Origin of the sequence: Aeromonas sp. EERV15, assembly GCF_900079845.1 — a bacterium.
Classification (GTDB): Bacteria; Pseudomonadota; Gammaproteobacteria; order Enterobacterales; family Aeromonadaceae; genus Aeromonas; species Aeromonas sobria.
Window position 1 is genome coordinate 57,127 of the sequence record NZ_FKKY02000006.1, and the last position, 56,323, is coordinate 113,449.

Annotated in this window: 52 protein-coding genes, 10 tRNA genes and 1 pseudogene (2 of these 63 running past the window's edge); 37 read left to right on the forward strand and 26 right to left on the reverse strand. The window is 57.3% G+C overall.

Annotated features, from left to right (window positions below; translation table 11 throughout):
* The 22 genes from ruvB to BN4575_RS06835 all read left to right on the forward strand — a co-directional run.
* Nucleotides 1-269 carry the 3' portion of a Holliday junction branch migration DNA helicase RuvB gene (ruvB, locus tag BN4575_RS06730; protein WP_042019494.1) on the forward strand. The gene continues 742 nt to the left of window position 1, outside the view, so 269 of the gene's 1,011 nt are visible here — the last part of the coding sequence; its start codon lies beyond the left edge, outside the window; it ends in the stop codon at nt 267-269.
* Nucleotides 270-1,212: 943 nt separating this feature from the next.
* Nucleotides 1,213-2,769 (forward strand): cytochrome ubiquinol oxidase subunit I, encoded by a 1,557-nt coding sequence (locus BN4575_RS06735; protein WP_042019496.1) that lies wholly within the window; start codon nt 1,213-1,215, stop codon nt 2,767-2,769.
* 11 nt (nt 2,770-2,780) lie between these two features.
* Nucleotides 2,781-3,917, forward strand: coding sequence for a cytochrome d ubiquinol oxidase subunit II (gene cydB / locus BN4575_RS06740; RefSeq protein ID WP_068977639.1), 1,137 nt, complete (start codon nt 2,781-2,783; stop codon nt 3,915-3,917).
* Between the two features lie 14 nt (nt 3,918-3,931).
* Nucleotides 3,932-4,048 carry a cytochrome bd-I oxidase subunit CydX gene (gene cydX / locus BN4575_RS06745; protein WP_042019500.1) on the forward strand — a complete coding sequence of 39 codons (117 nt, stop codon included), beginning with the start codon at nt 3,932-3,934 and terminating at the stop codon, nt 4,046-4,048.
* Entirely contained in the window at nt 4,035-4,346 is a 312-nt protein-coding gene (locus tag BN4575_RS06750) for a cyd operon YbgE family protein (RefSeq protein WP_042019501.1), read from the forward strand. Before cydX ends, BN4575_RS06750 begins: the two co-directional genes overlap by 14 nt.
* 105 nt (nt 4,347-4,451) lie before the next feature.
* Nucleotides 4,452-4,859, forward strand: a complete 408-nt coding sequence (ybgC, locus tag BN4575_RS06755) for a tol-pal system-associated acyl-CoA thioesterase (RefSeq protein ID WP_042019502.1) — start codon at nt 4,452-4,454, stop codon at nt 4,857-4,859.
* Between the two features lies 1 nt (nt 4,860).
* Nucleotides 4,861-5,541 (forward strand): protein TolQ, encoded by a 681-nt coding sequence (gene tolQ / locus BN4575_RS06760; protein ID WP_213391088.1) that lies wholly within the window; start codon nt 4,861-4,863, stop codon nt 5,539-5,541.
* Complete coding sequence (gene tolR, locus BN4575_RS06765; protein WP_042019505.1) at nt 5,541-5,987, forward strand: protein TolR; 447 nt, start codon at nt 5,541-5,543, stop codon at nt 5,985-5,987. The genes tolQ and tolR overlap by 1 nt, the downstream gene beginning before the upstream one ends.
* A 5-nt stretch (nt 5,988-5,992) precedes the next feature.
* On the forward strand, nt 5,993-7,126 hold the full coding sequence (gene tolA / locus BN4575_RS06770) for a cell envelope integrity protein TolA (RefSeq protein WP_068977640.1): 1,134 nt from the start codon (nt 5,993-5,995) through the stop codon (nt 7,124-7,126).
* Nucleotides 7,127-7,220: 94 nt separating this feature from the next.
* The gene (tolB, locus tag BN4575_RS06775; protein ID WP_042019508.1) at nt 7,221-8,546 is read left to right on the forward strand and encodes a Tol-Pal system beta propeller repeat protein TolB; all 1,326 of its coding nucleotides are present in this window, start codon (nt 7,221-7,223) and stop codon (nt 8,544-8,546) included.
* Nucleotides 8,547-8,595: 49 nt separating this feature from the next.
* A complete protein-coding gene (gene pal, locus BN4575_RS06780; protein WP_042019509.1) occupies nt 8,596-9,120 on the forward strand; it encodes a peptidoglycan-associated lipoprotein Pal in 525 nt (174 codons plus the stop codon).
* 12 nt (nt 9,121-9,132) lie between these two features.
* A complete protein-coding gene (ybgF, locus tag BN4575_RS06785) occupies nt 9,133-9,933 on the forward strand; it encodes a tol-pal system protein YbgF (protein ID WP_068977641.1) in 801 nt (266 codons plus the stop codon).
* 174 nt (nt 9,934-10,107) lie between these two features.
* Nucleotides 10,108-10,183 (forward strand) — tRNA-Lys (locus tag BN4575_RS06790).
* A 31-nt stretch (nt 10,184-10,214) separates the two neighbouring features.
* Nucleotides 10,215-10,290: transfer RNA gene (locus BN4575_RS06795), tRNA-Val, on the forward strand.
* Between the two features lie 37 nt (nt 10,291-10,327).
* Nucleotides 10,328-10,403: transfer RNA gene (locus BN4575_RS06800), tRNA-Lys, on the forward strand.
* 16 nt (nt 10,404-10,419) lie between these two features.
* Nucleotides 10,420-10,495 (forward strand) — tRNA-Val (locus BN4575_RS06805).
* Nucleotides 10,496-10,518: 23 nt separating this feature from the next.
* A tRNA-Lys gene (locus BN4575_RS06810) sits at nt 10,519-10,594 on the forward strand.
* A 17-nt stretch (nt 10,595-10,611) separates the two neighbouring features.
* Nucleotides 10,612-10,687 (forward strand) — tRNA-Val (locus tag BN4575_RS06815).
* Between the two features lie 35 nt (nt 10,688-10,722).
* Nucleotides 10,723-10,798, forward strand: a tRNA-Lys gene (locus BN4575_RS06820).
* A 17-nt stretch (nt 10,799-10,815) separates the two neighbouring features.
* A tRNA-Val gene (locus BN4575_RS06825) sits at nt 10,816-10,891 on the forward strand.
* 35 nt (nt 10,892-10,926) lie between these two features.
* Nucleotides 10,927-11,002: transfer RNA gene (locus tag BN4575_RS06830), tRNA-Lys, on the forward strand.
* A gap of 17 nt (nt 11,003-11,019) precedes the next feature.
* A tRNA-Val gene (locus BN4575_RS06835) sits at nt 11,020-11,095 on the forward strand.
* 345 nt (nt 11,096-11,440) lie between these two features.
* Here BN4575_RS06835 and BN4575_RS06840 read toward each other — a convergent pair.
* Nucleotides 11,441-12,754: a sodium-dependent transporter gene (locus BN4575_RS06840; protein ID WP_068977642.1), complete on the reverse strand. Its 1,314-nt coding sequence runs from the start codon at nt 12,752-12,754 to the stop codon at nt 11,441-11,443.
* Between the two features lie 430 nt (nt 12,755-13,184).
* Between BN4575_RS06840 and BN4575_RS06845 the strand changes: the two are divergent.
* Nucleotides 13,185-13,851, forward strand: a pseudogene (locus BN4575_RS06845) (substrate-binding periplasmic protein).
* Between the two features lie 3 nt (nt 13,852-13,854).
* On the opposite strand, the gene BN4575_RS06850 reads toward BN4575_RS06845, so the two are convergent.
* Both BN4575_RS06850 and BN4575_RS06855 read right to left on the reverse strand, forming a co-directional pair.
* Entirely contained in the window at nt 13,855-15,168 is a 1,314-nt protein-coding gene (locus BN4575_RS06850) for a sodium-dependent transporter (protein ID WP_068977643.1), read from the reverse strand.
* Between the two features lie 218 nt (nt 15,169-15,386).
* Nucleotides 15,387-16,226, reverse strand: a complete 840-nt coding sequence (locus BN4575_RS06855) for an isopenicillin N synthase family dioxygenase (protein ID WP_068977644.1) — start codon at nt 16,224-16,226, stop codon at nt 15,387-15,389.
* Between the two features lie 207 nt (nt 16,227-16,433).
* Between BN4575_RS06855 and BN4575_RS06860 the strand changes: the two genes are divergently transcribed.
* Entirely contained in the window at nt 16,434-16,997 is a 564-nt protein-coding gene (locus BN4575_RS06860) for a DUF2799 domain-containing protein (protein ID WP_042023479.1), read from the forward strand.
* Between the two features lie 51 nt (nt 16,998-17,048).
* Here BN4575_RS06860 and BN4575_RS06865 read toward each other — a convergent pair whose 3' ends face one another.
* Nucleotides 17,049-17,867, reverse strand: a complete 819-nt coding sequence (locus tag BN4575_RS06865; RefSeq protein WP_068977645.1) for a Cof-type HAD-IIB family hydrolase — start codon at nt 17,865-17,867, stop codon at nt 17,049-17,051.
* 499 nt (nt 17,868-18,366) lie between these two features.
* Here BN4575_RS06865 and BN4575_RS06870 point away from each other — a divergent pair, with 499 nt between their 5' ends.
* Nucleotides 18,367-18,843 carry an Lrp/AsnC family transcriptional regulator gene (locus tag BN4575_RS06870; RefSeq protein ID WP_068977646.1) on the forward strand — a complete coding sequence of 159 codons (477 nt, stop codon included), beginning with the start codon at nt 18,367-18,369 and terminating at the stop codon, nt 18,841-18,843.
* 169 nt (nt 18,844-19,012) lie between these two features.
* Here the strand turns inward: BN4575_RS06870 and BN4575_RS06875 are convergent, their stop codons facing one another.
* Nucleotides 19,013-19,330 carry a hypothetical protein gene (locus BN4575_RS06875; protein ID WP_068977647.1) on the reverse strand — a complete coding sequence of 106 codons (318 nt, stop codon included), beginning with the start codon at nt 19,328-19,330 and terminating at the stop codon, nt 19,013-19,015.
* Nucleotides 19,331-19,654: 324 nt separating this feature from the next.
* Here BN4575_RS06875 and BN4575_RS06880 point away from each other — a divergent pair, with 324 nt between their 5' ends.
* Both BN4575_RS06880 and chrA read left to right on the forward strand, forming a co-directional pair.
* The gene (locus BN4575_RS06880) at nt 19,655-20,119 is read left to right on the forward strand and encodes a nucleotide triphosphate diphosphatase NUDT15 (RefSeq protein ID WP_068977648.1); all 465 of its coding nucleotides are present in this window, start codon (nt 19,655-19,657) and stop codon (nt 20,117-20,119) included.
* Between the two features lie 63 nt (nt 20,120-20,182).
* Nucleotides 20,183-21,337 carry a chromate efflux transporter gene (gene chrA / locus BN4575_RS06885; RefSeq protein WP_068977649.1) on the forward strand — a complete coding sequence of 385 codons (1,155 nt, stop codon included), beginning with the start codon at nt 20,183-20,185 and terminating at the stop codon, nt 21,335-21,337.
* Nucleotides 21,338-21,410: 73 nt separating this feature from the next.
* Here the strand turns inward: chrA and msrB are convergent, their stop codons facing one another.
* The 4 genes from msrB to malQ all read right to left on the reverse strand — a co-directional run bounded on the left by msrB (nt 21,411) and on the right by malQ (nt 28,471).
* A complete protein-coding gene (msrB, locus tag BN4575_RS06890; protein ID WP_042023490.1) occupies nt 21,411-21,797 on the reverse strand; it encodes a peptide-methionine (R)-S-oxide reductase MsrB in 387 nt (128 codons plus the stop codon).
* Nucleotides 21,798-21,865: 68 nt separating this feature from the next.
* On the reverse strand, nt 21,866-24,022 hold the full coding sequence (gene glgX, locus BN4575_RS06895) for a glycogen debranching protein GlgX (RefSeq protein WP_068977650.1): 2,157 nt from the start codon (nt 24,020-24,022) through the stop codon (nt 21,866-21,868).
* On the reverse strand, nt 24,022-26,199 hold the full coding sequence (gene glgB, locus BN4575_RS06900) for a 1,4-alpha-glucan branching protein GlgB (protein ID WP_068977651.1): 2,178 nt from the start codon (nt 26,197-26,199) through the stop codon (nt 24,022-24,024). Before glgB ends, glgX begins: the two co-directional genes overlap by 1 nt.
* A gap of 82 nt (nt 26,200-26,281) precedes the next feature.
* Nucleotides 26,282-28,471, reverse strand: coding sequence for a 4-alpha-glucanotransferase (gene malQ, locus BN4575_RS06905; protein WP_068977652.1), 2,190 nt, complete (start codon nt 28,469-28,471; stop codon nt 26,282-26,284).
* Nucleotides 28,472-28,819: 348 nt separating this feature from the next.
* On the opposite strand from malQ, the gene gap reads away from it, so the two are divergent.
* Together gap and BN4575_RS06915 are read left to right on the forward strand one after the other, a co-directional pair.
* Entirely contained in the window at nt 28,820-29,815 is a 996-nt protein-coding gene (gap, locus tag BN4575_RS06910; protein ID WP_042023497.1) for a type I glyceraldehyde-3-phosphate dehydrogenase, read from the forward strand.
* 85 nt (nt 29,816-29,900) lie between these two features.
* On the forward strand, nt 29,901-30,767 hold the full coding sequence (locus tag BN4575_RS06915; protein WP_068977653.1) for a D-hexose-6-phosphate mutarotase: 867 nt from the start codon (nt 29,901-29,903) through the stop codon (nt 30,765-30,767).
* 70 nt (nt 30,768-30,837) lie between these two features.
* Here BN4575_RS06915 and nadA read toward each other — a convergent pair whose 3' ends face one another.
* A complete protein-coding gene (gene nadA / locus BN4575_RS06920) occupies nt 30,838-31,911 on the reverse strand; it encodes a quinolinate synthase NadA (protein ID WP_068977654.1) in 1,074 nt (357 codons plus the stop codon).
* A 139-nt stretch (nt 31,912-32,050) separates the two neighbouring features.
* On the opposite strand from nadA, the gene BN4575_RS06925 reads away from it, so the two are divergent.
* A complete protein-coding gene (locus BN4575_RS06925) occupies nt 32,051-34,156 on the forward strand; it encodes a methyl-accepting chemotaxis protein (RefSeq protein WP_068977655.1) in 2,106 nt (701 codons plus the stop codon).
* Nucleotides 34,157-34,225: 69 nt separating this feature from the next.
* Here the strand turns inward: BN4575_RS06925 and BN4575_RS06930 are convergent, their stop codons facing one another.
* Together BN4575_RS06930 and BN4575_RS06935 are read right to left on the reverse strand one after the other, a co-directional pair.
* Nucleotides 34,226-34,681 carry an NfeD family protein gene (locus BN4575_RS06930; protein ID WP_068977656.1) on the reverse strand — a complete coding sequence of 152 codons (456 nt, stop codon included), beginning with the start codon at nt 34,679-34,681 and terminating at the stop codon, nt 34,226-34,228.
* Nucleotides 34,678-35,601, reverse strand: a complete 924-nt coding sequence (locus BN4575_RS06935; RefSeq protein WP_068977657.1) for an SPFH domain-containing protein — start codon at nt 35,599-35,601, stop codon at nt 34,678-34,680. Before BN4575_RS06935 ends, BN4575_RS06930 begins: the two co-directional genes overlap by 4 nt.
* A gap of 197 nt (nt 35,602-35,798) precedes the next feature.
* Here BN4575_RS06935 and cysG point away from each other — a divergent pair, with 197 nt between their 5' ends.
* The 4 genes from cysG (at nt 35,799) to cysC (ending at nt 40,534) form a co-directional block, all read left to right on the forward strand.
* Nucleotides 35,799-37,235, forward strand: coding sequence for a siroheme synthase CysG (cysG, locus tag BN4575_RS06940; protein WP_068977658.1), 1,437 nt, complete (start codon nt 35,799-35,801; stop codon nt 37,233-37,235).
* Between the two features lie 72 nt (nt 37,236-37,307).
* Nucleotides 37,308-38,240, forward strand: a complete 933-nt coding sequence (gene cysD / locus BN4575_RS06945; RefSeq protein ID WP_368664535.1) for a sulfate adenylyltransferase subunit CysD — start codon at nt 37,308-37,310, stop codon at nt 38,238-38,240.
* 12 nt (nt 38,241-38,252) lie between these two features.
* Complete coding sequence (gene cysN / locus BN4575_RS06950) at nt 38,253-39,680, forward strand: sulfate adenylyltransferase subunit CysN (protein WP_068977659.1); 1,428 nt, start codon at nt 38,253-38,255, stop codon at nt 39,678-39,680.
* Between the two features lie 263 nt (nt 39,681-39,943).
* Entirely contained in the window at nt 39,944-40,534 is a 591-nt protein-coding gene (gene cysC / locus BN4575_RS06955; RefSeq protein WP_068977660.1) for an adenylyl-sulfate kinase, read from the forward strand.
* A gap of 491 nt (nt 40,535-41,025) precedes the next feature.
* On the opposite strand, the gene BN4575_RS06960 is transcribed toward cysC, so the two are convergent.
* From BN4575_RS06960 to BN4575_RS07010, 11 genes are all read right to left on the reverse strand, one after another.
* Entirely contained in the window at nt 41,026-42,042 is a 1,017-nt protein-coding gene (locus BN4575_RS06960) for a hypothetical protein (RefSeq protein WP_068977661.1), read from the reverse strand.
* 87 nt (nt 42,043-42,129) lie between these two features.
* Nucleotides 42,130-43,113 carry a hypothetical protein gene (locus BN4575_RS21675; RefSeq protein ID WP_141689739.1) on the reverse strand — a complete coding sequence of 328 codons (984 nt, stop codon included), beginning with the start codon at nt 43,111-43,113 and terminating at the stop codon, nt 42,130-42,132.
* A 623-nt stretch (nt 43,114-43,736) separates the two neighbouring features.
* Nucleotides 43,737-45,374 carry a methyl-accepting chemotaxis protein gene (locus BN4575_RS06970; RefSeq protein WP_068977663.1) on the reverse strand — a complete coding sequence of 546 codons (1,638 nt, stop codon included), beginning with the start codon at nt 45,372-45,374 and terminating at the stop codon, nt 43,737-43,739.
* A gap of 268 nt (nt 45,375-45,642) precedes the next feature.
* On the reverse strand, nt 45,643-46,503 hold the full coding sequence (locus BN4575_RS06975; protein WP_068977664.1) for a TIGR03899 family protein: 861 nt from the start codon (nt 46,501-46,503) through the stop codon (nt 45,643-45,645).
* 104 nt (nt 46,504-46,607) lie between these two features.
* A complete protein-coding gene (locus BN4575_RS06980; RefSeq protein ID WP_068977665.1) occupies nt 46,608-47,084 on the reverse strand; it encodes a DUF3299 domain-containing protein in 477 nt (158 codons plus the stop codon).
* A 31-nt stretch (nt 47,085-47,115) separates the two neighbouring features.
* Complete coding sequence (locus tag BN4575_RS06985; protein WP_068977666.1) at nt 47,116-48,363, reverse strand: ABC transporter permease; 1,248 nt, start codon at nt 48,361-48,363, stop codon at nt 47,116-47,118.
* Nucleotides 48,357-49,046 (reverse strand): ABC transporter ATP-binding protein, encoded by a 690-nt coding sequence (locus BN4575_RS06990; RefSeq protein WP_005335686.1) that lies wholly within the window; start codon nt 49,044-49,046, stop codon nt 48,357-48,359. The genes BN4575_RS06985 and BN4575_RS06990 overlap by 7 nt, the downstream gene beginning before the upstream one ends.
* 4 nt (nt 49,047-49,050) lie before the next feature.
* Entirely contained in the window at nt 49,051-49,641 is a 591-nt protein-coding gene (locus BN4575_RS06995) for a DUF2796 domain-containing protein (RefSeq protein WP_068977667.1), read from the reverse strand.
* A gap of 31 nt (nt 49,642-49,672) precedes the next feature.
* Nucleotides 49,673-49,972: a hypothetical protein gene (locus BN4575_RS07000; protein WP_068977668.1), complete on the reverse strand. Its 300-nt coding sequence runs from the start codon at nt 49,970-49,972 to the stop codon at nt 49,673-49,675.
* 44 nt (nt 49,973-50,016) lie between these two features.
* Nucleotides 50,017-50,559 carry a YtfJ family protein gene (locus BN4575_RS07005; RefSeq protein ID WP_005335681.1) on the reverse strand — a complete coding sequence of 181 codons (543 nt, stop codon included), beginning with the start codon at nt 50,557-50,559 and terminating at the stop codon, nt 50,017-50,019.
* 220 nt (nt 50,560-50,779) lie between these two features.
* Entirely contained in the window at nt 50,780-51,670 is an 891-nt protein-coding gene (locus BN4575_RS07010) for a hypothetical protein (RefSeq protein ID WP_068977669.1), read from the reverse strand.
* A gap of 139 nt (nt 51,671-51,809) precedes the next feature.
* Between BN4575_RS07010 and BN4575_RS07015 the strand changes: the two genes are divergently transcribed.
* Nucleotides 51,810-52,157 (forward strand): hypothetical protein, encoded by a 348-nt coding sequence (locus BN4575_RS07015; RefSeq protein WP_068977670.1) that lies wholly within the window; start codon nt 51,810-51,812, stop codon nt 52,155-52,157.
* Nucleotides 52,158-52,185: 28 nt separating this feature from the next.
* Here BN4575_RS07015 and ppa read toward each other — a convergent pair whose 3' ends face one another.
* The 3 genes from ppa to BN4575_RS07030 form a co-directional block, all read right to left on the reverse strand.
* Entirely contained in the window at nt 52,186-52,716 is a 531-nt protein-coding gene (ppa, locus tag BN4575_RS07020) for an inorganic diphosphatase (RefSeq protein WP_042023537.1), read from the reverse strand.
* Between the two features lie 216 nt (nt 52,717-52,932).
* Nucleotides 52,933-54,513 carry a DUF3369 domain-containing protein gene (locus BN4575_RS07025; RefSeq protein WP_068977671.1) on the reverse strand — a complete coding sequence of 527 codons (1,581 nt, stop codon included), beginning with the start codon at nt 54,511-54,513 and terminating at the stop codon, nt 52,933-52,935.
* Nucleotides 54,514-54,623: 110 nt separating this feature from the next.
* Nucleotides 54,624-55,505 (reverse strand): LysR family transcriptional regulator, encoded by an 882-nt coding sequence (locus tag BN4575_RS07030; RefSeq protein WP_068977672.1) that lies wholly within the window; start codon nt 55,503-55,505, stop codon nt 54,624-54,626.
* A gap of 157 nt (nt 55,506-55,662) precedes the next feature.
* On the opposite strand from BN4575_RS07030, the gene BN4575_RS07035 reads away from it, so the two are divergent.
* Together BN4575_RS07035 and BN4575_RS07040 are read left to right on the forward strand one after the other, a co-directional pair.
* On the forward strand, nt 55,663-56,064 hold the full coding sequence (locus BN4575_RS07035) for an SMR family transporter (protein ID WP_083221012.1): 402 nt from the start codon (nt 55,663-55,665) through the stop codon (nt 56,062-56,064).
* Nucleotides 56,052-56,323 carry the 5' portion of an SMR family transporter gene (locus BN4575_RS07040; protein ID WP_042023541.1) on the forward strand. The gene runs 49 nt beyond the window's last position, so only the first 272 of its 321 coding nucleotides appear in the window; it begins with the start codon at nt 56,052-56,054; its stop codon lies beyond the right edge, outside the window. Before BN4575_RS07035 ends, BN4575_RS07040 begins: the two co-directional genes overlap by 13 nt.

Below are 56,323 nucleotides of genomic sequence, written 5' to 3' on the forward strand. Positions count from 1 at the left end.
CCCGCGCCATGGACATGCTGGACGTCGATAACGAAGGATTTGACTTCATGGACCGCAAGCTATTGTTGGCTGTGATAGACAAGTTTATGGGCGGCCCGGTAGGCCTTGATAATCTGGCTGCGGCGATCGGAGAGGTGAAAGACACTATCGAAGATGTGCTGGAGCCTTATCTGATCCAGCAGGGGTATCTGCAACGTACACCCAGAGGACGGATAGCGACCACACGAGCTTATGCGCATTTCGGTCTTCAGCGACCAGATGATAAGTAAAAACAGTCGTTTGAATGTGAAACCGCCGTCAGAGGCGGTTTTTTATTCTCATTTTTCATCAACAATAAAAAAGCCCACGGCAGATGCGGTGGGCAAAGACAATTCAGGGTGGATGTTCACAGACAGTGAGTGCGTCTGGACACAGACCGGAAAATAAACAGGTGAGCCGTCGCGAGCTCTTAGAGTCGGTTCATTTGATAGAGCTGAACAAAGGAAAGCTTGTAGTAACGGATGGTTTTAGCAACAAACTTTTTCATCTTCGATTCCAATAAACGGGTTCAGATAGATAGTCGAATACGTACCGTGAACCCCGATTAACCGGCCTGTATCCAAGGGTATGCCCTCACTGCGAGGCGCATTGTAGGAGTTAGATTCGACCCGGGCAAACAAGAAAAATTGCAATCTTCAAATTAGTTTATCTAATGTCTAGGTTGGTGAAATTGGTTCGCATGAGTATGCATTCTTTGCAGTTTTAAATTGAGTTTTCGAATCAGATTGCCTGACCCGGATAACATGGAAAAAGGAGCCTTATCCACGCTTTTCAAATTAAACGGGGTGGTGGGATGTTAAATTCTTAAATTGATTTAAATCAATGTTTTACGCTTTGTCATGTTTTGTGATCTGGCTCGCGTCAATAATCGTGAAATAGATTAAAAATGCCTTTCAAAGCCATGTATGGCGGGCCCTTTTACATTGATTTCAATCAAATAAAGGTGATATAAAACCACCGTCATCATGGGCGAGAATCAATTCAAGCTTATTGTTTTGAAAATGTTAAACATTAGTTTCTTTTGTTCTCATGTATTGCCTTGTTGTTAATATTGGTCGTTATTGAAGGGGCTTTGTTGTGGTGTCTCACAACGGGATTTGTTCGATAACCACCAGCGGAAGCTTTGTTCTTAAAACTTAAAATAGCCGTGCCAATAATCGGTGAGGAAACATCATGATTGCTGAGCATGTGGTAGACCTATCGCGGTTTCAATTCGCTGCGACGGCTCTTTATCACTTTTTGTTTGTACCCCTGACGCTGGGAATGGCCTTCCTTCTGGCGATCATGGAATCTGTCTATGTGATGACCAACAACACTATCTACCGGGACATGACCAAGTTCTGGGGTAAGTTGTTTGGTATCAACTTCGCCTTGGGGGTAACCACAGGCCTGGCCATGGAGTTCCAGTTCGGGACGAACTGGGCGTATTACTCCCATTATGTCGGCGATATCTTCGGGGCCCCGTTGGCTATCGAAGGGCTGATGGCCTTCTTCCTGGAGTCCACCTTCGTCGGTATGTTCTTCTTTGGTTGGGATCGTCTGAGCAAGCATCAGCATCTGGCGGCCACCTGGTTGATGGCGCTGGGTACCAACCTCTCCGCCCTCTGGATCCTGGTTGCTAACGGCTGGATGCAAAACCCGGTCGGTGCCGAGTTCAACTTCGAATCCATGCGGATGGAGATGATGAGCTTCGCGGACGTGGTGTTTAACCCGGTGGCGCAGGTCAAGTTTGTCCACACTGTCGCGGCGGGTTACACCTGCGGTGCCATGTTTGTACTGGGCATCTCCTCCTACTACCTGCTGAAAGGCCGTGATGTGGCGTTTGCCCGTCGCTCCTTCGCCATTGCTGCTGCGTTTGGTATGGCTTCTATCGTGTCAGTGCTGATCCTCGGTGACGAATCCGGTTACGAGACCGGTGAAGTACAGAAGGTGAAACTGGCTGCTATCGAAGCTGAGTGGGAAACTGAACCCGCTCCGGCCGCGTTTACCCTGTTCGGTATTCCGAATCAGGAAGAGATGCGCACCGACTACGCCATCAAGATCCCCTATGCGCTGGGCATTATCGCGACCCGTTCACTGGACGGTCAGGTAACCGGTCTGAAGGATCTGAAGAGCGAGCACGAACTGCGCGTGCGCAACGGTATGACCGCTTACGATCTGCTGACTCAGCTGCAAGCCGGTGACAAGTCTGACGACACCCGCGCCCGCTTTGATGAAGTGAAGCAGGATCTGGGCTACGGTCTGCTGCTCAAGCGCTACACCAGCAATGTGACCGATGCCACTGACGAGCAGATCAAGGCCGCCGTGGATGACTCCATCCCGCAGGTACTGCCGCTGTTCTTTGCCTTCCGCATCATGGTGGCTACCGGCATGTTGATGCTGGTGCTGATTGGCCTGGCCTTCTGGGACAGTGCGCGCCATCGTATCGGTGAGCGCAAGTGGTTGCTCAAAGGGCTGTTGTGGGGTATCCCGCTGCCGTGGATCGCCATCGAAGCGGGTTGGTTCGTGGCCGAGTATGGCCGTCAACCCTGGACTATCGCGGAAGTGTTGCCGACCTCGCTGTCAGTGTCCAACTTGCCTGCTGCTGAAATCTGGTTCTCTCTGATCGGTATCTGCCTGTTCTATACCGTGCTGTTGGTTATCGAGATGTATCTGATGTTCAAGTATGCCCGTCTCGGCCCAAGCAGCCTGAAGACTGGCAAATATCACTTTGAACAGATCAAGGCATAAGGGGAGTGACCATGTTTGATTATGAAACGCTACGTGTCATTTGGTGGGTTCTGGTCGGCGTATTGCTGATCGGCTTTGCCATCACTGACGGCTTCGACATGGGGGTAGGCACACTGCTCCCGTTTGTCGGCAAAAAAGATGTCGAGCGCCGGGTGATGCTTAACACCATGGGCCCCCATTGGGAGGGCAACCAGGTATGGCTGGTCACCGCCGGTGGTGCCCTGTTTGCTGCCTGGCCAATGGTGTACGCCGCGACATTTTCCGGTTTCTATATCGCGATGATCCTGACTCTGATGGCGCTGTTTTTGCGTCCGGTTGGATTCAAGTATCGTTCTCTGCGTGCAGATGCCAAATGGCGTAGTAACTGGGACTGGGCACTGTTTGCTGGCAGCACGGTTCCCCCCATCGTGTTTGGTGTGGCGTTTGGTAACCTGCTGCAAGGCGTACCGTTCGAGTTCAATCAGTTCATGATGTTGACCTATCACGGCAACTTCTTTGGCCTGCTTAACCCGTTCGGCATTCTGGCTGGTCTGGTTAGTCTGTTCATGCTGGTGACCCAGGGCGCGACCTGGCTGATGATGAAGACTGACGGTGAGGTGCTGGCGCGTTCCCGTACCGCAGCGACGATCTGCGCTCTGGTCACTCTGGTGCTGTTTGCTGCCGCCGGTTGGTGGGTAAGTGGCATGGATGGTTATGTCATCGTCAAGGCTGCCGCCCACGATGCTGTCTCCAACCCGATGAACAAGGAAGTGGTGGTGCAGGCCGGTGCCTGGATGAACAACTACAGCCTCTATCCCTGGATGATTGCTGCGCCTGTGCTGGGTCTGGCCATGAGCCTGCTGACCGCGCTGTTTGCCAGAATGAACATCGGCTGGCTGGCCTTTACCAGCTCCTCGCTGGCGATTACTGGTGTGATCCTCACTGCCGGTTTCTCCATGTTCCCATTCTTGATGCCCTCAAGCCTTGAGCCGTCACTGAGTCTGACCATGTGGGATGCTACCGCCTCTTTCAACACCTTGAAGGTGATGACGGTGGCCGCAGCGATCTTCGTACCGATTGTGCTGGCTTATACCATCTGGACTTACATCAAGATGTTTGGCCGGGTGACCAGCAAGCATATTGAAGACAACCAACAATCGCTCTACTAAGAAGGAGACCTGATATGTGGTATTTCACCTGGATCCTGGGTCTGCTGCTGGCCTGCGCATTTGGCATCATCAATGCGCTGTGGCTGGAACACACCGAGAACATGGATCGCCAGATCGATGACAATAAATGATCGACTCGCCAGGCTGGCAGCTCCACTGGAGCGCCAGCCATGGCAGGGGTTGATGTTACTCGCGGCGGCCTTGTTGGCCGTCGCTATTTTACAGGCCCCCAACCTGATCGCTGCCAATACCAGTGAACATGGCTATTGGCTGGCTCCCTTGCTGATGTGGGCTGTCTGTTGTGGCCTGCTCAACGGGCTTGGCTTTCATCTGAAAAGTCTGCCCGGGCGGGTGCTATTCAACCCCTGGCTTGCCTGGCCCAGTTTGTTGTATGGCCTCTGGCTGACACATTCATATTTCCTTTCATAAAAAACGGGGGGAGGCAGGATTTCCCTGCTTCCCCCTGCTTCTTTCCTATTCAGCCCTGCGCTATGATAGCCCCCCATCTGACTGTCGAATGGATCACAGATTGTTATGGGGGAAGTCTTTGAGTTTCCGGTACGTGTCTACTACGAGGACACCGATGCCGGGGGCATCGTCTACAACGCCAATTATCTCAAGTTTATGGAACGTGCTCGCACCGAGTTTCTTCGTGCCAAAGGGGTCGAACAGGACCTCTTGCTGCAGGAGGGACACGCGTTTGTGGTGAGTCGAACCGAGATCGATTTCCGCTCGGCGGCCCGTTTTAATGAACTACTGAATGTAATAACGCAAGTGATTGAAGTGAAACGCGCATCCCTGCGTTTTTCACAGCAGATCCTGGCGGCTGATGGGCGACTGGTCACTCAGGCCATGGTACAGATAGCCTGTGTCAGTCATCCGCAAATGAAACCCGTTGCAATACCTGAAAAAATCAAGGGAGTGCTGTTAAGTGCACGCTGAAATTTCGTTTATTGGCCTGTTTTGGCAAGCCAGTCTGTTGGTAAAGCTGGTCATGATGACCCTGATGAGTATGTCAATTGTCTCATGGGCATTGATCATCCAGCGTTCCAAAGTGATCAAGGCCGCCCATCTTGCCTCGGAGCAGTTTGAAGACAGATTCTGGTCTGGTGTCGATCTCAATCGCCTCTATCAGGAGTCCTCTTCCCGCCGTGATGATATTGAAGGCATGGAAGATATTTTCTACTCCGGCTTCAAGGAGTATGCCCGCTTGCTCAAGGCTGGTGCCCGGGGTCAGGATGCGGTGATGGACGGTACTTATCGTGCCATGCGCGTCTCTCTCTCCCGTGCGGTGGATGAGCTGGAATCCAACCTGCCGGTATTGGCGACCATTGGTTCAATCAGCCCCTACATCGGCCTGTTTGGTACCGTCTGGGGGATCATGAACGCCTTTATCGCCCTGGGTCAGGTCCAGCAAGCCACCCTGCAAATGGTGGCCCCCGGTATCGCAGAAGCATTGATCGCCACCGCCATGGGTCTGTTCGCCGCTATTCCTGCAGTTATTTTCTATAACCGCTTTACCAACAAGGTAGAAAAGCTGGAGAACGCCTACGCCAACTTTATGGACGAGTTCACCACCATTTTGAACCGCCAAATTGCACAGCAGCAGCAGGGTGATCAGTAATGCAAACCTATCAGCGGATCCGGCGCAAGAAGGTGTGCGAGATCAACGTGGTTCCTTATATCGACGTCATGCTGGTGCTGCTCATCATCTTTATGGCGGTCACGCCAGTGATCACCCAGGGGGTCAAGGTTGACTTGCCACAGGCAGAGTCCGAGCAGTTGCCGGAAGATGCCAAACCGCCCTTCATTGTTAGCGTGAACACCGAAGGTGAATACGTCATCAAGGCTGGTGAAGCAGACGACGAGCCGGTACCGGCAGGAACGCCCGAGGCAATGCAGCAATACATCACTGAAAAAGCCATGGGCTATCTGGCGATCAATCAGAATGCCCCTGTAGTGGTCGCCGGTGACAAGGCGGTGCGCTACGAAGAGGTGATCCTGTTGATGGTGGCGCTCAAGAATGCCGGCGTGCCTCAGGTTGGCCTGATGACAGATCCGGTGAACTAACGGAGATGGATGTGAAGCGTGGTATTTCCGGTTATCTCATCGCATCGCTGCTGCTGCATCTGATCATTGGCATCATTTTGCTGGTTGGGGTCGATTTCAGTAAACCGAAGCGGCCCGAATCGAAGGGCCAGATAGTCAATGCCGTCATGCTCGATGAAAACTTTCTTAACGAGCAGGCCAAGCAGATCCAGCAGCAAAAGTCTCAGCCCAAGCCCCAGAAGGTAGAGAAAGAGAAGGATAAGGAAGACACGGATCTCGCCAAACGTGAGCTGGCCCAGAAACAGGAGCAGCTGCGCATCGCCGAGACCAAACGCAAGCAAGCCGAAGAGGCGACTCGCAAGGCCGAAGCCGAGAAGCAGAAGAAAGTCGCTGAGCAGAAGCAAGCGGAAGAGAAGACCCAGAAAGCCGAGGAAGCGCGCAAGCTGGAAGAGCAGAAAACCAAGAAGGCGGAAGCCGAGCGCAAAGCAGCCGAAGCCGAGAGCAAGGCGCTGGCGCTGAAGAAGAAAAAGGAACAAGAGAAGAAAGAGGCTGAAGAGAAAGCCAAGGCGGCAGAGGCCAAGGCCAAAAAAGCCGAGGCTGACAAGCAGGCCAAGGCCGACGCCGAGAAGAAAGCCAAGGCGGAAGCTGAGAAAAAAGCCAAAGCTGATGCCGAGAAAAAGGCCAAGGCTGAGGCTGACAAGAAGGCAAAAGCTGACGCAGAGAAGAAAGCCAAGGCGGAGGCCGACAAGCAGGCCAAAATCGCGGCAGAGCGCAAGCGTAAAGCGGCCGAACAAGCCAAGCTGCAAAAAGAGATGGAAGATATGATGCAGCAGCAACTGTCCGCTGAGGCCAATGCCCGCAGCCAGGCAGCATCTGCTGCCTCGCAGGGTGAGGTTGACAAGTATGCGGCTCTCATCAAGGCCACCGTTGAGCGGTATATGATTTTGGATCCCACCATGCGGGGCAAAACCTGTACTATCGGCGTACGTCTTGCGAGCACTGGCTTTGTCATATCGGTAGATAACGGCCAGGGTGACCCGGCGGTCTGTCGTTCCGGTAAGGCGGCTGTCCTGAAAGCCAATCAACTGCCTGTGCCCAAGGATCCTGCGGCATTTGAGATATTGAAGGAATTTAATCTCAAGTTAGAACCGAATATCTAAGCGTGATAAAACGGGGTTGTTTACAGTGGTTGGCAGCATCTCGCTGAGAAAGGAATTTAACCTCTCATTTTTATTGGAACCGAGTATTTAAGCCATGATCAGAAAAGTATTTTTTGCTTTGGTTGGCTGTTTGTTGCTGGGCCAGAGCGCCCAGGCGGCCCTGGACATCGTCATCACCGGCGGTATTGATAGCGCACGTCCCATCGCGGTTGCGCCCTTCAAATGGGAAGGTAATGGACAACTGCCGCAGGATATTGCGGAAGTGGTCTCCAACGACCTGATGCGCAGTGGCAAATTCAAGCCGCTGGCCCGTGGCCAGATGCCACAGACCCCGAGCAGCAGTGGCGAGATCAACTTCGCGCCATGGGCTTCCCAAGGGGTTGAAGCCGTGGTGGTCGGTTCCATCTCTGCAGTAGGTGACGGCACGTACAAGATCAACTTTGAGCTGGTCGATGTGCTGAAAGGCCAACTGGCCAAGGCACAAGGTGGCGAAAGTAACGGCTACATCCTGGATAGCCGCATGGCGACTATTCCGGGCGCCCAGATGCGCCAGTTTGCCCACCGCATCTCCGATATCGTCTATGAGCGTTTGACCGGTGAGCGTGGTGCCTTCCTGACCCGTTTGGCTTACGTTTCTGTGCAGCAGGGAACCCAGTTCCCCTATCAGCTGCGGATCTCCGACTACGACGGCTACAACGAGAAGACCCTGCTGCGCTCCCGCGAGCCGCTGATGTCGCCTTCCTGGTCGCCGGATGGTAGCAAGCTGGCTTATGTCAGCTTTGAGAACCAGAAGTCCGAAATCTATGTGCAGGATATCTACAACCAGCAGCGCAGTCTGATCACCAGTTTCCGTGGTATCAACGGGGCGCCGGAGTGGTCGCCAGATGGTCGTCGTCTGGCTATCGTTCTCTCCAAAGATGGTTCGCCGAACCTCTATGTGGTTGATGTCGCTAGCAAGCAACTGACCCGGGTTACAACCAGCCGTGTGATCGACACCGAACCCTCCTGGTTGCCGGACGGGCAAAATTTGTTGTTCACCTCTGAACGTGGTGGCAAACCCCAGATTTATAGCGTAAATTTGGCGACTGGTATGACTCGCCGGATGACTTGGGAAGGTGAATCCAACCAGGGTGCATCCATTACTCCTGATGGCAAAATCATGGTGATGGTGACCCGTGTTCAGGGGCAATACCGTATTGCCCGTCAGGACATGGAAAATAATGCCCAGTTGGTCCTGACTCAGAGCGCGCTTGACGAGTCCCCAAGTGTGGCTCCCAATGGCAGCATGATCATTTATGCCACCATCTATCAGGGTCGTAAGAGTTTGGCATTGGTATCGACTGATGGTCGCTTCAAGGCTGTGCTTCCGACCAGTAGCGGTGAAATACGTGCACCAGCTTGGTCGCCCTTCTTGAATTGATAAAAATCCAATTGTTTTTTGTTTTGTTATAAAGGTTTAAGGAAAAAGCATGCAACTCAATAAACTGCTCAAGGGTTTGGCCATCGCACTGCCACTGTTCACCCTGGCCGCTTGTAGCTCCTCTTCTGATTCTGACGCTGCTGGCGCCGAGTCAGGTATGACCGACGGCATGGGCGGTGTACAAACCGGCGGCGCAAACGGTATGTTGTCCCCGGAAGAGCAGATGCGTCAGAAGTTCGAAGCGCTGCAACGCGATAACGTCATCTACTTCCCGTTTGACGGCTACGACATTCAGGGTCAGTACGCTGATCTGCTGGATGCCCACGCCAGCTACCTGCGCGAGCGTCCAAGCGTCAAGGTGCTGATCGAAGGTCACGCCGACGAGCGCGGTACCCCTGAGTACAACATCGCCCTGGGCGAGCGTCGTGCCAAGGCTGTTGCCAAGTATCTGCAAACCCTGGGTGTGCAGGCTGAGCAGCTCTCTATCGTCAGCTATGGCGAAGAGAAGCCGCTGGATATGACCCACACCGAGGATGCCTTTGCCAAAAACCGCCGTGCGGTTCTGGTTTACTAAGGTTTGATCCGAATGAATTTTGTGTATAAGCAAGCGGCCATTTCGATGGCCGTTTTATTTGTTGTCGCGGCCCATGCTGCGGCGCCGGTCAGCGATTTGAGTGGTGGCAACAGTGCTGCTGTCTATGGCAGTAATGCTGGCGCCATTGTGCCCACCGGGAGCCTGGACGATCGGGTTGCCCTGCTGGAGCGCACCCTCAACGCTCGTCTGCGGCTGCAGGCTGAATTGCAGCAACAGGTCGACTCCCTGCAAGGGGAGGTCTCCGAGCTGCGTGGTCAGCTGGAGCAGCAGACCTACCAGATGGAACAGTCGCAAGAGCGTCAGCGTCAGCTCTATCAGGAGCTCGACAAGGTTGCGACCAGTCAGCAGGCTGCCCCCGCAGCAACTGCCCCGGCAACCCCCGCCACACCGGCAGCTACAGCCAATTACTCAACCAATCAGGATGAGAATCAGGCCTATGATGCGGCGGTCAATATGGTGCTCAAAGAGAAAAACTACGACAAGGCCATTCCGGCTTTTCAGGGTTTTATCAAGCAGTACCCCGATTCGGGTTATGTGCCCAATGCGCACTACTGGCTCGGCCAGTTGTTGTTCAACAAAGGTGACCGAACTGCAGCTGCGGCCCAGTTCTCGACCGTGGCTAACAAATACAGCAAGTCTCCCAAGCGTGCCGATGCGTTGTTGAAGCTGGGTATGCTGGCGCAGCTTGATGGCAAGAAGGCAGAAGCAAAATCCTTCTATGAGCAGGTGATCAAGGGCTATCCCAACACCTCGCCGGCCCAGCTGGCCAAACAGAGTCTGGCCAAGCTGTAACATTGCCGTATGTCACTGTTTTCGTAACGGTACTGTAAAAACGGCCTGCAGGTGTACGCGCAGTGAGCAAACGGATTTAAATTACGAATTTTCTGTTGCACCGTGAGTTTAAATCCGTATTATAGGCCGCCGTCAGGGCCGAAGCAGTAATGCAGTCGGAACTGGTCGTGGTGAGGGTCGTTAGCTCAGTCGGTAGAGCAGTTGACTTTTAATCAATTGGTCGCTGGTTCGAATCCAGCACGACCCACCATTTTCTCCATTCGGTGGAGACAGAATTCCCAGGTCGTTTAGCTCAGCTGGGAGAGCACCTCCCTTACAAGGAGGGGGTCACTGGTTCGATCCCAGTAACGACCACCATATTTGTAGTAAAAAGCGTAAGTAAAATGATTTAGATGGGTCGTTAGCTCAGTCGGTAGAGCAGTTGACTTTTAATCAATTGGTCGCTGGTTCGAATCCAGCACGACCCACCATCATTTCAGAATCCCAGGTCGTTTAGCTCAGCTGGGAGAGCACCTCCCTTACAAGGAGGGGGTCACTGGTTCGATCCCAGTAACGACCACCAGTTTGTAAAAAAATGATTTAGATGGGTCGTTAGCTCAGTCGGTAGAGCAGTTGACTTTTAATCAATTGGTCGCAGGTTCGAATCCCGCACGACCCACCATCATTTCAAGAATCCCAGGTCGTTTAGCTCAGCTGGGAGAGCACCTCCCTTACAAGGAGGGGGTCACTGGTTCGATCCCAGTAACGACCACCATATTTGTAGTAAAAAGTTTAAAAAATGATTTAGATGGGTCGTTAGCTCAGTCGGTAGAGCAGTTGACTTTTAATCAATTGGTCGCAGGTTCGAATCCCGCACGACCCACCATCATTTCAAGAATCCCAGGTCGTTTAGCTCAGCTGGGAGAGCACCTCCCTTACAAGGAGGGGGTCACTGGTTCGATCCCAGTAACGACCACCATATTTGTAGTAAAAAGTTTAAAAAATGATTTAGATGGGTCGTTAGCTCAGTCGGTAGAGCAGTTGACTTTTAATCAATTGGTCGCAGGTTCGAATCCCGCACGACCCACCATCATTTCAAGAATCCCAGGTCGTTTAGCTCAGCTGGGAGAGCACCTCCCTTACAAGGAGGGGGTCACTGGTTCGATCCCAGTAACGACCACCATATTTGTAGTAAAAAGCGTAAGAAAAAGCTGAAATCTGTAGCAATGTTTCAGAGAAAAATCCCCACTCAGATGGGGATTTTTTTTGCCTGAAATTCAGTCCCCAAGCATATCCCGCTGTTGCCATGACGAGCTGATCTCCACCTATCATCGTGCCACACTACCACACTGCCACACTGCCACACTGCCACACTGCCACACAGCACCTCTTCTATTCTGCTCTTCCCTAGTTTCCCTACCTTACCCGACGACCGCCCATTGCAGTCCTATCCATCGTTATGTTTCCCATTCGGACGCCAGCAATAAAAAGGGCAGGCCAAGGCCTGCCCGCAAGGGTGCGCAAGGCGTTACATGATCCCGCGGATCAGGATCCCGCTGATCAGCAGCGGCGCCACCACCCGCCAGCACCAGAGCAGCGCGAGGCGCAGGATAGGGGGCAGGCCCGCAGGCAATATGGCGTCACCCAGCCGCCAGCCCAGCAGCAGGGTCAGCACCAGGCCGAACAGCGGCATCATGAGGTTGGAGGTGAGGTAGTCGAGCAGCTCGAAGATGGTCTTGCCAAACAGGGTCAGCTCGCTCCATGGGCCGAACGACAGGCTCACCGGAATGCCGGACGCCATGATGAGCAGGGTCAGTACCCGACAGGCGCCACGGCGCGACCAGCCCCACTCCTCGGTGGTGAAGCGCACCAGATGCTCCAGCATGGAGATGGAGGAGGAGAGGGCGGCGACCAGCAGTAGCAGGAAGAAGACCACCCCCAGCCCCTGGCCGAACGGCAGATGGCTGAACACGGCGGGCATGGTCATAAAGGTGAGACCGGGACCCGCTGTGGGATCGATGCCGGTGGAGGCCAGCGCCGGGAAGATCATCAAGCCCGCCAGCACCGAGATGATGCTCGCCAGGGTGACCACCCAGACCCCGGAGCGCAGCACACCTTCGCTATTGGGCAGGTAGGCGCCATAGGTGGTGTGTACACCCAGCCCGATGGAGAGGGAGAAGAAGGCCAGCCCCAGCGCATCCAGCACGCTCTGGCCGGTCAGCATGGAGAAGTCCGGCAGCAGCAGTTGGCGCACGCCTGCCATGGCACCGGGCATGGAGAGGCCGACCCCCACCAATAACAGCATCATGATGAACAGTGCCGGCATCATCCAGCGCAGCGCTCGCTCCACCCCTTTTTGTATTCCCCCTTGCACAAACCACCAGGTCAGCCCGGCAAAGACCAGATGCGTGAGGATCGGCCACAAGGGATCGCTGACGTAACCGTTGAACAGGGTGGTCAGGGCGCTGCCCTCGCTCAGGTTGAGCTTGCCTGCCATCGCCAGTGCGGCATAGCCCACGGTCCAGCCACCGACCACGCTGTAGAAGCTGTAGATAAAGAAGCCACAGAGGATCCCCATATATCCCATCCAGCGCCAGTTTGGCCCCACCAGCTGGTGAAAGGCGCCCAGTACCCCGCGCTGACTGCGGCTACCGAGCAATGTCTCCCCCACCAACACGGCGACGCCGAGGGTGAAGCTGAACAGCAGAAACACCAGCAGGAAGGCGCCACCGCCATTGGTGGCGGTCACATAGGGAAACTTCCAGATGGCACCAAGGCCGATCGCGGTGCCTGCTGCGGCCAATACATGACCAAGACGGGAAGACCACTGAACCTGGCTCATACAACCTCCGGGTAACACAACATCGAAGCAATACTCCTGAGTAGCAATAAACGACAGACCATAAAAAAGGCCGCCCGAGGCGACCTTTGCAATGAACATTCAGAAAACTGTGCGTGCAAGGTCACCTCTCTTGCGAGCTAAAAAATCGACCAAACAGCACGAGGATGGCAGACATGAGGTGACAACCTGACTAATGAATGAGGAAACAGCCTAAACCATGGAAAGAATAATTGACACATAAAATAAAAAATTTTTTATGTGGGCAGCTATCACCACACTGTCTGTACGTACCACTCAATGGGGGAGCACCTCGCCGGGCGCATCTTTTCTACCTTGTGACTATTTACTGGGCGATACTCGACGTAGCTTCTTCTGGAACTTGTGGCCGCCACATGGCGTTGACGGGAACAACTATGAGACAGGATGTCATATGAGATGGGTGGTTCTGCTCTGGTGGCTGATCAGCCTGAGTGTGTCGGCGCAACCCGGATTAACCCTGCTGAGTCACGATTTACCCCCCTTTACCGAATACCGCGACGGCAAGCTCGACGGATTTGCTATTCGCTTGATTGATGAGGTGCAGGAGGAGCTTGGCACCCGCTATCCGGTGCGGATTTACCCGCTCAAGCGGGCATTGGCGATGGCGCGGGTTGAGCCCGGCTATGGGCTGTTCGTGGTACAGCGACTCCCGGAGCGGGAGTCCCATTTCAAATGGGTTGGCCCGCTCTTTATCAATCGGGTCTTTATCTATCAGGCGCCCGGGAGCAGTGCTGGGCAATGCGGATGATGTGCGGCTGACCCATGAGGGCTATACCAATCTGGTGCGCTACAAGACGGTTGGGGAGGCGATAGAGCGGCTGATGCTGGGCAAAATAGATGCTTTTCCGATGGCGGAAATGGTGATGGAGGCCACCCTCGACAAGATGGGGTTACCCCGAAGCAGCGTCGCCAGCATTGGCGTACTGCTCCATCAGGCCGGTCTCTATATCGTCTTCTCCAAGGGGACGGACGATGCCGAGATCATCCGCTGGCAGCATGCCCTGGATGCCGTCAGAGCCGCCCAGGGGCGGGCCGATGGGCCCACCCGTGAAGAGTAACCGTCACACCAGACCGCGCACCAGGATCCCGCCAATCAACAATGGGGCCAACCAGCGCCAGCAATTCATGATCAGATGATGCCAGTGGGCCGAGAGTCCTTCTGGCAACGCTTTGCGCCCCAGTTTCCAGCCCAGCAACAACGTCACCATCAGGCCGAACAGCGGCATCATCAGGTTGGAAGTGACAAAATCCAGCAGCTCGAAAATGGTTTTGCCAAACAGGGTGGCGTGTTGCAGCGGGCCAAACGACAGACTGACCGGAATACCGTTGAGCATCACCACCGCCGTGATGGCGCTGCAGGCCGTGCGGCGTGACCAGCCCCAGGTCTCGCACAGGAAGCACTGCAGGTGCTCCAGCAGGGAGATGGCCGAAGAGAGCGCAGCAAAGACCAGCAGGGCGAAGAACACCACCTCCAGGCCCTGACCAAAGGGCAGCAGCTGGAATACCGCCGGCATGGTCATAAAGGTGAGGCCGGGCCCGGCAGCCGGATCAATGCCGGTGGAGGCCAGTACCGGGAAAATCATCAGACCCGCCAGCACCGCCACCATGCTGGCCAGTAGCACCACCCAGAGGCTGGAGCGACCAACCCCTTCACTGGTCGGCAGATAGGCGCCGTAGGTGGTGTGAATGCCAAGACCGATGGAGAGGGAGAAGAAGGCCAGCCCCATGGCATCGAGCACGCCGGACATCCCCAGCTTGCTGAAATCGGGCATCAGGAAGTGGCGGACCCCCTCCATCGCATTGGGCAGGGTGAGGCCAAAGGCGACCAGCATCAGCATCATCAGGAACAGGGCAGGCATCATCCAGCGCAAGGTGCGCTCCACCCCTTTCTGGATCCCGCCTTGGACCACCATCCAGGTCAGTGCGGCAAACAGCAAGTGGGTGAGAATGGGCCAGAAATCACCGCTGACATAATCATTGAAACGTGCAGTAAGGACGGTGGCATCACCCTGATTGAGCTGGCCCGAGATAGCCATGCCGGTGTAGCCCAGGGTCCAGCCTCCCACCACGCTGTAGAAGCTGAAGATCATCAGGGTGCAGACCAGACCCATGACGCCGACCCAGCGCCACTGTTTGCCAAGCAACTCGGAGAAGGCGCCGACGACCCCGCGACGGCTGATGCTGCCGAGCAGAGTCTCCCCCATCAGCACCGCAACCCCCAGCGTGAAGCTGAACAACAGGAAGACCAGCAGGAAGGCGCCGCCGCCGTTAACGGCAGTGACGTAGGGGAATTTCCAGATTGCGCCGATACCGACTGCGGAACCGGCTGCGGCGAGGATGTAGCCGAGTCGGGATGACCATTGGGACTGCTTCATAAGAACTCCAATCGAGTGCCCCCTTTGGCATGGCAGGGGCAGAATGGCGCTCATGTTACGGGGGGCGCGGCGCAATCACTACGACGGTTATCAGACATAAATGCAATTTATTGGCACGATTCTCTAATTTAATTCTGTTTTTCGCCTAATCCTGCCACCAAATAAAAACCGGAGCGATATTGCTCCGGTTTGGTCTCTGACGAGTGCTCGTCTGCTGACTAGATCACTCCCAGCTCCCGCAGCCGTTCCATCAGGTAGCTGTGGGCGGTATGGCGCTCGGAGAGCACCACATCCGGCCGCGGATGGAGGAACAGCGGCAGCGAGATGCGCGACTTAGCGGCACTGCCCCCGGTCGGGTTGATGACGCGGTGGGTGGTGGAGGGGTAGTAGCCGCGAGAGGCCTCCTGCAGCATGTCACCGATGTTGATGATCAGGGTGCCAAAGTCGCACGGCACGTCCATCCACTCGCCATCAGAGCCCTTCACCTGCAAGCCTGGCTCGTTGGCGGCGGGCAGAATGGTGAGCAGGTTGATATCTTCGTGGGCGGCAGCGCGGATGGCGCCCGGCTCCTCGCTGCCATCGAACGGCGGGTAGTGCAGCACCCGCAGCAGGGTCTTCTGGCTCTCTTCGATCATCGAGGAGAGGGGGCAGCTGTAGTGAGCGGCGATGTCGCTCGGGGTGTACTGCTCGACCCAGCCCAGCAGCTCGGCGGCCAGGCCGTTGGCGAGGCGGTAGTACTCCATCGCCTGCTCTTTCAGCTCTTCCGGCATCTGGCCCCAGGGGTATAGGTGGAAGTACTCCTTGATGTCTTTCTGGCTATGGCCTTTGGCCACCTCGGACACCGACGGTGGGAAGTAGCCATCCTGAGTCTCGCGATTGAACAGGAAATCCTGCTTCTGCTCGCTCATGAAGAAGCGATACCAGTTGTCGTAGATGGACTGCACCAGCTCTTTCGGAATGGGGTGGTTGGTCAGCACGCCAAAGCCGGTGGTTCGCAGGGATTCGGTGAAGCGTTGGGCCGCATCGGGTGAGCGGTAATCGACGGTCAGAACTTTCATTGTTTTTGTTGCGCGCCAGTTAAAAGATGGCGCAGTTTACCTTTCACCTGATAACAAGGAAAGCGGGTTGGCCGCCCGGTCCGGCACGGCGGCCAATAGTGACAAATACATCAAAAAAATGGCCCCAAGCCGCGCGGGCGCGCATCCCTTGTTCTGGCCTTTTATCCTCTCTAGAATGCTGGTCACTATCTTGTCCGGAGTCTGTTCATGTCCCCCAAAATCCTGTTGCTGACCCTGCCGGTATTGCTGGCGGGATGCAGTGCCCTGTCAGAAGATGAGTGCCGCACCATGAGCTGGTACAACCTGGGTTATCAGGATGGATCCCAGGGTAAAACCCGTCTGGCGACCCGCGACTACGTTTCGTCTTGCAGCGAGTTTGGCCTCCGAGTGGACGAAGCCGAGTGGAAACGGGGCTATGACAAGGGGCTGGAGCTTTACTGCATTCCCGAGCTGGCCTACAGCAAGGGCAAGGAGGGGCAGGCCTATCTGGGGGTATGTCCCAACGATGCCAGCTTCCTCAAGCAGTATCAGCGCGGCTACGAAGAGTACAAGCTGGCAGCCCGCCTGCGGGAGATCAGTGATGAGCTGGAGCGTACCGAGCGGGATATCGATACGCTTGAACGCAGCATCCGCAACGAAACCAACACGGAACAGCGCGACTACTACCGCGCCAAGCGCGATCGTTCCATTCGCCACTACGAATCCCTGCGGCGGGAATACAACCGCCTGCGCTATCCGGATCGGGTGATCCAGTTTTCCTTCGGCGGTTAATCCCTCTCTTCATGGCCAGCCAGCGTGCTGGCCATGTTGCATCTTGTCTGATCAGGGCAGTACCCAGCGCTGCAACGCCAGTGCGATGCCATCCTCGTTGTGGTCGGCCGTGACCTGATGGGCATGGCGCTGGATCTGCGGGGCCGCATTGCCCATGGCGATCGCCAGCCCCACCTGTTCGAACATGCTGATGTCGTTGTTGTTGTCACCAAACGCCACCACCTGCTCCATCGCAATTCCTTCGCTGGCCGCCCACTGGGCCAGCCGGTTGCCCTTGCTGCAACCGGGCTGCACCAGCTCCACCGCATAGGGGGCCGCCCAGTCGCGGGTAAAGGGCATCTGCTCGACCACCTCGCCCATAAAGGTGTGCAGGCGTGCCGGATCCTGATTGAACAGCTCCAGCTTCCAGACCGGGTTATCGAGCCAGCCTGCCAGATCCTCGACCGGATGGAGGGCGATCTTGAGGTGGTCCGGCTGATGGGCTGCCCAGTGGCGGATGCGGGTGACATGCTCCTCGCAACCGATGTAGCCGATCCCGTCGCTCAGGTGAAACAGTGCCCCCATCTGCTGCGCTTCGACCGCGGTCAGCAGCTCGGTGAGCGGAGCGACCGCCAGCGGGTCGCCGCTGAGGATCCGGTTTTGCGCCGGATCATAGAGATAGGCACCGTTGCTACAGATGAGGGGGGTATCGAGGGCCAGCTCGTGGTGGAAGGGACGCGCCGTCATGTAGTGGCGTCCTGTGACCAGCAGCACCTTGATGCCGTGGGCGCGGGCCTGCGCCAGTGCCGCCCTGGTTGCCGACGAGATCTGGTGATCCCGGGTCAGCAGGGTGCCATCCATATCCAGCGCGATGGCCTTGTACTCACTCATAGCTCCTCCTGAGGGGCGAACGGTGCGAGGTGGAATCGGGGTTGAAGCCTGTGCAATGAGCAGCAGTCATCCATGTCGCCCTGATAGTCATCGACAGAGGGGATTAAAGTCCCAAAACTATCAATAGCATGCAAGCATTCTGCATCATGGTGCTGTGAGGTTGTGATCTGGCGCGGAGTTATGGCGAGTGCCTGGCAACCGCCAAAAACAACAAAGCAGGCGCCGGGATGCCTGCTTTGTTGCCTTCGGGGAGGGGGTTCTCTCGTTCCAGCCCGTCGTTGCCCGATAAGGTGAGACGGCTGATGGGGCTCTTGACCCGGTAAGGTCCTTCACCGCAGAGACCCGGTCAGGTATCTGCTTTGCCACCGGAAGATGTAACCATAGTATCCCTACCTCTGCGGTGAGTGGTTGCAAAGTAACCACTAATTTCGGTTGTTTTTGCAATAGTTCACCCTTAATCTAGGAAAAGTGGATTAGTCATTGCAACGAGGAAGGGTAAATGCTGAAACTTGATCGCATAGACAGACATATTCTCGAGCTGATGCAGGAGAATGGCCGCATCAGCAATCTGGAACTGGCCGAGCTGGTAGGGCTCTCGCCGTCCCCCTGCTCCCGCCGGGTCAAGGCGCTGGAGGATGCCGGTCTCATCGACACCCACGTTACCCTGCTCAACGCCCGCCAGCTTGGCCTCACCCTCACTGCTTACATTCACATCTCCATGGACAGACACACGCCGGAGCGGTTCGAAAGTTTCGATCGCGCCATCAAGGAGCTGCCCGAAGTGCTGGAGTGTGATCTCATCACCGGCAATGATGCCGACTACCAGCTCAAGGTGGTGGTACGCGACATGGAGCACTACCAGCACTTTCTGCTCGACAAGCTGACCCATATTTCGGGGGTGACCGGGGTGCGCTCCAGTTTTGTGCTGCGCCGTATCAAGCACAAGACCGCGCTGCCGCTCAACCATCTGGGTTGAGTCACTACGCGGGATGGCGGCTGGTCTGGTGCGTGATTGCGTAAGACCGCCGCCACCGAACCCGTCGGGTTGAGTCGTGCGCAAATAGCGCAAATAGAAAGAGGAGGCCAGTGGCCTCCTCTTTCTATTTGCTATATGTCGCGGTAACAGCGAGCCGTGGCAGATATGTTCAGACACTTACCTGGCTGATGTCTGCCACTTGCAGCAGCCAGCCAGCCTGCTCTTGCTGCGGTTCACCACTGACCCGCAGCCGCTCGCCGGTCGGCACCCACTGCCCTTCGGGCAGAGAGACCAGCAGGCTCTCGCTGCCGTTATCGAACAACCAGCGATCTTTACCTCGCGCTTCAATCAGATAACCTTCCATCTCCACTCTGGACTCGGCTTGCCAGGATGGCGCAACGGAATCACGGCTCTCGATGAAATCCCCCTGAACACCAAAACTGGCTAGCCCCCACAGAATGGAGAGCCCGACCAATGATGTCTGCATCTTGTCTCTCCTCTTTTTGGAACTGTAGGACCAGTATGGGAACAGAAAACTGAGCGCACCATGAATAAGGTGGCAAAGTGTTGGCGAGATCGCGAAAAAAACCAGCCAGCTCGAAGCTGATGTCATTTTATGGCGCATGGATCACACTTTTTGGCACGATTCTCCGCCGTTGGTTGAGTCCATAGCGTATTCACCTGTTGCACTAGGGATAGCCCACCCAGATTCGGGCAGCAGGGGTTGCATGCCAGTCACGGGCCGCTTGTTGTCGTTGTGTAGCCGGCCTAAGGTAGGTCGCTTTGATACCACTGTTGAGGAGCTTGTCTGATGTCCACTCTCTATCCCCGTGTCGGGGTCGGCGTTATTTTAACCAACGGGCAGGGGCTGGTGCTGCTTGGCAAACGCAAGGGGAGCCACGCCCCCTACTGGTCAATTCCTGGTGGCCATCTTGAACTGGGAGAAAGCTTCGAGTCGGCGGCGATCCGCGAGGTGGCCGAGGAGACGGGGCTTGAGATCCACGGGCCCGAGGTGGTGGCGGTGACCAACAATCTGGAGACCTGGCGCGAGAGCGGGCTGCACTATATCTCGGTCACTCTGCTGGCGCAGACCGATGGCGAGCCGCAACTGCTGGAGCCGGAAAAGTGCGAAGGCTGGATCTGGTGCGATCCGCAGGATCTTCCTCAGCCCCATTTCGATGCCAGTCGCCAATCGATCGCCTGCTGGCTGGCGGGACGCTGCTACTTGTCGAGTGATTTGCCAACGGTGTCGGCCGAATCAGCCGAATTGTCATAAAACGATCATTGGGCTGTCATATTATCCCCACTGGATATGTGATGAAGGGATGGGAGTGAGGTAATGGGACCGGTTTTTCTCCAGTTTTTGTGGCTCGGCTGTATCAGTTTTGGTGGCCCAGCCGCCCATATCGGCTACTTTCAGCGCACATTTGTCCAGCGGCTCGGCTGGCTGAGCCAGGCTGAGTTTGCCCGTCTGCTGGCGCTGTGCCAACTGCTGCCAGGGCCTGCCTCCAGCCAGCTCGGCTTTGCCATCGGGCGTCATCGCGCCGGTCTGAGCGGGGCGCTGGCGGCCTTTATCGGCTTCACGCTTCCCTCTTTCCTGCTGTTACTGGCTGCCGCGATCGGTATCGGCCAGTTGGGAGCCAATCTGTGGCTTGATGCGGCCCTGCACGGCCTCAAGCTGTTGGCGCTGATCGTGGTGGCCGATGCGGTGCTCACCATGAGCCGCCAATTCTGCGCCACACCACTGACGCAAGGGATCATGGTGGCGACCGCCGCGGCACTCTGGTGGCTGCCCGGCCTGTTGACCCAGTTGCTGGTGCTGGCGGGGGCCGCGCTGATCTGCGCTCGCTTGCTGGGTGGGGAGGGCGCGACGCACGCTGCCGTCGGGCAGCCAGGTCAGGCCATGGCTCGTCAGCCCCACTGGCCAACCCTGCTGCTGTTTGCTGCACTTTTGGTCGGGCTGCCGTTGTTCGGTGGCCCGATTGGCCAGCTGGTTGCCGACTTTTATCGGGCGGGAAGTCTGGTGTTTGGCGGTGGCCATGTGGTGTTGCCCCTGCTGCAGGAGAGTGTGGGCCATGGCATCAGCCAGCAGCAGTTTCTGACCGGCTACAGTCTGGCGCAGCTGGTGCCGGGCCCGATGTTTACCCTTGCTACTTATCTTGGTGCCCAGCTGTTACCGGCCACGCCGCTGATGGGCGCTTTGCTGGCGACCCTGGCGCTCTTTCTACCCGGCTTTCTGCTGCTGTGGGCCATGGGCCCCTGTTGGCAGCAGTGGCTGACCCAGCCCCGTCTGGCGGGAGCCGTCACTGGCATCAACGCCGCCGTTGTTGGCTTGCTGCTGGCGGCCCTTTATCAGCCGGTGTGGCAGAGCGCTGTGCTGGCGCCGACCGATCTGGCGTTGGCCTCCATCGGTTTCTATCTGTTGCGAGTGGTGAAATTGCCGGTGTTGGCACTGGCTGGTTTATTGGTGGGGGCAGCCATCTTGCTGGCGTGAGCGCCGGGGAAACCGGATAAAAAATGGCGCCTCCGTAATGGAGGCGCCGTTTTTATTGCGATGGGTCAGCCGTTCAGGCTTCGGGATCGAAATCCAGACTCAGGCTGTTGACGCAGTAGCGCTGGCCTGTCTCGGTTGGCCCGTCGGGGAAGACGTGACCGAGGTGGGAGCCGCACTGGCGGCAGGTGATCTCCACCCGCTTCATGCCGTGGCTGCTGTCTTCGATGTAGTTCACCGTCCCCTCGATGGCCTTGTCGAACGAGGGCCAGCCGCAGCCGGAATCAAACTTGGCATCCGAGTGAAACAGCACGCTCTTGCAACAGACGCAGAGGTAGTCACCGCTCTTGCGATTGTGGAGCAGAGCGCCGCTGTAGGGACGTTCGGTGCCCTTTTCCCAGCAAACGTGAAACTGCTCGGTACTCAGTTTGCTGCGCCACTGCTCCGGATTGTTACTGCTCATACCGACTCCTTGCCTTTCATAACGGCGTCCAGCATAGCGGCTCCGTAAAGCTGACTCCAGCATGCCTGTTATGCTTTGTCCGCATCTGTGATCGCTGTGGCAGGCTGGTCCGCACTGGATACAGGGATGAGTGCTGGCAGTGGTGGCTGGGCATCCACCGCCGTGCTGGCCAGCGCAACCCGCTCCAGCAGCTTGAGAGAGTGGGCGCGACCGACCGCCACCTGACGCTTGATGTCATCAGGCAGGAATGGCAGGCCATCGTTGGTCGCCGTGTCGATGGTCTGGATCCACTCCAGCCCTTCCCCCGGTGGCGGCAGGCGGAACTGGATATCGTAATCGCTGGCGTTGAACAGCACGTACCAGCGCTCGCCGATACAGTTGATCATGCCGATATCCATGGCAAATGCCTGCCCCATAGGGGCGTGCCAATCCTGATCGGTGAGCTGGTGGCCATCGGGGTGATACCAGTTGACCTGATGGCAGCTGGAGGACGCGCCGTTCCAGCTGTCATCGCTCAGTTGCAGGTTGGAGAAAACCCCCGATTCCGCCCGCAGCGCCATCATCTGCTGGGTGAAGGCGAACAGCCGCTCGTCTTCTGGCCGCCATTGCCAGTTGACCCAGCTGATCTGGTTGTCCTGACAGTAGGCGTTGTTGTTGCCGAGCTGGCTGCGGCCCATCTCGTCACCGGCCAGAAAATGGGGGGTTCCCTGAGAGAGCAGCAGGGTGGCGATCAAGTTGCGTTTTTGCTGCTGGCGCAGGCTGTTGACCCGCGGATCCAGGGTCGGCCCCTCCACCCCGTGGTTATGAGAGAGGTTGTTGCCGTGGCCATCCCGATTGTCTTCACCATTGGCCTGATTGTGGCGCTGGTTGTAGGAGACCAGATCTTCCAGAGTGAAGCCGTCGTGATAGCAGAGGTAGTTGACGCTGGTGTGGGGGGATCGCCAATTCTTCGGGAAGATATCCCGCGAGCCCACCAGACGGGTGGCAAAGTCCCCCATCTTGCCGGCATCACCCCGCCAGAAAGCGCGCACCGTATCGCGATAGCGGTCGTTGATCTCCTGCCACTGGCTTGGAAATTGCCCCAGCCGGTAGCCGAAGGGCCCGATGTCCCATGGCTCGGCAATGAGCTTGACCTGCGACAGTAGCGGATCGGCCATGATCGCCTTGAAGAAGGCCCCCATGGGATCGAACTCACCCGCTTCCCGCGCCAGCGTCACCGCCAGATCGAAACGGAAACCATCCACCTGCATCTCGGTCACCCAGTAACGCAAGGCATCTAGCACCAGCCTAAGGGTATTGGGGTGATCCAGATTGACGCTGTTGCCACAGCCGGTGACGTTGGCGTGACGGGTGTAGTCGGGGCCGTGAGGGCCCGCTTCGAAGGCGAAATAACCGGCGTTGTCGAATCCCTTGAACGACAAGGTGGGGCCATCGAAGCCCGAGGCGGCGGTGTGGTTGTAGACCACATCCAGAATCACCTCCAGCCCGGCCCGGTGCAGCTCGCGCACCATGGTTTTGAACTCGGTCACCGCCTCGTCCTGCTTGGTGCTGTAGCGCGGCTCGGGGGCGAAGAAGGCGATGGGGTTGTAGCCCCAGTAGTTGGTCAGCCCCAGGCGCTCCAACCGTGGTTCCGACATGAAGGCGGCCACCGGCATCAACTGTACCGAGGTGATACCGAGACTCTTCATGTGTTCGATCATCAGCGGATGACTGACGCCCAGATAGGTGCCCTGCAGCGCCTTGGGGACCCCTGGGTGCTGTTTGGTAAAGCCCTTGACGTGAGTCTCATAGAGGATGGTGCGAGCATGGCTGATGCGGGGTTTGCCGACACCCTGCCAGTCAAAGCTGTCATCCACCACCACTGACTTGGCAATCATAGCGGCACTGTCACCCTGATAGAGCTCGTCATCCCAGTAGGTCGGGCGGCTGAGCGCTTTGGCGTAAGGGTCGATCAGCAGCTTTTGCGGGTCGAACAGCATCCCCTCCTGGGGGATGCCATAAACCCGATAGCCGTAGCGCTGGCCAGCCTGCACACCGCGCACGTAGCCAAAGCGATACTGGCCACGGCGGCTGGGCAACTCCAGCCGCATCAGCTCCTGCTCCTGCTCGTCAAACAGGCAGAGTTCTACCTTGTCCGATTGGGGGGCCCAGACACAGAAGTGACAACCATCCTTATCAAGTTGAGTGCCCAGTGGGTGGCTCAACCCGGTTTCCATAACAAGCATCAAGACTCCTGTTTAATGAACAAGGTTGCCAGCGGCGGCAGATCCAGCACTATGCTGTGTGCCATCCCCTGCCAGGGGGTCGGCTCGGCAGCGAACACCAGACCCACATCATAGTTGCTGCCCCAGTAAAACTCGCTGTCGGTGTTGAGTACCACCCGATAGTAGCCAGCAGCCGGGACGCCGACCCGATATTCGAGACGGGGCACCGGGGTGAAGTTGGCCGCCACTACGATGGCCTGCTCGCCCTCTTTATCGGCCCGCAGCCAGGCAAAGATGCTGTTGTCGGCATCGTTGTGATCCAGCCAGCGGAAGCCGGTCTGCTCATAATCGGCCTGATACAAGGCAGGCTCATGACGGTAGAGGTGGTTAAGATCGCGGATCAACCGCTGCTGGCCACCGTGCTTGGGGAACTGCAGCAGGTGCCATGGCAGCTGGGCATCGTGGTTCCACTCGTTGCTTTGGGCGATTTCGGTGCCCATAAAGTTGAGTTTCTTGCCCGGGTGGGCATACATGAAGCCCATGTAAGCGCGCAAGTTGGCCGCTTGTTGCCATTCGTCGCCGGGCATCTTGTAAATCATTGAATGTTTGCCGTGCACCACCTCATCGTGAGAGAGCGACAGAATGAAGTTCTCGTCATAGTGGTACACCATGGAGAAGGTCATGTCGTTGTGGTGATAACGGCGGTGGATCGGCTCTTTCTGCATATAGGTAAGGGTGTCGTGCATCCAGCCCATATTCCACTTGAAGCCAAAACCGAGGCCGCCGAGGAAGGTGGGGCGGGAGACTCCGGCATAGGCGGTGGACTCTTCGGCGATGGTCATGGCGTGAGGATACTTGCTGTACACCTCTTCGTTGGTCCACTTGAGCAGGCTGACCGCTTCGTAGTTGTGGTTGCCACCATCGACGTTCGGCACCCACTCGCCCTCATTGCGCGAATAATCGAGATAGAGCATGGAGGCGACAGCGTCTACCCGCAGGCCATCGATGTGGAACTTGTCGAGCCAGAACAGGGCGCTCGCCACCAGAAACTGGCGGACATTGTTGCGGCCATAGTCATAGATGTAGGAGTTCCAGTCCGGGTGCCAGCCACGGCGCGGGTCTTCATATTCATAAAGTGGCGTGCCATCGAAGCGAGCCAGTCCGTGGGCATCGGAGGGGAAGTGGGCGGGCACCCAGTCGAGGATGACGCCGATACCAGCCTGGTGGCACTGGTCAACGAAGTACTTGAAGTCATCGGCGCTGCCATAGCGACTGGTGGGGGAGAACATGCCCACCGGCTGGTAGCCCCAGGAGCCGCTGAACGGGTGCTCGGAGATGGGCAGCAGCTCGATGTGGGTGTACTCCATCTCCTTGACGTAGGCCACCAGCTCTACCGCCAGCTCGCGCCAGCTCAGGCTGTCGCCATTGGGGTGGCGCTTCCAGGATCCGATGTGCAGCTCATAGATGGAGAGCGGCTGTTCCCGCTTGTCGTTGTGCTGGCTGGCAAGCCAGTCTGCATCCTGCCACTGATACTGCTGCTGGTCATAGACCACGGAAGCGAACGACGGGTACTGCTCGCAATAGAAACCGACCGGATCGCTCTTGTGCGGCAAGCGATGACCAGCAGGATCCTTGAGCTCGAACTTGTAGCGATCCCCTGCTTTCAGCCCCGGTACAAACAGCACCCAGTGACCGCAGAGGCTGCGTTGCATCGGGTGGCGACGGCCATCCCAGAAGTTGAAGTCGCCGATCAGGCTCACCGCAGTGGCGCTCGGCGCATAGACCGCAAAACGCACCCCTTCGACCTGTTGACCGAGATGCTCGACAGTGCGCAACTGGGCGCCAAGGGTGTGGTAGAGGTTTTCCGGTTGTGCGGTCAGTTCAGCAAGACCCGCCCAGGCAGCATCCTGAAATTGATAGGGGTCGATGACCTCGGTGGTGGCATCTTGGTAGCTGGCGAGCAGCTGATAAGGAAAGGGATTCTTGCGGCGGGTGAAAACAGTTTCAAAAAGGCCCGATTCATCGGAGGGTGCCAGAGTGGCAACAATTTTGCCTGATTTGAGATCCTTGATGCGGACTTCGAGGGCATCAGGCAACCAGGCGGTCAGTTTGAGGCCGGGCCCAGCCGGATTGGCCTGCAGGCCTAGATGAGAGAAGGGATCGGAACAGCGGGCAGCAACCAAACTTTCAACGAGCATCGAGATTTCCTTTCATGACAGAGCATCCACTCCGGCCTGGGCCGGAGTGGATTTAGGTGAGTCAGCTGTGTTGCACAGTGGCTCAACGACTGGCCTCATCACGGGCTTGGCTCATTTTGCCAGCCAGTGCCTTGAGTGCCTCATTGGCAAAAATATCTTCCAGGTCAGCAGAGAGCTTGCGGCGCCAGTTGGGGTATTCGTAACTGGTGCCCGGCACGTTGACCGGTTTGTCCATCTCCAGCCAATCCTCCAGCTGGGTACTGAACAGGGCGCAGCTACCGCGGGACATGTGGAGCTGCAGACCGTGGTTGAGTTCGGTGTTCATACCGACCCAGTTCACGTCATGGCTGATGTGGTCAGAGATGACGTGATGCGCATGCAAGCTGTCCAGGATCCGCTGCTTGGCCTGATGGCGATCAGCATACAGCGTCTTCAAAACATCCTCATCTGGATATAAACCCAGTTGACGGCCCAGCGCCAGATCATCGCAATGCCAGAATCCCTTGAGGGTCGGCATGTCGTGAGTGGTCAGGGCTGACATCGCCTGCTCGGTGTAGTGCGCAGGTGAGATAAAGCCGCCATCCGTCTTGGCGCGCTCGAAGAAGAACACCTTGTAGGAGTGCACGCCATTCTCTTTCAGGGTCACGTCGATCCCTTCCGGCACAGTGCCCAGATCTTCGCCGATCAGCAGGCACTGGTTGCGGTGGGATTCGAGGGCCAGAATGCCCAGCAGATCGTTGACCGGATAATAGATGTAGGCGCCTTTGGCGGCAGATGCTCCGGGCGGTACCCACCACAGGCGCAGCAGCGCCATCACGTGGTCGATGCGCAGTGCGCCACAGGAGCGCATGTTGGCGCGGAACATCTCCACCATTGGCTGGTAGGCGGCTTCAAACAGCTGGTTCGGATTCATCGGGGGCAGGCCCCAATTCTGACCCAGTGGCCCCAGTACATCAGGCGGCGCGCCGACCGAGGCTTTCGGGCAGTAGAGATCCTGGTTGGCCCAGATCTCGGTGGAGCCTTCAGAGACGCCAACCGCCAGATCCCGGTAGATCCCCATCACCATGCCTGCCGCCTTGGCGCGCGCATCGGCTTGCGCCAGCTGCTCATCGGCCAGGAACTGCAGGTATAGGTAGAAGTTCACATCTTGCTGATGCTCGGCCATCCAGGCGGCAACTGCGGGGTTGTGGTAATTGCGGAACGGCTCCGGCCATACCGGCCAGCCCCAGGCGTTGTCGCCCTTGGCATAGAAGTAGGCCTGCAGGGCATCAAATGCCGCTTGCTGTTGCAAGCTGTCGCCACCGGCGGCCACGAAGGCATCAAAGGCAGCCTGACGTTCGGCGCCAAAGCTGGCTTCGTCGAACACCTGACCCAGCATGGCGAGTTTGGTCTGGATAACGCCAGTGTAATCGACGTTCTCCTGGGCGCGCAGCTCGGCCAGATGTTGCTGGAAGGTGGGGCTTGCCACTTCCGCTTTCAGGCGATCGCTCTGCTGGAATTCAGGCACCGCTTCCACATTGATATAGGCGACGTTGAGCCAGCGACGGGAAGAGGGGCTGTAGGGGCTGGCACTCTCCGGATTGGCCGGATAGAGGGCGTGGATAGGGTTGAGGCCGACGAAGTGGGCACCCCAGGCGGCGGCTTTCTCGACCAGCTGGCCCAGATCGCTGAAATCACCGATGCCCCAGTTGTGGCGGCTGCGCAGGCAGTAGAGCTGCACGCTCGGGCCCCACACCTTGCGGCCATCGGCAATCGGCGCCTGCTTGTAGCAGGCTTGGGGCGCAACGATAAGGCGCATGGTAGCCAGCGGCTCGTCGTTGCCCTCTTCCAGCAGCACCAGCTGGTGATAGCCCAGCTCAGGGGCCATCTCCAGCGTCACCTGATAGGCCTGGCACTCCATCTCCTCAAATTCAGCCACGCCGACCAGCTCACCATCGATGGGGGTGAATTGACCGGACAACACCGCACCCTGCTCCTGCTGGAGCTGCCAGATGAGGGCGTCGTTGACGAATTCGAGGGGGAGGCGGACCTCGAGGGTGACGGCGTCGCCGGTGCGAACCACCATCACAGGATCCAGCGCCCGCAGCCAGTGCTGGCGATGCTCCTCTTCCAGCTGTTGCACCAGTGCAGCCTCGTCATCGACGCGGTAACCCATGGCGCCCAGCATGGCGGCCTTGCTCTCTTCGGATACCTGTGCCGGATGGCCCCAGGCATCAACATATTCACTGGCAATGCCTTTTGCGGCAGCCAGCTGTTCAATCAGGGTGGTCATAGTTTGAGAATTCCCGCTGTGGATTCTATCTATACTATTTTGATTCATTTTTATGGGTTGGTATGTGAACAGTGGCTTTTGGGCCATGCTAAACCGCGCACATTTTTACATATCTCTGTGAATGGTTGTGTGACCGGGCAGGCACTATTGTGGATCTCTGTGCACGACCCCGTTATGACACTATTTTCATCAAAATATGGTAATCAGTTACATAAACAGAAAATTAATTTCACAGTTTTTCATGACGTAGCGCAATTTCAGACAGAAAGTTGGTTGACTCACCTGAGAGTTCTAGTAAATTTACAAACGGAATTTTCTTTAACTACTGAACAGTTAGGTAACAAAATTATGACTATCAAAGTAGGTATCAACGGTTTTGGCCGTATCGGTCGTTTCGTATTCCGTCTGGCTTGCGAGCGTGCAGACATCGAAGTTGTTGGTATCAACGACCTGATCGATGTTGACTACATGGCTTACATGCTGAAGTACGATTCAACTCACGGTCGTTTCAACGGTACCGTAGAAGTTAAAGACGGCAACCTGGTTGTAAACGGTAAAACCGTTCGCGTTACCGCCGTTCGTGACCCAGCTGAGCTGAAGTGGGGCGAAATCGGTGTTGACGTTGTTGCCGAAGCGACTGGTCTGTTCCTGGATGACGCTACTGCACGTAAGCACATCCAAGCTGGTGCCAAGAAAGTTGTTCTGACTGGCCCGTCCAAAGACGCTACCCCGATGTTCGTAATGGGTGTTAACGACGCGACCTACGCTGGCCAGGACATCGTTTCCAACGCTTCCTGCACCACCAACTGCCTGGCACCGATCGCCAAGGTTCTGAACGATACCTTCGGTATCGAGTCTGGCCTGATGACCACCGTTCACGCTACCACTGCTACCCAGAAGACCGTTGATGGTCCGTCCGCCAAAGACTGGCGCGGTGGTCGTGGCGCTGGCCAGAACATCATCCCGTCCTCTACCGGTGCAGCTAAAGCTGTTGGCGTAGTTATCCCTGAACTGAAAGGCCTGCTGACCGGTATGGCTTTCCGTGTTCCGACTCCGGACGTGTCTGTTGTTGACCTGACCGTTAACCTGAAGAAGCCTGCTACTTACGAGCAGATCTGTGCTGCAATGAAAGCCGCTTCCGAAGGTTCCATGAAGGGCGTTCTGGGCTACACCGAAGATCAAGTTGTTTCCAACGACTTCATCGGTGAGCGTCAGACCTCCGTATTCGATGCCAAAGCCGGTATCCAGCTGAACGACAAGTTCGTTAAAGTTGTGTCCTGGTACGACAACGAAATGGGCTACTCCAGCAAAGTTCTGGATCTGATCGCTCACATCTCCAAGTAATTTGGGATGCGCAATCGCGTAGCTTAAAAAAGGCGGCCATTGGCCGCCTTTTTGTTTTTCGCTTCCCCTGATGACAGGAGTCCATATGCATACCATTCGTCCTCTGACCGCCAACTGCCAGCTCGCCAACAACGCGGCCGGTCTGCCGGTTCTCACCATCAACAATGACTATGGCAAGGCAGAGATAAGTCTGTTTGGTGCTCATGTGCTGAGCTATCAGCGTCATGGTGAGCCCGCCTCCATCTGGCTGAGCGACAAGGCGGTGCTGGATGGCAGCAAGCCGATCCGTGGCGGCATCCCGCTCTGCTGGCCCTGGTTTGGCCCTGCGCCAGCGCGCGTCGGCAGTGGCAAGCCTTCCCATGGTTTCGCCCGTACCACCCTCTGGGAGCTGGACGGTGTGTCCGACCATGCTGATGGCACGCTCGTCCATCTGTCTCTGCGCGACAGTGACGCGACCCGCGCCCTGTGGGATCACCCCTTTGAGCTGGAGCTGGATGTGCTGGTGGGCAAGGAGCTCTCGCTGGTGCTGGCCACTCGCAACACCGGTGCTCAGCCGCTGACTTATAGCGGTGCATTGCACACCTATCTTGCTATCAGCGCACCAGACGCTGTGAGTGTGACCGGTCTGGGCGAGCCCTATGCCGACAAGCTGACCGGACAGGATGCCAAGCAGCAGGGTGCATTGACCCTCAATGGCGCGCTGGATCGGGTCTACTGGCAGCCAGAGGCGCTGGTTTGCGTCAAAGATGGCGAGCGTGAGACCCGGGTAGTGAGCGGCCACCACGACAGCGTGGTGGTCTGGACCCCCTGGTTGGAAGGCGCCACCGCCATGGCCGACATGAGCGACGATGGTTATCGCACCATGTTGTGTGTCGAGGCGGCCATCGCGGGTGAGGCGGGGGTCACTGTTGCGCCGGATGAAGAGCACAGCTTCTCTACCGTGATCATCTAACTTAAGCCACATCCCATAAAACCAGAGGGCACCCATCGGGTGCCCTCTTTGCATCTCGAACTCGTTGCAATCAAGCGTTGCCTTGGGTCTTGAGCTTGAGTTCGGCGGCAAAGTTGAGCATCCGATCGAGGGGGATAAGCGCTTTGACCCGCAGTTCCTCATCTACATGGATCTCGTGCGGCTCGGCGCCATCGGTGAGGGCGGCTTTGATCGCCACCAGACCGTTCATCGCCATCCAGGGGCAGTGGGCGCAGCTGCGGCAGGTGGCGCCATCGCCACCGGTCGGTGCTTCAACCATCTCTTTATCCGGGCAGGCCTGTTGCATCTTGTAGAAGATGCCCCGATCGGTTGCCACGATCAGCTTCTGCTGGGGCAGCTCTTTGGCGGCCTTGATCAGCTGGCTGGTGGAGCCCACCGCATCGGCCAGCTCGATCACCGAGGCGGGGGATTCCGGATGAACCAGCACGGCGGCGTCCGGATTTTGCTCTTTCAGCTCGCGCAGGGCGCGGGCCTTGAACTCGTCGTGGACGATGCAGTGGCCCTGCCAGCGCAGCATCTGGGCGCCGGTCTTCTTCTCGATGTAGGCACCCAGATGGCGATCCGGGCCCCAGATAATCTTGTGACCCTGACTGTCGAGGTGCTCGACAATTTCCAACGCGATGCTGGAGGTGACCACCCAGTCAGCCCGCGCCTTGACCGCTGCCGAGGTATTGGCATAGACCACCACGGTATGGTCGGGGTTGGCGTCACAAAAGGCCGAGAACTTATCGATAGGGCAGCCCAGATCGAGGGAACATTCAGCCTTCAGGGTCGGCATCAGCACCTGCTTATGGGGGCTCAGGATCTTGGAGGTCTCACCCATGAAGCGCACCCCGGCGACGATCAGGGTCTGTGCCTCATGATCCCGGCCAAAGCGGGCCATCTCCAACGAATCCCCGACGAATCCGCCGGTGGCTTCGGCCAGCGCCTGGATCTCGGGATCCGTGTAGTAGTGGGCCACCAATACCGCCTTGCGAGTCTGGAGCAGCGCCTTGATGTCTGCGATCAAGGTCGTTTTCTGCTCGGCGCTCAGGGGAATAGGCTTGGCCGGAAAGGGGTAGTCCATTTCGACTACCGGCGGGACACTGCTCAGTGCATTGCTCATTGCGACTGTTCCATCAACGCTCGGGAAGGCGAAAATTATAACCAGAAGCTGGCGACAAACCCATCACAAATCCGGTGAAGCGCAAGTGGGGGAATATACTCAGATAATTCGTTGTCACCCTGCCATAAGGAGTTGCCCCATGAAGCAACGCTCCCTCAAGTTCAAGTTGTTGTGCCTGACCATGGGACTGTTTCTGCTGACCGGGCTAGCCATGACCCTGTTGCAGTCGGCCTCCTTCAGCACCCTTCGTACTATGGTGATGACCCAGACCAGTGCTGCGCTGGAGCAAGAGGTCTCCCGCAGCCTGCAGTATCAGGCGGAGCGCTATGCCATCCAGATCGCCTCGCTGATGCAGAACTCCTATCAGATCCCCCTGACTGTGGCCGCCCAGATTGAAGCCGGGATGGCCAAGCCGGAGCTGCGGTTGTTGCGGCCGCAGGTCGAGTCGCTGCTCGGCAGCAGCTTGCAGCAGGCGAGCGGGATCAGCTCCATCTACGCCCAGTTTGAACCGGATGGTTATGACGGCGAGGATGCCAACTGGTTGGCGGGGGCCAGCCACTCGGTGGTGGGAAAGGGGAGTCTGGAGATCTACTTCACCAAGGGCCAGGGGGGGGCGGTCACCCAGCAGCAGATTGATGCTGCGACCAGCGAGGCCAAGTTCGATACCTCTCTCAACGAATTCGGCATTCGTAACAGCGAGTGGTATCTCTGTGGCCGCGATACTCGCCAGCCCTGCCTGATGGAGCCCTACCTCTACGAGATAAGCCCGGGCAACAAGATGTTGATGACCAGTTTGACTGTGCCCATTCTCCATGATGGCAAGTTTGTCGGGCTGGCCGGGGTGGATATGAACCTGCCCATCTTCCAGCAACTGGCTGAAAATCTTGGCAAGAGCCTCTATGACAACAAGGCCGATGTGACCCTGGTCAGCAAGATGGGGCTTATCGTGGGTAGCAACCGCTATGCCGACAAGCTGGGTCGTCCGCTCAAGGAAGTGGGGCTGACGTTGCCCACCGGTCAGCCGGTGAGTAGCGACAGTGACTTCATTCTCCAACAACCGATCCGGATCGAGGTGGCCAATACCCAGTGGTGGCTGATGATCAAGGTGCCCAAGGCGTTGGCGCTGAGCAAGGCGCACACCATCAGTGGTGAGCTTGGCACTCTGTTGGGAGATGCCCAGCGTCAGCAGGTGTTGGCGATGGGGGTCATCATCCTGCTGGTGCTGGGACTGCTGGTCTGGTTTATCCAGACCATTACCGCGCCGCTCTCCCTCATCAGTCGCCATGTGGGTCATCTCTCCAGCAATGAGGGGGACTTGACCCAGCAGATGGATATCGACACCCATCAGGAGCTGATCGACCTTGGCTCCCAGCTTAATGCCTTCCTCGGCAAGCTGCGGGGTATGGTGCAAATGAGCAAGGGGATCGGCCAGCAGGTCTATCAGCAGGCGCGGGAGATGAAACATACCGCCGACACCATGCGCAACAGTCTGGATGAACAGAGTCTGGAGCTGGAGAGCGTGGTGAGCGCAATGCACCAGATGAGCACCACAGCGGTCAGCGTGGCGGGTTATGCCGAACAGGCGGCGCAGGAGTCGGAGTCTGCGACCCACCACATCAATACCGCCCAACAGACCCTCAGCAACGCGCGTAACGAGATCCATACCCTGGTCGGGGATATGCATGAGGCGGACAAGGCGGTGGCGCTGGTGGCCCAGCGCAGTACCAATATCAGCCGGATCCTCGATGTGATCCGCGCCATTGCCGAGCAGACCAATCTGCTGGCCCTCAATGCCGCAATCGAGGCGGCCCGGGCGGGGGACATGGGCCGCGGCTTTGCTGTGGTGGCGGACGAGGTGCGGGCGTTGGCGACCAAGACCCGGGAGTCGACCGACGAGATCGGCCAGCTGATCGGCAGTCTGCAGACCGAAGTGAGCAGCAGCCAGCGTCTGATGAATACCGGCATCGAGCGCTCTGCCACCACGGTGCAGGGCACCGAGCAGGCGTTCGAGGCGCTCAATCGGGTGGTGGCCCAGATCCAGCAGATCCACGACCACATCAGTCAGGTGGCCACCGCCGCCGAGCAGCAGAGTGCGGTGAGCGACACCATCAACCAGAACCTGATGCGGATCGGCGATACCGCCAACGTGATCGGACAGGAGGCCAGCTCCAGCCATCAGCTGAGCGAGGCGCTGGAGCAAGCGGCCACGGCGCTGGCCAGCCAGCTCGACCGGCTGCGTACCTGAGTGGCAGCCAGAGAAACAAAAGCCCGCGAGCGATCGCGGGCTTTTTTATGGTTCGATGGCAGAGCGCCGTCAGTGGCGGGGTTCAACCAGCAGGATGTGGGAGTCGGCCCCCACCACCCTGACCTTGCTGCCCGCTGGCAGCGACGCGTCGCAGCGCACCGTCCAGACCGTATCGTCCAGATGTACCCGGCTGATGCCTTGGGCGACATCATCCAGCAGGGTCAGCTCGCGGCCCATATAGCTCTGCATCCGCTCATTGATGGTGCTGGCGGCATCCTGACCCGAGTTGTCACGCTGGTGCTGCCAGCGCCACCAGGCCCAGGTGGTGAGCAGGGATTGCACCGCAAACAGCAGCAACTGCGCCTGCCAGCCAAAAGGCCAGACCAGCAGCAGTAGCCCTACTTCCAGCGCGGCAATGCCGGTCCAGAGCAGGAAGCCCACCGAGCCGAGCACCTCGATGGCCAGCAGAATGAAGCCGAACCCCAGCCAGTGCCAGTGGGTCAGCCCCTCGAACAGGGCTGTCATGACTTGCTGCCCTTGCCATCTTTGTTGAACAGCTCTGCCATGCCAGCCACCGAGCCAATCAGGCTGCCCGCTTCCAGCGGCATCATGATGATCTTGCTGTTGGGGCCTTCACCGATGCGGGCCAGCGCTTCGGTATATTTCTGGGCCACGAAGTAGTTGATGGCCTGCATATCACCCTCGGCGATGGCTTTGGAGACCATGTGGGTCGCCTTGGCTTCTGCTTCTGCTGCCCGCTCCCGCGCTTCGGCGGCGAGGAAGGCGGCCTGACGTTCACCTTCGGCTTTCAGGATCTGGGACTGCTTCTCCCCCTCGGCTTTAAGGATCTTGGACTGGCGCACCCCTTCGGCTTCCAGCACCTCGGCCCGTTTCTGGCGCTCGGCCTTCATCTGGGCGTTCATCGCTTCGACCAGCGCCAGCGGTGGACGCACATCTTTAATCTCGATGCGGGTCACCTTGATGCCCCAGGGGGCGGTGGCCGCATCCATGGTGCGCAGCAGCTTCTCGTTGATGGTGTCGCGCTGGGAGAGCATCTCGTCCAGCTCCATGGCACCGAGCACGGTGCGCATGTTGGTCATGGTGAGATTGCGAATGGCACTGGTGAGGTCGTTGACTTCATAGGCGGCTTTGCGGGCATCCACCACCTGCACGAAGCTGATGGCGTCGATGGTGACGTTGGCGTTGTCGCGGGAGATCACCTCTTGCGCCGGGATGTCCAGCACCTGTTCCATCATGATGATCTTGTGACCGACTCGATCCACATAGGGGATCAGCAAGTTAAGGCCGGGGGAGAGGGTGCGGGTGTAGCGGCCGAAGCGCTCCACGGTCCAGTTGTAGCCCTGGGGCACTATCTTGATGCCCGCGCTCAGGGTGACGATCACCAGGAACACGAAAATCCCTAGCACGATCAATGACTCATTCATCATTTAGCTCCTTATGAAACACAGCCCCTAGCCTATGGTCTGGCGTCAGGTACCACAAGTGACTTCACTCGCCTTTGTCGTGAATTGGCTTTGCTAATTACTTAAAAGCATTAAAAAGCATTTTTTATTATTTTGAGGGATAAGCTGCCCTGCCTATAGTCGCCCCATATTAGTCGTGTTCCGAGGGATGGGCCGAAATGGATTATTTACCTATGTTTGCCAAGTTGGAAGGCCGCCCGGTACTGCTGGTGGGCGGGGGCGAAGTTGCCCTGCGCAAGGCGCGCCTGCTGCTGGCGGCCGGTGCCCGGCTAACCCTGGTCTCCCCGGATCTTGAACTCGAATTCACGGAATTTGCCGGTCGTTTCACCCATCTGGCGGAGCGCTTCACTCCGGCCCATCTGGCAGGCCAGATCCTGGTGGTGGCGGCGACCGACTGCCTCGAAGTCAACGCGCTCGTTTATCAGAGTGCCAACCAGCTGGGTCTGTTCGTCAATGTGGTGGATGACCCCAAGCGCTCCAGCTTTATCTTCCCCTCGATCATCGATCGCTCGCCGCTGATGGTGGCGGTCTCCAGCGGCGGCAAGGCGCCGGTGCTGGTGCGCCTCTTGCGCGAGCGGCTGGAGAGCCTGCTGCCGCGCCATCTCGGCGGGCTGACCGAGCTCTCCGGCCGGGTCCGTGACAAGGCCAAGCGGGTGCTCTCTTCCATATCCGATCGTCGCCGCTTCTGGGAGCGCGCGTTTGCCTCCAACACCCTCGCCAGCCTGATTGAGAAAGAGGATTGGCAAGGTGCCGAGCAGTGGCTGAGCGATGGTCTCGACCATGCGAAAAGCGAAGTGGGGGAAGTGGTGCTGGTCGGCGCGGGCCCCGGTGATCCGGGCCTGTTGACCCTCAAGGCGCTGCAACAAATTCAACAGGCTGAAGTGGTGCTCTACGACCAGCTGGTTTCGCCTGAGATCCTCGATCTGGTGCGCCGCGATGCCACTCTGGTATCGGTTGGTAAGAAGGCGGGGGCCCACAGTGTGCCGCAGGAGGAGACCAATCGCCTGCTGGTTACGTTCGCCAAAGCGGGCAACCGGGTGGTGCGACTGAAAGGGGGCGATCCCTTTATGTTTGGCCGTGGTGGCGAGGAGCTGGAAGTGCTGGCCGATGAAGGCATTCCCTTCTCGGTGGTGCCCGGCATCACGGCCGCTGCCGGTGCCACCGCCTACGCCGGTATTCCGCTGACCCACCGCGACCACGCCCAGAGCGCCGTCTTCATCACGGGCCATTGCCAGCAGGAGGGCAAGGAGCCCGACTGGCAGCAGCTCGCTTCAACCAACCAGACCCTGGTGATCTACATGGGGCTGATGCGCTCCGAGCATATCCAGCAGCAGCTGGTGGATCACGGCCGAAGCACTGCCACCCCCATCGCCATCATCGAGCGCGGCACCACCGCCTGTCAGCGGGTGCTGACCGGCACGCTGGCCGACTTGGCCGAGCTGGCCAAACAGGCGGTGAGCCCGTCCCTCATCGTCATCGGCGAAGTGGTCGCCCTGCGCGATCGGCTGGCCTGGTTTGGAGAGCTGGGCGGCGAGCAGCAGCGCGCTAACCCGGATCTCGATGGCTGCGACCTCAAGCTGGTGCAGCTGGCTTGAGTCAGAAAGAGATATTTGATGCGGCTGCCGGTGCGGCCGCGCACTGAACCACCCAGCGCCCCGAGCAGGCGCATAAGCAATGACCCGAGGACCAACATGGACCGTGAAAGATTGACGCACTTGCAGCAGCTGGAAGCCGAGAGCATCCATATCATCCGCGAGGTGGCTGCCGAATTTGAAAACCCGGTGATGATGTACTCCATCGGCAAGGACTCCTCCGTCATGCTGCATCTGGCCCGCAAGGCCTTCTATCCGGGCAAGATCCCGTTCCCCTTGCTCCACGTCGACACCGACTGGAAGTTCAAGGAGATGATCACCTTCCGCGACGAGACTGCCAAAAAGTACGGGCTGGATCTCATCGTCCACAAGAACCCGGATGGCCTCGCCATGGGCATCAACCCCTTCGTGCACGGCAGCGGCAAGCACACCGACATCATGAAGACCGAGGGGCTCAAGCAGGCGCTCAACAAATACGGTTTCGATGCCGCCTTCGGTGGCGCCCGCCGCGATGAGGAGAAGTCCCGCGCCAAGGAGCGGGTCTACTCCTTCCGTGACAAGTCTCACCGCTGGGATCCGAAGAACCAGCGTCCGGAGCTGTGGCGGGTCTACAACAGCCAGGTTAACAAGGGGGAGAGCATCCGGGTGTTCCCGCTCTCCAACTGGACCGAGCTCGATATCTGGCAATACATCTATCTGGAGAACATCGACATAGTGCCGCTCTACTTCGCGGCCCACCGTCCGGTGGTGGAACGCAACGGCATCAAGATCATGGTGGATGACGATCGCATGCCGCTGACCGCCGAGGATGAGGTGAAGCAGGAGCTGGTGCGCTTCCGTACCCTCGGCTGCTACCCGCTGACCGGGGCTATCGAGTCATCTGCCACCACCTTGCCGGAAATTATTGAAGAGATGCTGCTCACCACCTCGAGCGAGCGGCAAGGGCGGCTGATTGACCACGATCAGGCCGGCTCCATGGAGCAGAAGAAGCGTCAGGGATATTTCTAAGGAGTCGTCAGCATGAACAGCCATATTCAGACCGCCATCACCGAACAGGGCATCGAAGCCTATCTGCACGCCCAGCAGCACAAGAGTCTGCTGCGTTTTCTCACCTGCGGCAGCGTGGATGACGGCAAGAGCACTCTCATAGGTCGCTTGCTGCACGACTCCCAGCAGATTTATGAAGATCAGCTCAAAGCGCTGGAGTCCGACAGCCAGAAGCTTGGCACCACCGGCGAGAAGCTGGACCTGGCGCTGCTGGTGGATGGCCTGCAAGCGGAGCGCGAGCAGGGCATCACCATAGACGTGGCCTACCGCTATTTCTCGACCGCCAAGCGCAAATTTATCATCTCGGATACCCCGGGCCATGAGCAGTACACCCGCAACATGGCCACCGGCGCCTCCACCTGCGATCTGGCCATCATCCTGATCGACGCTCGCAAGGGGGTACTGGATCAGACCCGCCGCCACAGCTTTATCGCGAGCCTGCTTGGCATCAAGCAGTTCGTGGTGGCGGTCAACAAGATGGATCTGGTGGAGTTCAGTCAGGAGGTGTTCGAGCGCATCAGTGCCGATTACCGCGAATTCGCTAAAAAGCTCAGCGTCGATACCATCCAGATCGTGCCGGTCTCGGCGCTGGACGGTGACAACGTGGTCAACCAAAGCGACAAGCTGGCCTGGTATCAGGGCGAAACACTGCTGGCGCTGCTGGAGTCTGCGGAAGTGGAGCGCGAGCTGGAGCGCCATCCGGTGCGCCTGCCGGTGCAGTACGTGAATCGCCCCAACCTCGATTTTCGTGGCTTCGCGGGGACGCTGGCCTCCGGCATTCTGCGGGTGGGCGACAAGCTGGCGGTGCTGCCGTCGGGTAAAGAGAGCACAGTGACCCGCATCGTTACCTTCGACGGGGATCTGGAGTACGCCCTGCCGGGTCAGGCCATCACCGTCACCTTCGCCGACGAGATCGACATCAGCCGCGGCGACCTGCTGGTGGATGCCGCCAACCGTCCGCAAGTGACCCAGAACCTGCTGACCCATATCGTCTGGATGGGGGAGGAGTCCCTGCAACCGGGCCGGGTCTACGACGTCAAGCTGGCCACCAAGAAGAGTCGCGGTCAGGTGGAGGCCATCCGCCACCGCATCGACATCAACAAGCTCGACGAGCTGCCCGCAAGCGAGCTCAAGCTCAACGAGATCGGCCTGTGCGAGCTGAGCCTCACTGACCCGGTGGCGTTCGACCCGTATCGGGAGATCCGCGATACCGGCAGCTTTATCCTGATCGACCGGCTGACCAACGTCACCGTCGGCGCCGGCATGATAGTGGAAGGTCTGGCGGCGAAAGCGGTTGCTGGGCGTTATAGCGAGTTCGAAATCGAGCTCAATGCGCTGGTACGCAAGCACTTCCCCCACTGGCAGGCGCTGGCCATCGGTAACGACAGCGGCAAGCAATAGATCGTCGTTCTCCCTCCCTGCGGGAGAGAGCAGGATGATGAGCTTCCCCCGTTATCCCCCCCTCCTGCCGCCGAGGAAAAGAGGGGGTAGGGAGTCAGTGTTCCCTCTCCCTTTGGGAGAGGGTTAGGGTGAGGGGCCTGATCCCACCGAGGAAAATAGGGAGCAGGGAGTCAGTGTTCCCTCTCCCTCAGGGAGAGGGCTAGGGTGAGGGGGTCGTTGGTTCCTTCCCAATGTTGATGGGCCTGAGTGATCGAGGAATTAGGATGGGCAATATCGTGTGGCACGACCATGCCGTGAACAAGGCAAGCCGGGCCGAATTGAAAGGGCAAAAGCCGCTGGTGATCTGGTTTACCGGGCTGTCGGGAGCGGGCAAATCCACCCTGGCAGGCGCTCTGGAACAGGCGTTGGCGGCACAAGGCAAACACACCTATCTGCTGGATGGCGACAATGTGCGCCACGGCCTGTGTGGCGATCTCGGTTTCGATGATGCCGCCCGTCAGGAGAATATCCGCCGGGTTGGCGAAGTGGCAAAACTGATGGTGGATGCGGGTCTTATCGTGCTCACCGCCTTTATCTCGCCATTTCGTGCCGAGCGGGAGCTGGTACGCAATCTGTTGGGTGAAGGGGAGTTTGTCGAGGTGTTTGTCGATGCACCGCTCGCCGTCTGTGAAGAGCGCGACCCCAAGGGGCTCTATAAAAAGGCGCGGGCGGGGGAAATTCGTAACTTTACCGGTATCGACTCCGCCTACGAGGCCCCAGAGCAGCCGGAAATCCATCTGCTAAACGCTGGCAAACCAGTCGCCGCGCTGGTGGATGAGTTGCTGATCGCCCTGCGACAGGGGAACTACCTGTAGTTGTTGAGTTGCGCCGTCTGATAAAGGCTGCCGGATTGTTATCCCGGCAACCGGGTAATCACCAGGGCCGCAACCAGCAAGCCGAGAGCAGCAAAAAGCAGCAAATAGAGTGCAGGCGCGGGTCGCAAGGGCAAAGAGCCCTCTTTGCCCCGCCTCGCCTGCCAGTCATTGGATCGGAAGAACCTATAACAAGCGCCCGGCGGCCGTTAAGTTGGCCACCACAGGCGCTTATGGGCTGGCGGCAGCCACTATAAGCAAAAGTTGGGTCATCAGCGGAAAACCCATAAATCCAGCTTATAGTGGCACCGGCGAGCCTTGAGCTGTTCCAAGGTGGCCAAGATCAACCCCGCAAGGGGATCTTCCGATCCTTGCTTATATCGCGGCGGGGTTATTCGCGATTGTCCGAATACGCTTCGCTATTCGAACCTACGGGCTAGAAGATAATTCAAACCAAAACTGCCAAGTATTGTGAATCTTTCTTGCATGTTTTGTTAGGATTTCAGTATGTTCACTAGTTGAAGGTAAGAACGTTCTTCTAATTTCTTGATGCTAATGTAGTTCTCGAATGAGTTCAAAAAGGAATCTAGCCATTGATGCATCTCTATATCATTTGAATTCAGAATTAGTCTTTTCTTTACAGTAACCTCTAGCTTCACACTAACTAACCACGGTGCATCATAATCACCACAAATTAAAGCAGGTGCAATTACAGTGTTAGTTGCATTGCAATCAACGACAAAGTGTATGTCAAATATATCACTAGATATCCTGAGAGAATTATCTGACATCCTCTGTAATTTGGTTCCTAGTGGTAACTCGAGATTTAACCTGTCGAAGACTTCACCACTGTCACCAACAGCAAAGCATAATTCGAAATCCGAGTCGCCATCATGGCCTAAAAATGCCTCTCGTTCTCGATGATTTCGGGTAATTAGTTCAAGTACTCTATTCTTTAGCACGTTTTGATGCATTGCACTTCTTGGGATAGTGCATATTTTATTTCTATCAATATCTTCATGTACGAAGTATGAATTTAGATGTAATCCTAACTTTCTCAAAAATAAAAATTCAGTACATGATGCAACTAGGTTATAGTAATCTAATACATCGGGATCATATGATGAATTGGGCGCATCATAGTCTTCATACCCATTTAATAGAGCTTTGGCATAGGCCTTGTTTTCAGTGCATAAGGCCGTCAAATACGTAGCGATATCTTGATTAAACGCATACCCCAGAACCTCCTTTCCTTTCAGTGTTCCTGGTTCAAAGAAGTACGCACCCCTTAACCTAACTACTTGCTTTATTTTAGGGTTTAATAGTTTACTAATAAGAAAAATGGATACTGTTATTAAAGCGCCACCAATGTAAAATAGTACCTTTGTAGTCCCAATTAACTCCGTCAGGTAATTCGCACATAAGGCGACGCCAAGAGCCAAAATAACAGCAGAAACCACCATTATCAGTAAGTTATTTGATTGTATTCTTGAATTTGAAATTGGATTCATAACCACCTAGCTAAAATTAAAATCCTGACGCCTTGCTCACCTGAGAATTGGGAACGTAGCGAGTAATTTTCAGCGTGTAGCAACTTGTTAGGCATTGCTAGCTGTCTTTATATGACTTAAGTCGAAAGTTATTACGCTTACATTACTATGCTCTGGAATGCTAGAGTTGCATCGTGAGTTGTTTGAAAAACACTCAAGTTCTTCTTTGCTTTTATATTTTGATGGTTGTTCAAAGCGCTCACCTTTAAACCAAAATATACCATAAATTCCATATTTAGACTGAATTGAATTCATATAAAGCGGCAGCTGTATTTCTATACCATGCTTTAATTTTGATGAATGAGCCCTTTTAAATTCGACAGCGAGCTTAACAAAACCGATATCATCTACCTGAGCCATTAAGCAAAAATCGAGAATACCTTCACCATTTTGATATTCAGGAATAACCTCAATTGAATTGATCATCATTTGATCATATAACAAACCATGAATTGTAGATTGAATTTGAGTTTCATTTTTTGGTGTTATAGATGTAACTTTGCCATGGCTTCCATTAGTAAAGTTCCAGAAGCTATTCTGGGATTTGGTTTCAGAGACTTTATTCTGAATGCTATAGAAGCAATCAAGGACTTTCTGTCTGAACTGTTCTTCAGTGGCGAATGATGAATTTGGAAGTAAGTTTTCTTTTTTTGCCTGCCGAAGTATTGACACAGGAATTGAAGTTGGTGGTGTATTTGTTTTTTTTATATCACCATTGGCACCAGCAGCTAGCCATTCAGGTGACCACGCAAACGCTACAGTGTGATAAATACCTTCACGCTTTCCATCTTTACCTGAAAATGTAACTGAATAGTCATTTCTTTTGAGCTCGAATACCCCATTGTGATATTGAAGCTCAAAGCTAAATCCACCATCCTTCAACCTAAAATAGTAGCCACCTCGAACCACTGAGTTGAGCTCTAGTTGCAACACTAAAAAACCGCAAGGGCCTAAAAGTTGCATTATGCTTAAAGCCCCTCGTAATGACTCCGTTACTTCAAATTTCATTGAACGTCCTTTTGTGCCTTCCATCTAACAACGCTCCTCCCTGATAGGTGTATTGGAAATAATATTTAAAATAAATCAATCACATGACTATTTTCAAAGCTGAGTGTGTTGGCTTGAATTCCTATTTTTACGCAATCATTACAACTGTTCGAAAATAAAGCAAAGGCATTGGCCATAGTGACATTTACCGTACAACGTATCTGCAAATTTGTTTTCTCGATCGGCCCGCTCCATGTTTATCCCGCTCTGGTTGGCCTGACCGTCCTCGTCTATTGGGCTTGGCTACGCACCTCGCCAATCTACAAAAACCACGCTACCGCCCCTGAATTCCAGCCTCCAGTCTGCTGCTCGTTACCTGCGATATGGCACTGGCCTGGCTCATGGCTGACTCCAACGAGAGGTTGTCAGGCGGCAATGTTACCAAACGGGGCTGGGGTGAAAAGCGCAAGCAGGCGGTTTTCTGAGCAAGATCAATAAATTAATAAATAACGGGCGGCGATATGGCCGTGTAACAGCGGTGGCCATCAGCGCAGAGGGAAATCGGACGGGGAAACGGCAGTGTCACCAGCTTATTGGCGGACACTAAAAAACCTTATGGGCCTGCGGGCCCATATGGTTTTTCTGCGGTGATTGTTTGTATGTGGTGGTTATCTGGTTTGGCGTACTGGCACGGCGCGTGTGGCCGCTGCTTCGTAGCGGCTTTGGGTGGCCGGGGCTGTTTTCTGGAACTGGCGCACCAGCCGGTCGAGGTCGCTCAACTGGGTCACCAGCTGGGTGATGCCGTGCACGGCGTGCTGGCTGCCGACGCTGGAGTCATCGGCCAGGGTCTTGATGCTGAGCACGTTGCGGTTGATCTCGGCGGTGACGTGGGATTGCTCCTGCACCGCCTGGGCAATCTGGCCGCTGCCGGAGGCAACCTGCTGCAACATGTTGTTGATCTGCTGTAGTACCGCGCCGGTGGCCGATGCCTTCTGCTGGCAGCTATCGGCGAGCTGGCACCCTTTTTCCATCGCTTGTTCTGCCTGGCCCGAGCTGTTTTGCAGTTCGGTGATCATCTTCTGGATCTCGCTGGTAGAGGATTGGGTCTTGATGGCCAGCGAGCGAATTTCGTCGGCGACCACCGAGAAACCGCGGCCTGCTTCGCCAGCCCGCGCCGCTTCGATGGCCGCGTTGAGTGCCAGCAGGTTGGTCTGGTTGGCGATGTTGTTGATCACATCGAGGATGCCGTCGATATCGCGGCAGTGGCCGACCAGGGCGCTGATCACGGTTTTGGAGGTGGTCAGCTCGCTGTTCATACCGGCTACGGCGGCCACGGTTTCGGCCACGCTGCTGTTGCCGCTCTTGAAGAGCACGGCAGTTTCATCCAGCAGGCTGGAGGAGTCGCTGGTGCTCTGCGAGACCTCGCGAATGGACTCCGACATTTCGGTAACGGCGGTTGCCACCTGATTGGTCTCGGCTTGCTGCTGTTGCAGGTTGTCGGTGATGGACTCGGCGTTGCGCAGATCCCCCTCGGCGGCCTGCAGGATCTTGCTGCAAGTCTGCTGGGTGCGGGCCAGCACGGCGTTGAATTCGGCCTGATTGAGCAGCATCGAGAGCTCGATGGCGGCGATGTTGTCCACCTTGTTGGTGTAGAGCAGTTGCATCAGCGGGTTGTCAAAGCGGCTGCGGGCCATCTTGTTGAGCTTGCCGAGGCGGCGGGAGAGGGCATTGAGAGTGATGGCAGCCACTGCCAGCGGGAGGGCGGCCAGCGCCAGTTGCCAGTTCATCTCGAGGTTGTAACCCAGCACAAACATGGCGAGCAGGCTTAGCAGCAGGCAAAGGTTGATGGTCAGGGTGTGGGAGAGGGTGGGCAGCTTGAGCGCCAGCGGCAGCTTGTCATTGCGCAGGTCGGCATAGACCTTCTCGGCCCGCTGTTTGATCTCCTCGCTCGGGGCGGTGCGCACCGATTGATACTCCACCACCCGGCCGCTGGCATCCTTGATGGGGGTGACAAAGGCGCTGACCCAGTAGTGGTCGCCATTCTTGCAGCGATTTTTCACCGGCCCCATCCAGCTCTTGCCTTCCTTGATGTGGTTCCACAGATCGGCAAAGGCCTGTTTCGGCATGTCCGGGTGGCGCACCATATTGTGGTGTTGGCCGACCAGCTCGTCGAGCTGGAAGCCTGCAATGTCGCAGAACTCGTCGTTGGCGTAAGTGATGCGACTCTCCAGATCCGTGGTGGATATCAGGCTCTGGTGGTCTGGATAGAGGCGTTCCCTTTGGGTAACCGGTTGATTGATTCTCATGGCCTTGCTCCCGAGCTGTGGTGGTTAAGTTTTGAGCTGTATCAAGAGCTGTATCAAGAGCTGGGGCAAAGGGCGGGCCATCAACCACATCAAGTGATTTTTGTGTCAATAAAGGGGCGCAGCCAGTGAGAGTGGCGGTGCTGCTGTTGCAATGTGCAAAAAATGGGCAGCGAGAGATGAGGAAATCTGCATTTTGCACCTCACTTTGCTGAGTGAGGTGCTGTGAGCGGGATCTGGGGGGGTGAAGAGGGAGAGCACCCCCTTCCGGTCAGGGGGTGGCGTCAGGGGTATGCGGTGCGGTCTCACTGATCAGCTGCATCACTTCGATCTGGATCCCCTGCACCAGCACGGTTTTCAGATCCTGCAGATAGTCCTCCAGCGGCGACTCTTGCAGCAGCTGGGCGAGCTCGTTGCCCACCGGGGTGAGCCGGTAGTAGAGCAGGGTGATGTTGTGCTGCTTGCACTGCAGCCGCCAGCGCTGGTTGCCAAACTCCAGCTCGACCCCATCAGCGGGCAGCGGGCCGGATTCCAGTTCCCCGCGGTGCAGCAGACCCAGCTCGAACAGCTGCAGCAGGGCGTTGTAGGGCAGCCGGTATTTGCCAAGGCCGAGGCGGGTTGCCTTGGCACGGCTTAGCAGGCTGGCCCCCTTGTGCAGCCCCAGCAGCAGTCGCTGCTCGTCACTGCCGGTATAGCGGCAGGTCAGCGAACAGATGCGCTGAAACAGCTGGGCCTCGCGCTGGGTCATCTCTTTGAGGGTGGAGAGCGCCCGGATGGAGAAACGGCCCGGGGTGGCTATCTCCAGCGCGAAGATCCGCCCCCACAGCTGCTGCATCGGCACCATGCTGATATCTTCTGCCAGATGCAGGAAGCGGGTCAGCCAGTCGCTGTCCATCTCCCCCCCGGCAGCCGTCTCTTCACAGTGGCGAGCGGCCATCACCATGATGGCTTCCAGATTGCGCTGGCGGGCGGCCTGATCCGCCAGATGGCGAAAGGTGGCGCGCTGTTCGAAGGTGCTGTCGCTGTTGCGGGTGAGCATGCCGTCGATGCCGCGACTGCGGGCCAGACGCAGGGTCTGCTCCTGACTGCTCAGGATCGAACTCTCTTTCTTGGGGGGCGGGAGGTCTGCCATGCTGACTCCATTAGCACAGGTTCAGGAGATGAATGTTACTCCAACCCTGAGGCCAAGATAACAAAGCGGCCTCCGTAGAGGCCGCTTTTTTTTCAACGGGAGTATTACTCCTCGTAGACGCTCACCTCGACCGCTTCCATCGAGTAGGAGGCGGTGGCCATCTCGTGGCTGGAGCTGACCGTGCGCATCTTGCCCTTCACCCAGATGGCATCCCACAGGTCATCCACCGGCGCACCCTTGGGGTAGCTCACATAGATCACCTGATTGGTGGGGGGCGGCGGCACATGGATGCAGGCACCGAAGTAGGGCACCAGCAGGAAGGCGGTGATCTTCTTGGCATCCCCTTCCAGCGGTACCACGAAGCCCGGAATGCGGACATCCTGGCTGTCCAGCTTCTTGTTTACTCCGCCCACTGGCTGGGGCACGGAGGTGAGATCCCCATCGTGACTCACCTGAGGGGGTGGCAGCAGTTTTTCCCCTTCCGGGATCAGCACATCCCAGTCGATGGTCTTGTAATCGGCGGCCAGGGCGGGCAGCACCAGCAGGCTGGCGAGCAGCGCCACAATTTTCCACTTCATCATCTGTCCTTCTGTTTCTATTTTGGGCGTCTCGCTAGACGCGAATACTCATACCATCGCTCAGGCTGTAGCGGTAAGCGCGGGCAGCAGGGAGCAGGCCGATCACCATGCCTGCCAGCCACACTACCCCCAGCAACTGCCACTCGTAGGTGCTCGGCAGCCCCAGACTCAGTTGCAGGCCATAGTGGCTGAGCAGCCAGGGCGAGGCAAGCCCCTGCCCCAGATAGAGCACACCGACCCCGAGGGCGATGCCAACCGTGGTCAGCGCCATCGCCTCCAGCGCCAGCAGCAGGAACAGGTGGGCAGGGCCCGCACCGAGGGATCGCAAGATGGCGAGCTCCCGGCGCCGCTCGTTAAGCCCCGCCAGCAGGGTAGTCAGCATGCCGATAAGGCCCGCCACCACCACGAAACCGGCGATGACCGAGAGAGCCGTTTCCGCTACGCTCATCAGGCTCCACAGCTCCTGCAGGGCGGCCCCCGGCAGGATCGCCATCAGCGGCTCTTTGGGATAGGTGTTGACGCTGCGCTGCAGCTGGAACGCCAGGATCCGGTTGCTGAGCCCCACCATAAAGGCGGTGATGGTTTTCGGGGTGAGATCCTGCGCCAGCGCCTGTTCGGCGGTGACGTTCTTGCTATGGCGGCCGGTATCCCAACCCAGATGGATCGCCTCGATCCCCGCCAGCGGCACATGGATGGTGCGATCGATGGGCGTGCCGGTCGGCGCCAGAATACCCACCACCTTGAATGGCAGGTTGTCGTGCTGGCTGAACGAGGTGTTGCCAGCGCCGTGGGCGATGACGATGGATTGGTCGAGGTGATAGCCGAGCTTCTCGGCCACCTGGGCGCCGAGCACCGCTTCAAACGGCGTGTCGAATGGCCGCCCTTCCCGCAATTGCAGCGACTGTTGCCGACCGTACTTCAGGTGGGTGAAGTAGTCGCCATTGGTGCCGAGCACCCGAAATCCCTTGTGGGAGTCACCAAGGGAAAGCGGGATGGTCCAGGCGACGCCGGGTTTCTGTTTGATGGCCTGATAGGAGTCCCACCCCACGTTGTTGGTGGGGTTGCCGATGCGAAACACCGAGTAGAGCAGCAGATTCACCTGACCGGAGCGGGCGCCAACGATGAGATCGGTTCCCGAGACGGTGTTGGAGAAGTTTTCGCGGGCCTGGGTGCGCACCCGCTCCACCCCGAGCAGCAGGGTGACGCTGATGGCGACGGCCAGCAGGGTGAGCCCGGCGGTGAGGCGGCGGGCCCAGAGACTTTGCAGGGCTAGCTTTAGCATGATGCCCTCCGGTTGAGCTGTTGCAGGTTTTCGACCCGCGGGAACAGGGGTTCGAGATAAGGGTCGTGACTGACGAAGATCAGGGTCGAGCCCTGCTTGTCGCACTCCTCGAACAACAGCTTGATAAAGGCCGCCCGGTTGTCGGTGTCGAGGGCCGAGGTGGGCTCGTCGGCGATCACCAGTGGCGGCGAGCCGATCAGCGCCCGTGCGGCAGCCACCCGCTGCTGCTGGCCAATGCTGAGGGCATGGACGGGGCGATGCAGTGCGTCATCCGGCAGTTGCAGCTCCGCCAGCAGACGGCGCGCCTCCTGCTCCGGACTCCCTTGCAGGCGAGCCCGTTTGGCGGGCGAAAAGGTGAGGGCAGCGGTCACGTTGTCCTGCACCGAGAGAAAAGGCAGCAGATTGAACTGCTGGAAGATATAACCCAGATTGGCCGCCCGGAAGTGGTCACGGGCACGGCCAGAGAGCCGGGCCAATGGTTGGCCCAGCACCTCCAGGGTGCCGTGGTTGGCGGTCTGGATCCCGGCCAGCAACCCGAGCAGGGTCGACTTGCCAGAGCCCGACGGGCCCTTGATAAAGACCCGCTCACCCTCGCGGATGGTGAGGGCGGGCAGATCGAGTACAGCGTCGCCACCTGGCCAGGCAAAGGCCAGATCGCGGATCTCAACCACGGCTTTTTTCATGGCGTTACCAGCTCAGCTTGTTGGCGGACGGGGTCAGCTCGCCAGCGGTCTGGCCAGTAGGCAGGATGCCCTGCACGCTCAGCTTCTCAAGGCTCGGATAGACGCTGAACAGGGTCGCCTCAAGGCCGGTCAGTTTGGCCGGCGTGGCGCAGGTGTAGGTGTACATGGCGCCCATATCGGCGTGACCCGCTTCGTCATGATCATGGTGGTTTTCATGTTTGTCGCTGGCAGCCTTGTCATGGTCATGGTCATGGTCATGGTCGTGATCATGCTCTTCTTTGGCGGCTTGCAGCTCCTGCTGGGTCAGTTTGCAGCCAGCGGCCGGGTCGAAGCGAAACAGGGCGTCAGGCTGCTGGAGGCGGGCGACCGCCTTGGCATACTGCGCCTTCTCTTCATCGCTCTTGGCGGCGTGCTCGAAGCCCACCAGATCGGCTGCGGGTGCCTGCAGCTCGATCATCAATTGGTCGCCATCGACCACCAGATTGAGGTGGCCGTGGCCATGCTCGTGGGCGCCGTGGCTGTGGCTCTCGTGTTCGTCGTGATTTGCGTGTGCGCCAAAGGCCGCTGCGGCCAGCAACAGAGTAACTGCTTTCATCTTTAATCCTTTTTCAAAACAAATAGCGAAATTAAACAAATGGATAGAGAAAAGCAGAGGCTGGCGGCGCACGGATGGCATAGCTGTGAAGCGTGGCGGTATCCACCGAGTGTTGCATGGTTGCAACAGCGGGCAGAACAGAGGTCGAACCGGGGAAACAATAGGGGGTAGCGGTGATGACCTGCTTGCCATCCAGATGGAGGGCACAGACCAGACAGTGATGGTCGTCGTGGCCGGGCAGGGCAGATTCAAACTGGTGCCGGGCAAGGGCAGGCTGCAGCCATAACCAGCCCAGCAGCAAGATCCAGATTTTCAGCTTGATACGACCCATAGACCCTTATGGAAAGGGCGCCATCAGCGCCCTTTCTCTCTGACTTAGAGATGGGACTTGATGAGCCCCATCACGGTAGCAATGTTGTTGGCATCGAGCTGGCCATCTTTGGCAAACAGCACCTTGCCCTCTTTATCCAGCAGGATGATCGCCGAGCTTTCCGGCGTCAGATCCCAAGCGTTGCGCGCCATGCCCTTGGCATCCAGCACCATGGCGGACCAGGGGAACTCTTTCTTGCTGTCCTCGGCACTGCTCTTCACGAAGCCGGATGTGCCCCAGATGGCGTCATTGCTGTTGATGACGGTAACGGTCTGGTACTTGTCTTGCGGCAACTTGGCGGCCTTGATCGCCTCGATCATCGGGGCGTTCAGCTCCTTGGCACTGGAGCGACCGGCAATATGCTGGATCAGGAACACCTTGCCGGTGAGCGAGGTGCTCTGCCACGGCTGGTAGCCGATCTCCTTGCCATTCAGTACCAGCTCACCCTTGTCGCTGACATTGACCAGCGGCACCGGGTTGCCATCCTTGAAGTTGTGAGCAAAGACCAGAGATGGCAGCAGCGCCAAAGTAAGTACGAGATGTTTCATCCTGATGACACTCCATTTGTTATGTTATAACGAGTTTCGGATTGAGGGAATGGGCGAGCTTCATCCTAAACTGATCGGATCTGTTTAAAAAGTGTTAAATAAGATCGCAATTCAGAAGCATCGGCGCCCCGCCAGTCAGGTGGTTGGCTGGCAAGGGCGGCTAGGATGGCATGACATCGATAAAAATCAATGAATTGGCTGCTGGTCTGAGCTGTCTGCGTCAGTAGAGCGACTCGCTGATGAGGGGGATCTTGGCCATGGTCATCTGCTGGGCAAGCAGGGACGAGCCGGTCAGCAGCACATGGCGCTGATTGTTGATCACCACCACATCACCGGGTACGCCACTGTCTGCCGTAATGGCCAGCCAGGCAGGGGAGACGCTGCCGATGCTGATATCCGGATAGATGATGCTGAGCACATATTGCGGGGCCAATTCCGCCAGCAGGCTGGCCATCAACAGCGCCTTTTCGTCGCTGTCGGCTTTGTTGTCCTGCAGGGCTTGCAGTGGCGATGCGAATTGACTCAGCTGTTCTGGTTGGGTCGGTATGGCGTTCAACCACTCCTGCAGCAGGCTGACGCTGGTGCTGAGATCTTTAGCGGCAAACTGCTGGGCCAGCGGTTTGAGATGGCCCTTGAAGTGGTAGAAGAGCTGGGAATAATCGGGTCGTACGCAAGGCAGCTTGCGATTGCTGGGGTGGACGCAGGGCACCACCTTCATCTGGTAAAAAGCATCTTCCTGATACTGCTGATAGGCTTGCCAAAACAGTATTGATTCCGTGCTGTCGTCTCGCAGAGTGAATGCCTGCTCCAGATTGCGAAACTTGGTGGCGGTCTCTGGGCTGCTCTGGTTGATCAGGTTAATGCTGTTGTAGAGCCGCGGGCTGATATAGGCGTAGAGGGTCTCCAGCGGATTGGTGAGGGAGGCGTCCAGCAGGCTCATTTCGTGACGACTGGCCGCAATCACCTGATCGTCAGTGGTCAGCTGGAAATGCTTGCGCTGACCATCGGTGGATTGCCACTGCCAGCTCATGTTGATCTCGTTGGCATTAGCAGTGGTGCCAAGCGCAGTGCCGAGAGTGAGGCTGAGCAACAGGGTCGGGATCGGCTTCATGGTGATGCTTCCTGCCGTGGACGATAATTAACAACTAGGTGAGCTGGCAGCACTTTGGTGAAGTTTCGTTTTGTGATCTGGATAACAGATTGATGTCACTTTTAATTTAATTGTGAAATTAAGTCACCGAGGAGGGAACATGAAGCCTTGGATCATAGTGGTGTCGGGGTTACTGAGCCTGCCAGCCATGGCGGGTCAGGTGATCGTCAACCAGGGGCTGTCTATTGGGGATACCTTTGCGTTGCGCGATCAGCTGGCGCGCGAACACCAATGGCAGGAGTGGCTGCGCTATCAGCAGGCCATCAAGTGGCTGGAGGTGTTGCCGGTCAATTGCGAGCTGATGAGCCAGCCGGGTGGCGGTTATCGCTGCGGTGGCGACTACTATCGCCCCTACCAGAAAGATGGCCGTGAAATATATATTCAGGGCAATCCTGCCGAAGATGCGGCCGGTCAGCTGCCGCAAATACCCACAAAAAAGGCGCCATAAGGCGCCTTTTGTTCATCCCGATCAGCGCTTACTTGGCAGCGTAACGTTCGGCAGAGGTGATGATCTCGGCTTCGGCAGCGGCCTTGTCGCCCCAACCTTCAACCTTGACCCATTTACCTGCTTCCAGCTCTTTGTAGCGCTCGAAGAAGTGCTGGATCTGGGCTTTCAGCAGTTCCGGCAGATCGTTCACATCCTTGATGTGGTCGTACTGCTTGGTCAGTTTGGAGTGCGGCACGGCAACGATCTTGGCATCTTCGCCAGACTCGTCGGTCATCTTCAGTACACCGACCGGGCGGCAGCGGATGACAGAGCCAGCCAGCAGCGGATAAGGGGTCGGAACCAGTACGTCGACAGGGTCACCATCCAGAGAGAGGGTCGCGTTCACGTAGCCGTAGTTGCACGGATAGAACATCGGGGTGGACATGAAGCGATCGACGAAAATTGCGCCGCTGTCTTTGTCGACTTCGTATTTGATCGGGTCGGCATTCTGCGGGATTTCGATGATGACATAGATATCGTCGGGCAGGCTCTTGCCAGCCGGTACCAGGTTCAGGCTCATGATAATTCCTTCGTTGTTAGTATCAGGTTTGCAGGCCGATATTATAGCGATGTGATGTTAAATGACCATATTTCAGCGGCTATCGCTAACAAAGAAGGGGGATGTTTCCTGTTTGCGGCGCTTTGATGTGTGCGGGATGTAACAAAACGGCTGTTTTGATGCTCTGCCGGTGAGCAAAGTCACCGGCAGAGCATGTGGAGTTGCGAGCAAAGAGGGTCAGAGCGAGTAGGGGAGCCTCGATTCGTTGACCAGTCGCGACAGGGCTGTCACTACATGAGGGTCAAACTGGGTGCCGGAGCGGGACTGGATATACTCCATGGTCTGCGCCAGCGTCCAGGGCTCCTTGTAGGGGCGTTTGCTGAGCAGGGCATCGAATACATCGACTACCGCTACAATCCGCGCTGACAGCGGGATCTGCTGACCAGCCAGCTGCTGCGGGTAGCCCTTGCCATCGAAGTGCTCGTGGTGGCCACGGGCGATCTCTGCCCCCAGCGAGAGGTAACTGGTTCCCTCCACCATTTCGCCCGCCTTGTGCAGGATATTGGCGCCGATGCCGGCGTGCTGCTCCATGATGGTCCGCTCTTCCGGGTCGAAACGACCGGGCTTGTGCAGTATATGGTCCGGGGTGCCCACCTTGCCTACATCGTGCAGGATGGAGGCCATGCCGATCATCTCGACAAACTCCGGGGTCAGCTGCTCGGGATAGGCCGTCATCTGCTTCAATTCGGCCACGATGGCATCCGAGAGCTTCTGCACCCGCAAGACATGCTCGCCGGTGTCTGAGTCGCGAAACTCTGCCAGCGCCGCCAGCGCCACCACGGTGGCCTCCTGGGCGCGCAGCAACTGGTTGTAGAGATAGAGGTTGTCATAGGCCGCCGAGATGCGCTGGCAGAAGACATCCAGCAGGTCGCACTCGAGTGGGTCAAGAGGCTGGGTCGGGGTGAAACTCAGCACAAACTCACGCCCATTCTGGGCGGCGATATAGAGGGAGTCCTGCGGATGTTCAAAACGGTTGCAGCGCGCCGCCAAGGCCTTGCTCACCGAGTCGTTGAGGGAGGGAAAGTCGGCAATCTTGCCATCGTCCAATAAGGTCTCGTAGTCACCGGTGGCTGCCAGGATCTCCAGCCCCAGCTCGCCGGGACGGCGCTCGGCGCAGATAGCCCCCTCGGTGCCCACATCGAGAATGGCGCTGATCTGTTTCAGTACGCCGGAGGCAAACTCCTTGAGCGAATGAAGGTGATAGAGATCGCCCGCCCCCTCCAGAATTTTGCCGAGCCCCTGACGGCTCTTGTCGATGGCGCTGAGGGTCTCGTAAGAGCGCAGGGAGGCGATGACGGTGGTAAAGAGCTTTTGTACCGTCAGTTCGGTCTTGGTTTTGTAGTCGTTGATGTCGTAATCGAGGATCACCCGTTGCTCGGGGGCCTGGCCGGGCTGGCCGGTACGCAGCACGATCCGCACCAGCGAGTTGTGCATCTCGTTGCGGATTCGGTGCACCAGCCGCAGACCGGCATCTTCGGTCTCCATCACCACATCCAGCAGGATCAGCGCAATTTTGGGGTTGGCCTCCAGCATGCGGCCAGCTTCGGTGCCGCTGTAGGCATTGAGTAGCTCCAGCGGGCGGGATTTGTAGTGAATGTTGGAGAGGGCCAGGCGAGTGGCGTGATGAATGTCTGGCTCGTCATCGACGATCAGCACTTGCCATGGGTTGAGTGCCTTGGGGACCACGACCTCGTCATCGTCGAGTTCGATGATATCGTCGTCCAGCCAGATGTCGTCCTTGTCTTGGGCACTGCTCATATCGGGTCCGCCTCCAAGCGTTCAATGAGTATATTGACAGTATGCATGATCACCCCGCGCGGGATCACCAAGATACGTCTATATCGTGAGCTGGCTCCACCTCTTTATCCCTATTCGAAGGGCTCCAGGTATGTCTGGATCGATTTCTTCAGCCAGGCCAACACCTTGCCGTGATAGGCATTTTCCGCCAGATAGACACCATAGTCCCGCCACTGCAGGCTGAACTTGTGTTTCAGGGTCAACAGGGAGCCCTGTCGCAGCTGGCTCTGGATCAGCGGTGAGGGGAGCACCGCCCAGCCCAACCCGTCCAGCACCGCATTGCGCATCAGCTCGAAGCTGGATAGCCCGATATGCTTGCCGCCAACCGGCAGCAGGCTTTTTACAGAAAATTCATCCACATAGGAGAGGGTGACCTGGGTGTGCTCGGTCAGATCCTGCTGCAGCACTCGCTTCAGGCTGGCCAGCGGATGGCTGGGGGCCACCACCATCAGGGTACGGATCGGGTTGAGCAGGTCGATATTGAGGCCGCTGCGCTCCTGATCCTCGGTGATGAGGCCAAAAGCGGCATCGACGAAGCCCTCTTCCACCAGCGCGGGCAACTCGGGCGGGGAGGCGAGTACCAGTGAGATACTGGTACCGGGAAACTGGCTGCGCAAGGCGGCCAGCAGCTCGCGCCACACCTGTTCGGGGATGGCATCATCGCGGGCGATCCGCAGCGCCACCTCGGCACCCGACGCGTAATGCTCGCACTTCTGTTGCAGGCTGTTGGCCGCCTGCAACAGGCGGGTGCAGTCATCCAGCACCAGCTCGCCGATCTCGGTCAGCCGACTCTGGTTGGCGCCGCGTTCAAAAAGTTCGACGCCAAGCTCCACTTCAAGAGCCGCGATGGCAGTACTGACGGCACTGCGGCTCTTGCCAAGACGCCGGGCTGTACTGGCGATGGAGCCACTGTTGGCTGATTCTACAAAGAGTTCTATCTGATAGAGCTTCATGATGATGTGTCAGGACGGAGTGTTCTAGCACCACCTTAGCCTGACCTCCGATAGCAAGGCAAACCGTCAGCGTCTGATAACTCGACGCTCAGCGATTCCTGCCCGCGCTACTACTGCGGCTATCATCTCTCCCGTCGCAGCAATTAAAGGAAAATATATGTTAATCAGTCGCATGCTTTTAGCGCGGATATTTTTGACGGGAGCCATCATCACCGAAGTGGCGGGGACATCCAGTATGGCGATGATCCCCGAGGACGCCGCGGGATGGATGAATTACCTGCCGATGTGGGTACTGATCTCGATCTCCTACCTGTTACTGGCCAAAGCCGCCAAAACAATCTCCATTGGTATTGCGTTTGCGTTGTGGGAGGGGCTGGGGATTGCACTGATCACCGTCGTCTCTGTGCTGTTCCTCGATTACAACCTGAACGTTCAGGAGCTGATCGGTCTGGCGCTGGCAATAGTGGGTATTGTTATGGTGACCATGGGAGAAACCCATGACGACCCGGTGACCAGCAGTGAAACAACTAATGCGAAGGAGGCGGTATGCACCCGTTAATTATCGTGTTTGGCGCGGCCCTGCTGGATATCGGTGCCAATATGGCGATCAACCGTTCGCGGGGGTTTCGCTACAAAGGGTGGGGCGTGCTGGGGATTATGCTGGTATTGGGAGCATTTACCCTGCTCTCCGAAGTGGTGAGCAGTGGCAAGATTGACCTTGCCGTGGCCTACGCCACCTGGGGTGCCATCGGTATTCTGGGTACCGCGCTGGGTGGTTTGCTCATCTTCCGTGAGCGACTCAAGCCCATCGGCTGGGC

Bases quoted from the DNA above. Each gene is read 5' to 3' on its own strand.
- BN4575_RS06855 (WP_068977644.1), bottom strand. From the start codon at position 16,226: ATGAAAGTTCTGACCGTCGATTACCGCTCACCCGATGCGGCCCAACGC.
- BN4575_RS06960 (WP_068977661.1), bottom strand. From the start codon at position 42,042: ATGAATCCAATTTCAAATTCAAGAATACAATCAAATAACTTACTGATA.
- BN4575_RS06930 (WP_068977656.1), bottom strand. From the start codon at position 34,681: ATGACAGCCCTGTTCGAGGGGCTGACCCACTGGCACTGGCTGGGGTTC.
- BN4575_RS06995 (WP_068977667.1), bottom strand. From the start codon at position 49,641: ATGAAAGCAGTTACTCTGTTGCTGGCCGCAGCGGCCTTTGGCGCACAC.
- gap (WP_042023497.1), top strand. From the start codon at position 28,820: ATGACTATCAAAGTAGGTATCAACGGTTTTGGCCGTATCGGTCGTTTC.
- BN4575_RS06935 (WP_068977657.1), bottom strand. From the start codon at position 35,601: ATGAATGAGTCATTGATCGTGCTAGGGATTTTCGTGTTCCTGGTGATC.
- BN4575_RS07030 (WP_068977672.1), bottom strand. From the start codon at position 55,505: ATGAAGCTCTATCAGATAGAACTCTTTGTAGAATCAGCCAACAGTGGC.
- cysG (WP_068977658.1), top strand. From the start codon at position 35,799: ATGGATTATTTACCTATGTTTGCCAAGTTGGAAGGCCGCCCGGTACTG.
- ybgF (WP_068977641.1), top strand. From the start codon at position 9,133: ATGAATTTTGTGTATAAGCAAGCGGCCATTTCGATGGCCGTTTTATTT.
- BN4575_RS07015 (WP_068977670.1), top strand. From the start codon at position 51,810: ATGAAGCCTTGGATCATAGTGGTGTCGGGGTTACTGAGCCTGCCAGCC.
- BN4575_RS21675 (WP_141689739.1), bottom strand. From the start codon at position 43,113: ATGGAAGGCACAAAAGGACGTTCAATGAAATTTGAAGTAACGGAGTCA.
- msrB (WP_042023490.1), bottom strand. From the start codon at position 21,797: ATGAGCAGTAACAATCCGGAGCAGTGGCGCAGCAAACTGAGTACCGAG.
- BN4575_RS06840 (WP_068977642.1), bottom strand. From the start codon at position 12,754: ATGAGCCAGGTTCAGTGGTCTTCCCGTCTTGGTCATGTATTGGCCGCA.
- BN4575_RS06985 (WP_068977666.1), bottom strand. From the start codon at position 48,363: ATGCTAAAGCTAGCCCTGCAAAGTCTCTGGGCCCGCCGCCTCACCGCC.
- BN4575_RS07035 (WP_083221012.1), top strand. From the start codon at position 55,663: ATGTTAATCAGTCGCATGCTTTTAGCGCGGATATTTTTGACGGGAGCC.
- pal (WP_042019509.1), top strand. From the start codon at position 8,596: ATGCAACTCAATAAACTGCTCAAGGGTTTGGCCATCGCACTGCCACTG.
- BN4575_RS06850 (WP_068977643.1), bottom strand. From the start codon at position 15,168: ATGAAGCAGTCCCAATGGTCATCCCGACTCGGCTACATCCTCGCCGCA.
- BN4575_RS06990 (WP_005335686.1), bottom strand. From the start codon at position 49,046: ATGAAAAAAGCCGTGGTTGAGATCCGCGATCTGGCCTTTGCCTGGCCA.
- cydX (WP_042019500.1), top strand. From the start codon at position 3,932: ATGTGGTATTTCACCTGGATCCTGGGTCTGCTGCTGGCCTGCGCATTT.
- BN4575_RS06925 (WP_068977655.1), top strand. From the start codon at position 32,051: ATGAAGCAACGCTCCCTCAAGTTCAAGTTGTTGTGCCTGACCATGGGA.
- BN4575_RS06865 (WP_068977645.1), bottom strand. From the start codon at position 17,867: ATGAGTGAGTACAAGGCCATCGCGCTGGATATGGATGGCACCCTGCTG.
- BN4575_RS06750 (WP_042019501.1), top strand. From the start codon at position 4,035: ATGACAATAAATGATCGACTCGCCAGGCTGGCAGCTCCACTGGAGCGC.
- BN4575_RS06860 (WP_042023479.1), top strand. From the start codon at position 16,434: ATGTCCCCCAAAATCCTGTTGCTGACCCTGCCGGTATTGCTGGCGGGA.
- BN4575_RS07000 (WP_068977668.1), bottom strand. From the start codon at position 49,972: ATGGGTCGTATCAAGCTGAAAATCTGGATCTTGCTGCTGGGCTGGTTA.
- glgB (WP_068977651.1), bottom strand. From the start codon at position 26,199: ATGCTCGTTGAAAGTTTGGTTGCTGCCCGCTGTTCCGATCCCTTCTCT.
- BN4575_RS06975 (WP_068977664.1), bottom strand. From the start codon at position 46,503: ATGGCAGACCTCCCGCCCCCCAAGAAAGAGAGTTCGATCCTGAGCAGT.
- BN4575_RS06980 (WP_068977665.1), bottom strand. From the start codon at position 47,084: ATGATGAAGTGGAAAATTGTGGCGCTGCTCGCCAGCCTGCTGGTGCTG.
- BN4575_RS06735 (WP_042019496.1), top strand. From the start codon at position 1,213: ATGATTGCTGAGCATGTGGTAGACCTATCGCGGTTTCAATTCGCTGCG.
- BN4575_RS07010 (WP_068977669.1), bottom strand. From the start codon at position 51,670: ATGAAGCCGATCCCGACCCTGTTGCTCAGCCTCACTCTCGGCACTGCG.
- nadA (WP_068977654.1), bottom strand. From the start codon at position 31,911: ATGAGCAATGCACTGAGCAGTGTCCCGCCGGTAGTCGAAATGGACTAC.
- cysC (WP_068977660.1), top strand. From the start codon at position 39,944: ATGGGCAATATCGTGTGGCACGACCATGCCGTGAACAAGGCAAGCCGG.
- malQ (WP_068977652.1), bottom strand. From the start codon at position 28,471: ATGACCACCCTGATTGAACAGCTGGCTGCCGCAAAAGGCATTGCCAGT.
- tolA (WP_068977640.1), top strand. From the start codon at position 5,993: ATGGATGTGAAGCGTGGTATTTCCGGTTATCTCATCGCATCGCTGCTG.
- BN4575_RS06875 (WP_068977647.1), bottom strand. From the start codon at position 19,330: ATGCAGACATCATTGGTCGGGCTCTCCATTCTGTGGGGGCTAGCCAGT.
- BN4575_RS07025 (WP_068977671.1), bottom strand. From the start codon at position 54,513: ATGAGCAGTGCCCAAGACAAGGACGACATCTGGCTGGACGACGATATC.
- chrA (WP_068977649.1), top strand. From the start codon at position 20,183: ATGGGACCGGTTTTTCTCCAGTTTTTGTGGCTCGGCTGTATCAGTTTT.
- cydB (WP_068977639.1), top strand. From the start codon at position 2,781: ATGTTTGATTATGAAACGCTACGTGTCATTTGGTGGGTTCTGGTCGGC.
- ppa (WP_042023537.1), bottom strand. From the start codon at position 52,716: ATGAGCCTGAACCTGGTACCGGCTGGCAAGAGCCTGCCCGACGATATC.
- BN4575_RS06970 (WP_068977663.1), bottom strand. From the start codon at position 45,374: ATGAGAATCAATCAACCGGTTACCCAAAGGGAACGCCTCTATCCAGAC.
- BN4575_RS06880 (WP_068977648.1), top strand. From the start codon at position 19,655: ATGTCCACTCTCTATCCCCGTGTCGGGGTCGGCGTTATTTTAACCAAC.
- BN4575_RS06870 (WP_068977646.1), top strand. From the start codon at position 18,367: ATGCTGAAACTTGATCGCATAGACAGACATATTCTCGAGCTGATGCAG.
- cysN (WP_068977659.1), top strand. From the start codon at position 38,253: ATGAACAGCCATATTCAGACCGCCATCACCGAACAGGGCATCGAAGCC.
- glgX (WP_068977650.1), bottom strand. From the start codon at position 24,022: ATGCTTGTTATGGAAACCGGGTTGAGCCACCCACTGGGCACTCAACTT.
- BN4575_RS07005 (WP_005335681.1), bottom strand. From the start codon at position 50,559: ATGAAACATCTCGTACTTACTTTGGCGCTGCTGCCATCTCTGGTCTTT.
- ybgC (WP_042019502.1), top strand. From the start codon at position 4,452: ATGGGGGAAGTCTTTGAGTTTCCGGTACGTGTCTACTACGAGGACACC.
- BN4575_RS06915 (WP_068977653.1), top strand. From the start codon at position 29,901: ATGCATACCATTCGTCCTCTGACCGCCAACTGCCAGCTCGCCAACAAC.
- tolB (WP_042019508.1), top strand. From the start codon at position 7,221: ATGATCAGAAAAGTATTTTTTGCTTTGGTTGGCTGTTTGTTGCTGGGC.
- tolR (WP_042019505.1), top strand. From the start codon at position 5,541: ATGCAAACCTATCAGCGGATCCGGCGCAAGAAGGTGTGCGAGATCAAC.